We start from the raw sequence: 54,746 nt of genomic DNA on the forward strand, positions 1-54,746 counted from the left end.
GCCGGTGGACGCGGCGAGGGTGTTGCCGGTGTGCCGAAGATCATGGAAGTGCAGGCCCTTGATCCCGGCATCGTTGCAGGTCTTGCGCCACAGCCGGTTGAAGTGGTTCCGGCGAGGCGTGGCACCCTTGGCACCGACAAAGACACGGCCATCCGCACCCGGCTCGGCGTACCGCTTCAGGTGGTCACGGATGTCCGGGACGATCGCAGCCGGGATCGAGACCGTACGCTTGCCCGCCGCGCTCTTGGGCGCCTTGATCTCGCGCTGCCCATTGTTCAGCTCAGCGACAGCCCGGCGGACGCGGACGGCGCCATGGTCCAGGTCGACATCCCGGCGGTGCAGGCCGATCAGTTCGCCCCAGCGAAGACCGAGGAACCCGGCCATGAGCACGAGAGCCCGATAGCGCGGCTGGATCGCACCGGCCACGTCGTAGACCTCCTGCACCGTCGCGGTCGGCCGTTCCGGGGTGTGCACGATGCTGGCACCCTTGATCGTGCACGGGTTGCGCCTGATCATCTGGTCTGCGACAGCCGTGCCGAGGATCGCGCGAAGCAGGGCGTACGCCTTTGCAACGGTCGTCGGACCGGTTCCGGCCGAAAGCTTGTCTGCCCGCCACCTCCGGACGAGCGGGGGCGAGATCTCGGCGACGTTGACAGCGCCGAAGGTGGGTTCGAGGTGGTGACGCAGAAGCGAGCCGTACAACTGCCGTGTCGTGGTGGTCAGTTCCCGTTCCTTGATCCAGGCAGCGGCGTACGGGCCGAACGCCACCTTCCCGGCGTCCGGGTCGTGCCAGTCGCCACGGCGCATCTCGGTCTGCTTGTCGGCAAGCCAGTCATCCGCATCCTTCTTCGTGCGGAACGTCTCGGGGGCGGGACGAAGCTGCCCGTCAGGACCGACGTAGCGAGCCTGATAGCGGCCGGACGGGAGCTTTCGGACACGGCCGAACTGTCGACGCTTACCAGCCATCAGGCAGCCCTCCCCAGGTCGGACCGGCGAGGCCGCACCGTGTTGGCGTCGATGAACGCTCGTACGGCGCTCTCGGGGACACGGACGTGACGACCCACCTTGACGTACGTGATGCGGCGCTCTTCGATCAGGCGCCGGGGGAAGCGCACCGTCGTACCCAGGACTTCGGCGACCTGGTCAACGCTGAGGTACCGCTCATTCATGGTCGTGCTCTCCTTCCTGACGCAGATCTGCGAGGACCTCGCGTGCTGTCTCGCGGTTCAGTTGGATGTCGCGGCGGATGTTGGCGGCGAGCCAGGATTCGCCGGGGGTGTGGCCGTGTCCGGCATAGGTCCAGTGGGCGAGGGTCAGGGTGGTTGCCTCCGCGTCGTCGGGGTCGGGCAGGCCGAGGGCTTCGCGTTGCTGGGCGGCGCGGTAGTCGGCGCGGGTCTGGCGGAGGGCGCCGAGGGTGGTGGAGTAGCGGCGGGACTTGGTGGAGAAGTGGCCGCGGAAGCCGAGCATGTGAGCCCAGTCCCGGAGCTTGCGTTCCGGGTAGAGCGCGTGGAGGTCGAGGCAAGCCTCGATGAGCAGCCGGGGGTGGTCGGGGATGCCGAGCAGGGTCAGGGCTTCCTTGTTGCCGACGCGGCGGTCCACGGTGCCCGTGGTTTCGGCCGCCTTGGTGGCGTATTTGGCGACGTAGGAGGCCACGGCCTGTTCGGTGATCTCCTCTCCGTGGCCGAAGGCGCCGATGGGCTGGACGTCGAGCTGTGTGCCCCAGCGGAGCGTGCGGGCGGGTTGGTCACCGGAGGGCGGCACGTCGACCTGGACGCGGGCCGCGGCGGCGTGGATGGCGTCGGTGAGCAGGTCGAGGGTGGCCCAGGCCGGGGGTGGGCTGTCGGGTCCGTCGGGTCCGTCGAAGCGGATCACGGCGTGGAAGTGGACGGCTCCGCGCTTTTGGTACTCGGCGACCTTGCCGAAGGAGACGCGGGCCTGTGCGTGGGCTTCCTTCTGGGTGAGTCCGGCGCGGCGGGCGATCTGGCGGCGGAGGTAGATCGTGAAGTACCGCCACAGGTCGGAGGCGTGGTTGTTCCACAGCACGGCGCCCGCATAGTCGTACGTCTCGGGGTTGAGCGGGGTGCCGAGTTCGGGCGCGTCCTCACCGTGGCGGGTGCCGCAGCGGCAGGGCCGGTTGCCGGGCCGGTTGTGGACGGGGCCGAATGAGGGCGCGGTGAGGGTGGCGAAGACGCGGGGGTGATCCCGGATCGTTTCGGGGGTGCCTTTGGCGGGGTCGCCGACGAGTCCCGCGCGGATGAGGTGGTAGGTGTCGCCCGCGTAGGTCCAGGCACAGGCGGGGCAGCGGGAGGCACGGCGGTTGCCGCAGGAGATCCGGAGGAAGCCGCCAGGTTCTTCGTCGGTTGCGTAATGGTGCAGGACGGTCTTGGTCTCCCGGTCGATCGTCTTGGTGGCGCCTACCAGCCGGATCGGGTCGGAGCAGCCGCCGGTACGGCGGAGCTGTTCTTGAAGGCGGTCGAAGCCGGTGGACCCGGCCAGCCTCAGCACGTCGGCGAGGGTGGCCGGGTCCAGGCCCGCCATGGTGGCGGTGTCGGTCACGGGCGGCCGCCTCGGTGGGCGGGGCCGTGGTGGGCGGTGTAGTCCTCGACCAGGGCCTTGACGTTGTCGTCGCCGTTGGCGTGGTCCTCCGCACCGCAGCCGCACACGTAGTCGCCCTGCGAGCTGGTGTAGCGGGTGCTGCCACGCACGCGCAGGCCGGGCTTTTCCTCGGTCGGGTACAGGTCGCTGGGGGGCTTGCGGAACACGCCGATCACCTCCCAGCCCGGGCGAGAGCGGGGGCGGGGACGGTGTGGCCGGTGCCCTTGCAGGTCGGGCAGGCCACGGTGAGGGTGGCGCGGGTGCCGTCGGTGTTGCGGGTGCCGGTGGTGATCGCGGCGGTGGCGAAGCCGTCGCAGTCGCGGCAGACGGGCGTGTTCAGGGCGCGCTGAGGCATGATGTGGCTTCCCTTTCGGGTCCGTTGGATCAGGAAGAGGTGGAGCCGTCCGGGGCGGCGGATCTTTGGCGAGAGAGCCGCCCCGGAGGGCGTTACTTGATGCGGCCGGAGCGCTTGCGTCCGGCGTTCCAGATGCGCTTGTCGTCCTTGGTGGCGGTCCCGTCCTTGATGCGGCCGTAGATCTCCCGCTCAAGCTGGGCGCCGCGGCGCTTGCCTTCCTCGATGTGGCGGTCCTGGTCGGGGTGGGGACGCTTGCTGAAGATGCCCATGTCAGTGACCTTTCTGGTTGTTGATCAGGGAACGGAGGACGACCGCGCAGACGGCGACGGACATCCCGGTGATGGCGACCGCGAGGAGCATGGAGACCAGGACCGCGCCGACGACGAGGACCACGGCAGTGCCGCCGCCGACGAGGGCGAGCGTGGTGCCGGGGGTGAGCTGCACCATCGGGCGGTTCGAGGCCGGGGTCACGGGAGCGACCGGGGCCGGGGCGGAGGCCGCCTGTACGGCGGGGGCCGGGGCGGTGGTCTGCGGCTGGATGACGGTCGGGGGCGGGGCGGTGTCCGGGGTCGGGTACTTCGGGGTGAACACGAGCGGGTCTCCTTCCGGTTCAGGCGGTGCACTGGTGGGTGCGGGCGGCGAGTTCGGCGGCCGAGCGGTCAGCGTGGTCGGTGGAGAAGCCGCACTTCGGGGCGGTGCAGGCGGCGGCGTGCCGGACCTGACCACGGCCGTTGTTGTACGAGCCGACCTGGACGGGCCCGATGCGGATCACGTCGTAGAAGCGGTTCGGGCGCACGGTTGAACCTCCTTGGGTGTCAGGCGAGTTGGGCGGCGATGGCCCCGGCGAGGTCGTCAGGGACGCCGAGCCGGGCGCGCAGGGTGGCGGTGTCGATGTCCGTGCCGGTGCGGGTGCGGTGGTCGGCGGCGACCTTGCGGGCGTGGTCGACCAGCGCGGGAGGAACGGCCGGGGCCGTTTCCGGCAGAGCCGGAGCGGGCTCCGGGGCGGTGATCTGCTCCGGCTCCGGCTCGGGTTCCGGGTCGGGTGCAGGTGCCGGGGTTGCGGGTGCCGGCCGAACCGGCGCCGGGTTGCCGGCCGGATCGGGTGAGGGCGAGTGGGCGAGCAGGGTGCCGCCCAGGAAGGCGAGTGCGGGCCATCCGGCGATACCGAGGCGGAGCAGCGCGGGCGGATTGGCCAGGTCGAGGAATCCGGCAGTGGCGACGTTGGCGCCGAGCGAGGCGACCAGGGCGACCAGGAACCAGCACCAGGCCAGACGGGACCGCTGCACCCGCAGCCGACGCCAGGCGGCGACCAGGAGCAGGTCAACGGAGACGGGGTAGGCCCAGGCCTTCCAGCCGGACTGTCCGGCCGCGGCGGCAAGGTCGTGCAGGTGGGCGAAGGACAGGGCCCCGGCAATCACGGCCTGAACCAGGACGGCATCCAGGCGGATCGAGCGGACCATGGTCTTCACCTCCTTCAGAGGGTTGGGCCAGGGCGGGCGGTCTGCGGTACGGCCGCCCGGTCCCGGCAGGGGGCTAGTCGGCGGGGGCTTCGCCGGAGCCGAGGCAGTTCAGGCACAGGCCCGTCTGAGCCCCGACCGCGCGACGCATGCGGCCGACCCGGACGGTGCGAGAGACCTCTCCGGTGCCCTTGCAGACCGGGCAGTCCTTGACCGGCGGCGCGGGGGTCTTGGGCGCGGCCATGAGGGTCAGTCCTCCAGCCAGCTCTGCCGCAGGCGCTCCATGCGGTCGGCGGCGCGCTCATGGGCGGCCAGTTCCTCAAGCACAGGGTTGTTGTCGTAGTCACCGACCCTGCGGGCCCGCCGCGCCTGCCTGGCCTCGTACCTCTCGTCCTCGTCGGTTACCTCGTGCCGGTTGTTGCTGTTCTTGGGCATGTGCTTCTCCTTGGAGTGGCCCGTTTCAGGCATGGCTCGGGTAGGGACCTGGCGCGAAGGCGGTCACGCCGACCGTGGAGCAGGGGTGATCAGGGAGCGGCCGGGATGGACTCGACCGGCGGGGCGTCCTTCGGGGTCGGGATGCCGAGGACGGGCCGGAACGGTGCCAGGAACGGCAGCTCCGGCGTCAGGTGGGCGAACTCGCGGCAGACGGCCGCGGCTTGTGCGGGGGTGGTTTCCGGGGTGCGGATGCGGGACCAGCCTCCGGAGGTGTCACCGGCCACCGCGATACCGGGGCGGTCCGGCTGGATCACGGTCACGGCCGAGACCGCGTCCGGGGCGATGTCGCCCAGGCCCATCTCGGCGGTCTGCTTGTCGTTGACCCGGTGCACCACCCGCCCGGTGAGCTGAGCACGCAGGGCGGTCGCGCCCTTGCCAAGGTCGGAGCCGAAGCGCTGGCCGCACACCTCCAGGTAGATCCCGACCGCGCGGGCCATCTGGCCGAGGCGGACCAGTTGCATGACCGTGCGGTCCCGGGCCGCCTCGTCCTTCTTCGAGGTCACCCAGAACAGCTCAGCCACCTCATCGACCAGGACCACGACCGGCACCGGGCGGACCTTGTCCGGCAGCGCCCACATGTCGGAGACGCCGTGGAAGGCAAGCAGGTCGAAGCGGTCTTCCATCTCGCCGACCAGCGCATCGATCAGGTGCCCGGCGCTCTGCGGGTCGGTGGCCAGAGCCGACAGCCGCGGCGCGTAGGCGCTGTGTTCCACCCCGCGCTTGCAGTCGATCCCGACCAAGGCGACGGGCAGTTGCGCCAGACCCTTGACCAGGTTGCGCTGATACACCGACTTGCCGGACAGCGTGGCGCCCAGCGTCAGGGCCATGGGGACCTTGCGGTAGTCCCGCTCGAAGACCGTGCCGTCCTCCCGCAGCGCGACAGGGACGACCAGATCACGGGGGCGGGCCGAGCGAGGAAGCCGGACCCGGCGGAGAACGTCGTACCCGGTCATCCGCAGTTCGACGTACCCCGGCTTGGTCTCCGCCACAGTCACCGACTGCACCCCGAAAGCGTGCCGGAGCCGCTGTGAGGCGGCAGCCAGGTCCGCCGGTTCCAGACCCGCCGGAAGCCGCAGCGTGATCCGCAGACCGGTCATGGTCGGCCGGACCCGGCGGACCTTCGGCGGCACCGGCCGCACCTCACGGCGGGCCACGTTCCGGGTCATGAACGCCCGCAGGCGAGACGGCTGCACCGTCAGCCCGCACACCTCCATCGTGGAGTTGTAGTTCCAGGTGAACCGGCCCCAGGTGACCGGCAGGCCCACCAGCGACCAGTACACCCGCGGGGCCCGGGCCTTGGCATAGCCGAGCCCACCGACACCGGCCGCGGCACCACCCAGCTCGAACCAGGCAGCTACATCGGTCATGATCAGGCCCCCAGCGGGGTGACCGCGACCGCGCGGAACGAGATGCCGTGACGCTTCTCGCCGTTGAAGGTGTTCTCCCAGTCACGAGCCTTCAGCCCGGTCACCGCCACGGGCGTACCCGGAGTCAGCCCCTTCGGGAGACCCGTCTCCGGCACGGTCACCTGGTAGAGGTTGCCCTCCCCCTCATCCGAGACCAGCAGGCCCACCGCCGACAGCGGAGCCTTGGTCTCCCGATCCACGGCCCGCTCACCGGTCGTCTTGTTGACCATCTTGGGTTCCGGCGCGGTCGCCACGAACACCACAGCGGTCGAAAGGTCGATCTTGAAGGACGGCATTCTGGAGTCTCCCTCTTGGGATGAGCCCCGGGCTGCGTCGTGATCTTGGCGGATGGCACGTAGCCCGGGGCGCCTTGTTCTTGCGACACCACCGAAGCTACTCGCAGAAAAACTGCGAGTCAACAGAAAAACTGTGACTAGTAGCAGAACTCCGGGTCTGCGAGACTGAGCACGGAGACAAGGGAGGAAGAAATGAGCAATTACGGGTTGTTTGTCCGCTTCACGCTCCGCGATGGCGCTGGTGCGGCGTTTGACGCGCTGATCCGAGAGACCGCCGCAGGGATCCAGGCACACGAGCCGGGCACGCTGGTGTACGCGTGCCACGAGGTCGAAGGAGCTCCCAATGAGCGGATCTTCTTCGAGCTGTATGCCGACCGAGCCGCCTTCGAGGAGCATGAGCGCCAGCCGCACACGCGCCACTTCCTGACGGAGCGGGACAAGTACGTCGAGAAGACCGAGGTTGACCGCCTTCAGCCGTACGCTGGCAAGTACCCCACCGGGGCCGAGAAGTGACAACTTCCGACGCCACGGCCCTGGGCCCGAGGGTCAAGGAGCTACGTCGCGCCGCAGGCATGTCACAGAGCGATCTTGCCGCCGCGATGGGGCGCTCAGAGAGCTGGGTGTCGCAGGTCGAAAGAGGCGTACAGCCCGTCGAGCGACTGTCGGTGCTGCAAGCTCTGGCCGACGCGCTCAACGTGTCCGTGCGAGAGCTTCGGCCGGATGCTCCCCCAGCAGAGGAAGCCGAACCAGAGGCACCAGCGAGGAGCAACGACCTTGACGGACTACGAGTAGCCCTCACGGGCCACCCTGCGTTGGGCAGCCTGTTTCAGCAGGCGCCGACCGAGCCGACTCCGTCGCTTGCCGACTTCCGTGACCAGGTCGAAGAGGCATGGACTCTCGTGCACGCATCGAGTTACGCGGCTCTGAGCGATCATCTGGCCAAGCTGTTGCCCAGCATCGAGACCGCAGTACGTCACGCACCCGCAGGTGAGCGCACGGAGCTTCACTCCCTACGCGCCAAGGCATACCAGGTGGCCGCAGCCAGCTTCACGCGACAGGACCAGGCGGATGCGGCATGGATCGCGGCAGACCGGGCACTGCAAGCAGCCGAACTCGCAGGACAGCCCTTGGAGGTCGTTGCGAGCCTCTTCCGCATGGCGCACGCCTTCATGCGACAACAGCACATGGAGCAGGCCGAGCAGGCAGCAAAGTCCGCAGTTGCCGTCATGGTGCCGAGGGCAGAGGCCCCAGCATGCCCGCCCGAAGAACTGTCGCTGTTGGGGGCAATGAACCTGGTCCTAGCGGTGATCAACGCGAGGGAGGGGAACCGGGGGCGGACCCATGAACACATCCAGCTGGCGCGAGGAATCGCGGCGCGGTTGGGCGAGGATCGCAACGACTTTGACACGGAGTTCGGGCCGACGAACGTGGAAGTCCACGCCGTGAGTACAGCGGTTGAGCTGGGGGACGCGGGGCTTGCCTTGGAGGTGGCCCAGGACGTTGACACATCGGGCCTGTCGCCCGAGCGGCAGTCGCGTTTCTTGCTTGACGTGGCGCGAGCACACGCGCAGCGGCGACACGTCGGCGAGGCCACAGCCGCGATCCTGGAGGCCGAGGCTTTGGCACCCGAGCAAATCCAAGACCATCACCTTGCCCGCGAAGTCATCCGCGACTTGATCCAGCTCTCCGGTCCCCGGGTGCCTGAAGCGCTCCGCGACTTGGCCGAGCGGAGCGCTGTTCTCTAGACCGGCCTGTTACAGGTTTCTCTACCTCATCAAGCCCCGGCTGCGCTCCGCTCCGCCGGGCGCGCTCCCGGCTCCGCCGCGGGCGACGCTCCTGCCTCCGGCCCGCTCCGCCCGCGCTGCGCCGACGCGCGCCCACGTGTGGATAGGGCCGGTGGCCATGTGTCGATCACCGCGCACGGTCAGAACAGTGCCTCCGGCGGGGGATCGGCCGGCACCGGGATGGAGGGGGCGCCGTCGCCGACTGCGGGCCCATCGTGGCGGATGCTGAGGGCTCCCATCCCGCACACCATCGACCCAGGCAGAGCCGAGCAGACGCGGCCCCTGGCGTCCAGGTCGTTCGTACAGTGGCGCGCTCCACCTGGACGCCAGGAACCACGCCTGCTCCACGGTGTGTGGGTCGACGGCGTACGGGATGGGAGCTGGGGAGAGTGGTGGGTTGAGGTGAGTGGGCGAAGCCTAGATTCGAGCCGACTCCCATCTAGTACGATCTGCGGATTCATCGCATCAGACACTCCGAGGACGATGCCCACCATGTCGTACACACCGCAAGAAACGATGCGTAACGCCCTCACTCTGACCCGCGTCCGGTTGGAGTCGCCAAGCAACCAGTTCGCCATGCCAATGAAGGCCCACGAACTGGGTCTGGCCGCCTGCGACAAGGATGCGGTCATCCGAGAGACCATGTTCCAGGTGGTCAACGTTGCAGCTCAGTTGGCAGTCGCCGCAGCAGAGGCGGAGGGCAAGGGGCGTACCCCCATCCAGATCCTGGACGAGCTGTCGGCCCTCTTCGAGATGGGCAACTCCGTAGCACCCTGGAACCTCTCGGATCCGTCCGATGGGCAGTCGGACTGACGCCAGCGTGCCCCCATCGTGCCCGATCGGGCGGCGACCAACGGGGAACACCGGGGAACAGCGGCTAGGAGCCCCGGAACGCGCAGGTCAGCGTCTTGCCAGCTCAGGCCGCATCCGCATACGCGATCTTCCAAACTAGCTACGCGGGTTCGATTCCCGTCGCCCGCTCTGTATGCCGAAGGCCCAGTCGAGAGGATGTCCTCCTCCGTCTGGGCCTTCGGTCGTCCCGGGGCCGCTCAGAACTTGATCGAGTTGATGGACTGCGCTATCGAGTCCAGGAACCGTGTGATGGAGGGGGCCATGCCGGTGGAGGCCAGGAAGAAGCCGAAAAGCATGGCAACGATGGCGGGGCCCGCCTTGATGTTGCCCCCGCGGATCAGCACCACCAGGATGACCGCCAACAGCAGCACCACAGACAGTGAAATGGCCACAACTGATCACACCCTAGGTCGGTCCGCTCTCCCGGCCCGGGGGTACGGCCCGCACCCCCGCCAGAACCATCGTGCCACCAACAGGGGCACCCTATGCGGCCTGTGACGGAACGTCGGGGATACATCAGGGGCTGGGTGCCGGATACCGGACCGGTCCGAGCGATGCGGTACACGGTAATTCGGCCACCGCGACCGGCCCGACTCGCCCGGTAATTACGCGACTTCGTTTCCACCTCCACACATCTCGCGCGCAGGTAATTCGAATTGATCGCACAGAGCCGCAATATGCCCCATTTAGTGGGTATGAATCGGGACATCTGGGGTGAATCAACGATCCAAGCGCATGTAAATCAGGGGACATTCGAAGACATTAACCAGGAATGCCTGGGCGGGTTTTACGAAATTCCACAGCCGAGGCTAGGGTGCCTCAGATGTTCGATGCCGCCTCACCTCTCGGCCACTTCCGCAGGGCACTTCCTCCGTCGCGCGTGCCGGCGGCCGGGGTGCCCGGTCCGCGTACCCCGGCCGGTGCGCAGGAGCGGCAGCCTCCCGCCGGGAGACCGGGCGCATCGCGCGACGCGTTCTTCGACAACGTCAAGTACCTGGCGATCGTGCTGGTGGCCGCGGGCCACTCCTGGGCGCCGCTCAAGAGCGACAGCCGCGTCCTCGAAGGCCTGTACAACGTCGTGTACACCTTCCACATGCCGGCGTTCGTCATCATCTCCGGCTACTTCTCGCGCAGCTTCGACATGCGCCCCGACCGGCTGAAGCGCCTGGTCACCGGGATCGCCGTGCCGTACGTCGTGTTCCAGACGGCGTACCTGCTGTTCCGGCACTTCGTCGGCCACTCCCCCGAGCCGTTCGACCTCGTCTCCCCCTGGTACCTGACGTGGTTCCTGTGCGCGCTGTTCGTCTGGCGCCTGAGCAGCCCCCTGTGGAAGCTGATGCGCCGGCCGGTGCCGGTCGCGCTCGGGATCGCCGTGGTCGGCTCGGTCTCCCTGGGCACCGGGGGCGCCCTGGACCTGGGACGCGTCCTGCAGTTCCTGCCCTTCTTCGTGCTGGGCCTGAAGCTGGAACCCGAGCACTTCGCCGCGCTGCGCCGCAGGTGGGTGCGGATCGCGTCGGTGCCGGTGGCCGCGGCGGCGCTGGCTGTCGGCTGGTGGACCGCGCCGCGCCTGGACGACAACTGGTTCTACCGGGAGAGCGCCGCGCAGAAGCTGGGCGCGCCGTGGTGGACCGGCCCGCTCATGACGCTGGCGCTGTTCGCCTGTGCGCTGCTGCTGACCGCCGTCTTCTTCGCCTGGGTACCCCGGCGCAGGACGTGGTTCACCGCTCTCGGCGCGGGCACGCTGTACGGCTATCTGCTGCACGGCTTCGTGGTGAAGACCGCCACCTACGGCGGCTGGTTCGACCACGCCTGGCTGCACGGCCCGCTCGGCGAGATCGTCGTGACGCTGCTGGCGGGCTCCGTCGTCACGCTGCTGTGCACCAGGCCGGTCCAGCGGGTCTTCCACTTCGCGATGGAGCCGAGGATGGAGTGGGCGTTCCGGCAGGACGCGGCCGAGCTCTCCCGCGAGCGGGAGATGAAGGAGAGGGCGGCGGCCCGGGAGTCGGTCGCCGTCTAGGAGGTCGGGGGTGGGGTCGGCGAGCGGCGACGACGCGGCTGGGTGGTTCGGCTCACTCGTCGCCGAGACCGAGGAGCGCGCGCATCGCCGCGTACTTCTCGGTCAGTCGTCCGCGGGTCGGCTCGGCCAGCACCGCGAGGCGCTCCGGGTCGGCGTTGTGGGCCAGGTCGGCCTCCTTCACCAGGCGCGCGCCCGGGGTGGCGAGGATCCGCCGCGCGTACGCCGCCGGCTCCTCCCCCGCCCGTTTGGTGAGGGCGTCCACGATGGCCTTGGTGCGCTCGGTCAGGGCGGCCGCCGCCAGCCACTCCCGGCTGAGCGCGTCGTCCTCGACGGCGTCGTGCAGCCAGGCCGCCGCGATCTGCTCCGCATCCCCGCCGCGGACGCGCACGCCCTCGGCGACGGCGGCGAGGTGTCCGGCGTACGGCCGTCCCGCCTTGTCGGTCTGCCCCGCGTGGGCGGCCCGCGCCAGGGCCTCCACCTCGGCGAGCGTCAGCAGGGCCGCGGGCGCGGACGAAGGCGCGGCCACCGGCTCGGGCACGGGCGACGACGCGGGCGTGGGCTGTGTCATCGCCCCAGTGTGCCCCGTCCCCGGCGCGCTCCGTCCGCCCGGTGCCCCGCCCGCCCACCGGAACCCCGGCCCCCCGCCGGCGAAGGCACGCGGTGGATCAGTGGAGCTGCGGTGGTGTCGGTGACTGGCGGCAGATCAGGAGCAGGGCCCGGTCGTCGTTGACGTCCTTGGCCACGGCCTCGATCAGATGCCAGGCGGCGCCGTGGAAGCCGCCGGCGACGTAGCGGTCGGCCTCGCCGGTGAGGCGGTCCATGCCCTCGACGATGTCCCGGTCGGAGGTCTCCACCAGGCCGTCGGTGAAGAGCATCAGGACGTCGCCCGGGCGCAGCGAGCCCTTCACCGGGTCGAACTGTGCGCCGTCGTACACGCCGAGCAGCGGGCCCTCGGCGGCCTTCTCCTCCCAGCGGCCGCTGCCCGCGCTGAGCTGGAGGCCCGGCGGATGGCCGGCGGTGTACAGCTCGTAGTCCCCGGAGTCGAGGTCCAGGACGAGATGGATGGAGGTGGCGAAGCCCTCGTCCCAGTCCTGGCGCAGGAGGTAGCCGTTCGCGGCGGGGAGGAAGGCGTGCGGGGGCAGGGAGCCGAGGAGGCCGCCGAAGGCGCCCGACAGGAGCAGGGCGCGCGAGCCCGCGTCCATGCCCTTGCCGGAGACGTCCGTGAGCACGACCTCCAGGGTGCGGCCGCCGTTCGTACGGGCCGCGACGACGAAGTCGCCGGAGAAGGACTGGCCGCCGGCCGGCCGCAGCGCCATCTCGTGGTGCCAGCCCTGCGGCAGCTTCGGCAGCTTGCTCTGTACCCGGATCCGTTCGCGCAGGTCGAACAGCATGGTGCCGCCGCGCCGCCAGGGCACGCCGACCCGGCTGCGGAACTGGGCCGTGAGCAGGCCGAAGAAGCCGCAGGCCGCGACGACGAGGACCACGCCCGGGGTGACGCGGCTCGGTCCCTCCGTGTACGGGCCCAGCCGGACCGACTCCACGATCAGGGCGGTCGCCCCGGCCGCGTACAGTCCGAGCAGGCTCGCCGGGCGCAGCAGCAGGCCGCCCGCGACGATCGGCAGCACCAGCGTGGCCGGGGAGCACCACACCGAGTCGACCAGGGTCATGGCCATGAGGACCGGGATGGTCAGCAGCAGTCCGGCGAACGCGATCCAGTCGGAGCCGTCGCCGCGGAAGTAGTCCACGGCGCTTCTGCGCAGGCCGGTGCGGACCCGGTGCCACTGCATCTTCCACCGGGCCGTGAACGTCTCGGCCTTCGCGCGCCGCTCTCGTCCTGCTGCCATTAGTTCGCGACCCTATCCATCGGACCGGTTCCTTGGCACGGGAGGTCCCACTTGTCCCCCCTCCGGGGCTCCCCCGACGGCTTTTCCGGGGCTCCTGGGCACAGTTGGTCCTCACAGTGAACGGCACGCGCGGCCGCCGCGCTCCCGTCCCGGGCAAATTCGCTGGCCCGGTCCGGGCCGCCTTGATAGGCATGGGCCATGGGGACAGAGCGGACAGATCACGCGACCGAGTTGACGGTGCTGCGGCCGGAGGACTTCGACCGCTGGTGGGACGGGCTGGTGCGGGCCTTCGGCGGGGTCGCCGCGGCCGAGGAGCGCGAACTGGACCGCTCCCTCACGGAGTTCGACCGCTCGCTGGCCGCCCTGGACGGGGACCAGATCGTCGGGACGGCCGGGGCGTTCAGCTTCCGGATGACCGTGCCGGGCGGTGCCGGGGTCCCGGCGGCCGGCGTGACCATGGTGAGCGTGGCGGCCACGCACCGGCGGCGCGGGGTGCTGACCTCCATGATGCGCCGGCAGCTGGACGACGTCCGTGCGCTGGGCGAGCCCCTGGCGGTCCTGTTCGCGTCCGAGCCGGCCATCTACGGCCGCTTCGGCTACGGCGCGGCGGCCCTCCAGCTGACGGCCGAGATCGACACGAGCCGGGTCTCGCTCACGCTGCCCGCCGGCACGGAGGACGTGCGGGTGCGGTACGCGGAGCCCGCCGACGTACTCGACGCGTGCGAGTCGGTGTACGCGGCCCTGGTGCCGGGCCGGCCCGGGATGCTGGCCCGGCAGCCGGGCTGGGAGCGGGTGGGTCTGCTGGACCCGGAGAGCGAGCGGGAGGGCGCGTCGGCGCTGCGGTGCGTGGTCGCGGAGCGGGACGGACGGATCACCGGGTACGCCCGCTACCGCACCAAGCTCGGCTGGGGGCCGGACGGGCACGACGGCACGGTGAAGCTGGAGGACCTGGCCGCGCTGGACCCGGCGACGGACGCGGCGCTGTGGCGCTTCCTGTTCGGCATCGACCTGATGTCGACGCTGAGCCTGCACGGGCGCCCCGTGGACGACGCCTGGCAGTACCTGGTGAGCGACATCCGCCGCTGCCGCCCGCGCCTGCGGGACTCCGGTCACGTCCGCCTGGTCGATGTCGCCGCGGCCCTGTCGGCCCGCACGTACCAGACCCCGCTGGACGTCGTGTTCGAGGTCGAGGACGCCTTCTGCCCCTGGAACGCGGGCCGTCTGCGGCTCGCGGGCGACCCGAAGGGCGCGTCCTGCGAGCGGACCACGGACGCCGCCGATCTCGCCCTGTCCGTACGGGAGTTGGGGGCAGCCTACCTCGGCGGCGTGAGCCTGCTGTCGCTCGCGCGCGCCGGGCGGGTGCAGGAGCTGCGGCCGGGGGCGCTCACGGAGGCGTCGGTGGCGTTCGGCTCACCGGTGCCGCCGTGGCTGCCGCACGGCTTCTGACGCCGCTGCCCGGTTCAGGGCTTCTGACAGGTGGGGCACCAGAAGAGGTTGCGGGCGGCGAGGCCGGCGGTGCGGATCTCGTCGCCGCAGACGTGGCAGGCCTGGGCGGCGCGGCGGTAGACGTACACCTCACCACCGTGGTCGTCCACGCGCGGCGGGCGGCCCATGGCCTCGGGGGTGTGCTCGGGCCGGACGGTGTCGATGCGGTTGTTCCGCACGCCCTCGCGCATCAGCGCGACGAGATCGCCCCAGACGGCGTCCCACTGCGCCGGGGTGATGTCCCGGCCCGCCCGGTAGGGGTCGATGCGGTGCCGGAAGAGGACCTCGGCGCGGTAGACGTTGCCGACGCCGGCGACGATCTTCTGGTCCATGAGCAGGGCGGCGATCGTCGTACGGCTGCGCGAGACACGGCGGTAGGCCGCGCTCGGGTCGGCGTCCTCGCGCAGCGGATCGGGGCCGAGGCGGTCGTGTACGGCGTCCTTCTCGGCGTCCGTGATCAGCGCGCACGTGGTCGGCCCGCGCAGGTCGACGTAGGCGGTGTCGTTGACGAGCCGGAGCCGGACGGTGTCGGTCGGCGGCGGTGCGGGGGCGCTGCCGAAGCCGACCTTGCCGAAGAGGCCGAGGTGGATGTGGACCCAGTCGGTGTCCCGGAAGCGGAGGAAGAGGTGCTTGCCGTGGGCTTCGGTGGCCGTCAGCGTGGCTCTGTCCAGCAGGGCGGCGGCGTCGGAGAACTTGCCCTGGGGGCTGGTCACCCGCGGGGCGGTGCCCCGGAAACGCTCGGCGTAGTCCTGGGCCAGCCGGTGAATGGTGTGCCCTTCCGGCAAGGCTGAGCTGTCCTTTCAGGGAGGACGGGGGGCCGGGGGGCCGGGGGCGGAGCCCCCGGGGGCCCTACTGCTGGGGGTGGTGGGCCGGGATCGGGGGCAGGTCGCCGGTCGTCTCGTAGGCCGACAGCATGTCGATGCGGCGGATGTGGCGCTCGTCGCCCGAGAACGGGGTGCCGAGGAAGGTCTCGACGAACTTCGTCGCCTCGTCCTGCGTGTGCATGCGCGCGCCCACCGCCACCACGTTGGCGTTGTTGTGCTGGCGGCCCAGCGACGCGGTCTCCTCGCTCCAGGCCAGCGCCGCCCGCACGCCCTTGACCTTGTTCGCGGCGATCTGCTCGCCGTTGCCGGAGCCGCCGATCACGATGCCGAGGGCCTCGGGGTCCGCGGCCGTACGCTCCGCCGCGCGGAGGCAGAAGGGCGGGTAGTCGTCCTGGGCGTCGTAGATGTGCGGCCCGCAGTCGACGGGCTCGTGCCCCGCCGCCTTGAGCCAGTCGACGAGGTGGTTCTTGAGTTCGTAGCCCGCATGGTCGGAGCCGAGGTACACGCGCATGCCATGAGTGTGACATGACCCATGCGGCGCAGCAGCCCCGGGTGCCGGGCCCCGGACGCGACCGCCGTTCAGTCCGAAATGTGTGAGCAAAACCATAGAACCTCAAGGGAACCTCAAGTAACGATCCCGTTTCAGAGGTTCCCGAATCCGTTCGCCTCCGATTCACTGGTCCGACTCGTACACCGCTCGTGCGAATTTGCTCCACACCTGGCGTAAAGGAAACCGTCCATGACCCCTGGTTCGGGACTCCAAGCAGGACTCAAGAACCGCCATCTGACGATGATCGCGATCGGTGGCGTCATCGGGGCCGGCCTCTTCGTCGGCTCCAGCTCCGGTATCGCGACCGCGGGACCCGGCATCCTCCTGTCGTACGCGCTCGTCGGCACCCTCGTCGTCCTCGTGATGCGGATGCTGGGCGAGATGTCCGCCGCGAACCCCACCTCCGGCTCCTTCTCCGCGCACGCCGACCGTGCGCTGGGCCGCTGGGCCGGCTTCTCCATCGGCTGGCTCTACTGGTTCTTCTGGGTCGTCGTGCTGGCCGTCGAGGGCACCGCAGGCGCCAAGATCCTCGCGGGCTGGGTGCCGGCCGTACCGCAGTGGGGCTGGGCGCTCATCGTGATGGCCGTGCTGACCGCGACCAACCTGGTCTCCGTCGGCTCCTACGGCGAGTTCGAGTTCTGGTTCGCCGGCATCAAGGTCGTGGCGATCGGCGCGTTCATCGTCATCGGTCTGCTGGCCGTGTTCGGCGTCCTGCCGGGCGCGCACACCGACAAGGCGTCCTTCGGGAACCTCACCAGCCACGGCGGCTTCCTGCCGCACGGTCCGGGCACGATCCTCACCGGTGTGCTGCTGGTCGTCTTCTCGTTCATGGGCAGCGAGATCGCCACCCTGGCGGCCGGCGAGTCGGAGAACCCGCAGCGCGCGGTCACCCAGGCCACCAACAGCATCATCTGGCGTATCGGCGTCTTCTACCTCGGCTCGATCCTCGTCGTGGTCTCGCTGCTGCCCTGGAACGACCCGTCCCTCGCGAAGCAGGGCTCGTACGTCGCCGCGCTGAACTCCCTCGGGATCGCGCACGCCGGCGAGATCATGAACGTCGTCGTGCTGACGGCGGTGCTGTCCTGTCTCAACTCCGGCCTGTACACCGCCTCCCGCATGGCGTTCTCGCTGGGCGAGCGCGGTGACGCGCCGAAGGCGTTCGCCCGTACCACCGCGCGCGGTGTGCCGATGGCGGCGATCCTGGCGTCGGTCGTCTTCGGCTTCGTGGCGGTCTTCTTCAACTACGCCTACCCGGACACCGTCTTCCTCTTCCTCGTCAACTCCTCGGGTGCGGTGGCCCTGTTCGTGTGGCTGGTCATCTGCTTCTCGCAGCTGCGGATGCGCAGGATCATCCAGCGGGAGGCGCCGGAGAAGCTCGTCGTGAAGATGTGGCTGTATCCGTACCTGACCTGGGTGACGGCCGCCTTCATCGTCTTCGTCCTCGGCTACATGCTGACCGACACCAAGGGCGAGAGCAGCGGCCGTACCACCGTGCTGCTGTCGTTGGGCGTGGCGGCGCTCGTGGTCGTCATCGCCGTGGTGAAGCAGAAGGTCGAGGCGGGCCGCGTCCCGGCCGCCGCCGTCGAGGAGGCCGAGAAGGTCACCACCGGCTGACGCCCCGCGCGAAGATCCGGTACATGGCCGCATAACCTGACGCCACCTGTCAGGTTATGCGGCCACACTGCGTTCCATGACCAACACCGCCTCCGCCTTCCTCCGCCCCGGCGACCGGGGATACGACGACGAACTCGCCGGTTTCCAGCTCGGTTTCGCCCAGCGGCCCGCGCTGATCGCCCCCGCCCGCTCGACGGCCGACGTCGTGGCCGCCGTACGCCACGCGGCCGCGCGCGGCATGCCCGTGGGCGTCCAGGCGACCGGGCACGGGCTGCCCGGCGGATACGAGGGCGGGCTGCTCGTGTCGACACGGCACATGGACGGGCTGACCGTCGACCCCGCGGCCCGTACCGTCCGGGTGCGGGCCGGGGTGCGCTGGGGGCAGGCGGTCGCGGCGGCCGAACCGTACGGGCCGGCGCCGTTGGGGGCACCTCCCACGCTTTAGGCAGTGGGGGAGGGTCGGCGCCGAGCGTGGGCGCGGTGTCGTACGCCCTCGGCGGCGGGCTCGGCATCCTGGCGCGGGAGTTCGGTTACGCGGCCGACCATGTGCGGTGGCTGGAGGTCGTCACCGCCGACGGCGAGGCGCGCCGGGTCACCCCGGAGGCGGACCCCGAGCTGTACTGGGCGCTGCTGGGCGCCGGGCAGAACCTCGGCGTCGTCACCGAGCTGGAGATCGGGCTCGTCCCGGTGCGCACCCTGTACGGCGGTTCGCTCGCCTTCGACGGGCGGGTGGTGGACCCGGCGGCCGCGCTGCGCGCGTACGAGGCCTGGACCCGGACGGTGCCGGACGGGCTGACCTCGTCCTTCGCCGCCGTCCCCCACCCGGATCTGCCCGCACTGCCCCCGCACCTGCGCGGGACGTACGTCGTCTCGATCCGGGTGGCCCACACCGGCGCCGACGGGGACGCCCTGGTCGCCCCGCTGCGGGAGATCGGGCCGGCGCTGTCGGACACGCTGCGCACGATGCCGTACGCCGAGAGCCACACCATCCACAGCGACCCGGACTTCCCGCACGCCTACCACGGCGACAGCGCGGTGCTGCGGGACCTTGACGTCGAGCGGGCCGGGGAGTTGCTGCGGGCGACCGGGCCCGGGGCGCCCGCGACGTGTGTCGTGCAGGTCAACCATCTCGGCGGGGCGCTGGCCCGGCCGGCGCCGAACGCCGTGCCGTGGCGCGAGGGGCGGTTCCTGGTGCGGCTGCTGACGGCCGGCGAGCGGGCGCGGTCGCTGCTGGACCCGGCGTTCGCACTGCTGGCCGAGGACACCCTCGGGCGGTCGCTCAACTTCGCCTTCGGGGCGGGCGACCGGAGCGCGGGCCTGTATGACCCCGATACGCGAAAGAGGCTCGCCCGGGTCAAGGAGACGTACGACCCGGCGAACCTCTTCCGCAGGAACTCGGCGTCAGCGCTGCTTGTTGACGACCTTCCAGGCGGTGGGCAGTACGCCCATCGCCAGGGCGGCCTTGAGGGCGTCGCCGATCAGGAACGGGGTGAGGCCGGCGGCGACGGCCTGGGAGAGGGAGAGGTGGGCCGCCAGGGCCAGGTAGGGCACGCCGACGGCGTAGATGATCGCCTCGCCGAGGACCATCGTGCCCGCCATCCGCAGCGGGGAGCGGTCGGCGCCGCGCCGGGCCAGGGCACCGACGGCGGCCGAGGCGAGCAGCATGCCGAGGACATAGCCGAAGGAGACCGCGCCCGCGCCGGAGCCGCCCTGCGCGAACCACGGCACACCGGCCACGCCCGCGAGCGCGTACAGAGCGAGGGACAGGAAGCCGCGGCGGGCGCCGAGCGTGGTGCCGACGAGCAGCGCGGCGAAGGTCTGGCCGGTCACCGGCACCGGGGAGTGCGGCACCGGGACGGCCACCTGGGCGGCGATGCCGGTGAGTACGGCGCCGCCGACGACGAGGGCCGCGTCGCGGACACGGGACGCCGGAAGCAGGTCGGCGAGGACGGCGCCGGGGCGGGCGAGGGCGGTGGCGGTGCTCATGGGGACTCCGCGGGTGAGTGGGCGGGCAGGCGGGAACATCGTGACGCTATACCGCGCCGCTCGCGTCGATCACCGTCATCGGTCGACAAAGGCCCCCGCCGGGCGTTGGTGGGCTCCGTACAAAGGATGCGGGTTACACCGGCTACGGCGTGATGCCGGTCACTGAGGTGGAGACGCCCGACTCACTTCCCCACGGCGGACCGGGACTGTGGGCTCCCGCCAAAGCCCCGGCCGATACGCCGAGTCCCCGGACCCCCGCGGGGCCCGTCTCGCCCGTCGGTCGTGCTCTGGGCAGCGCGGGGGCGTTTTGCTAGCTTCGCTCACATGGTTGCCCAGGCCCGGTACTTCACGTCGCGTCGCTACGTCGACCTGCGACGCCAGGGCGCGGCCACCTGTCGCCGCCCGGGTTAGGGGCGCGCTCGGCACGCCCCGCCCTCCCGCGACGTGTCGGCCCCCGTTCCCGAGGACGGTCCTCCATGCCCCGTACCGCGGTGTCCACCCTCGACTCGCCCGTTCCGCACCCGCCCGTCCCGCGGGCCGCCGACAGCGACCGGCGGCGTACCAGCGCCAGTGTCGTCCTGCGGTCCGTGCTGGAGCACGGACCGGTGGCGCGCAGCACCGTCGCCCGGCTGACCGGGTTGTCGCCGGCGTCGGTGACCGAGCACTGCGCCCGGCTCGCCGGCCTCGGCCTGATCCGGGAGTCCGCCGTGCCGCGCCGCTCGAACGGGGTCGGCCGGCCGCACGTCCCCGTCGATCTGGACGACACCGGGTTCCTGGTCGGCGGGGTGCACGTGGCCGTGCCGTACACCACGGTCGCCCTGCTGGACCTGCGCGGCCGGGTGGTGGCCCGGCACGAGCTGAAGCACGAACGCACCGAGCCCGGCCCGGTGTTGGCGCGGGCCGCCGAGGGGCTCGCGGGGCTGCTGGCCGGGGTACCGGGCCGGCGGGCGCTCGGGGTCGGGGTGGCCGTCGGCGGCTGGGTGGACCGGGCGACGGGCACGGTGGTGGAGCACGAGCTGCTGGGCTGGCGGGAGGTGCCGGTGCGGGAGCTGCTCGGCGCGCGCACCGGGCTCCCGGTCCATGTGGACGGGCACGCGCGGGCGTTGGTGAACGGGGAGCGGCTGTTCGGGCGGGCCCGGGGCAGCGGGAGCGTGCTGCATCTGTTCGTGGGCAACGTGGTCGACGCGGCCTTCGCCACCCATGACGAGGTGCACCACGGGCCGCGTTCGGCGGCCGGGGCGATCGCGCATCTGCCGCTGCCGGGCGGCAGCGAGCCCTGCCCGTGCGGCCGCACGGGCTGCCTCCAGGTGGAGCTGAGCGAGCGGACGCTGTGCCGGCGGGCCCGGGCGGCCGGGGTGACCGACTCGGTGAATCCGATGCACGTGGTGGCCGCGGCGGCGGCCGGGGACGCGGTGGCCCGGCGGCTGCTGGTGGAGCGGGCCCGGATGACGGGGCGGGCGGCCGGGCTGCTGCTGGACGTGCTCAACCCGGAGACCGTCGTGGTCACCGAGGTGGGCGTGATCCATTTCGAGGACTGCCTGAGCGCGCTCAGAGAATCGGCCGGAATACGTCGTACGGCGGCCGTACTGCCCACGAGTTTCCCGGATTCCGTGCTGGCGGTCGCCGGCGGGTCAGTGGCCCTCGACATGCTCTTCCGCGATCCACTGGGCACATCACCTGGGGCTATTTAATTCAGAAACTCGGAATGTTGACAGGGGTCGACCATGGCCAGGAACATGCTGGTCATGGACCCGCTCAGGAGTTGTCGCACCCTCTGTTGCTGACACATTGCCGCGCATGAAGCGCGTGTTGCCCGCTGTGCGAGCCTTTCTCCCTCCGGCCTGTCTTCCCGGAATTCCTGCTGCGTTTCCCCTCTTTTCCCTTGGGAGTTCTCCCATGCACCGTCGTGTCTTTCTCTCCTCCTTGCTGGGCGCGTCAGCGGCCGTGGCAGGCCTCAGCGGCTGCGCCAAGGGCGAGGCCTCCGCCGAGACCAAGGGCGCCGCCACCAGGCCGCTCGCCGACAAGGTCCCGGCCGGGACCAGCCTGAAGATCGCCTCCTACCTGGGACAGCAGCAGCTCCAGTTCCGGCTGGCGAAGCTGCCCGAGCTGCCGTTCACCGTGTCGAACTGGCTGAACATCGGGGCCGGTCCGGACGTCATCAACGCCTTCCGCGCCGGGTCCCTGGACCTCGCCAACAATGCGGGCATCCCGCCCATCCAGGCGCACTACCAGGGCTACGCCGCGAAGATCGTGGCGATCGACCTCACCCGCAGGCCGAACTACCTCTTCGCCACCAGGCCCGGCAGCGACATCCGTACGACCGCCGACTTCAAGGGCAAGCGGCTCGCCTTCTCCCAGGGCCAGGCGCAGGGGGTCGTCCTGCTGCGGGCGCTGAAGCAGGCGGGTCTGGCGTACGACGAGGTGAAGCTGGTCCCGCTGACCAGCAACCAGTTCTTCACCGCCCTCCAGTCCGGCCAGGTGGACGTGGCCCCGCTCGCCAACAGCCAGGCACCCGCCTACCTGAAGCAGTACGGCCCCAAGGGCGCCCGCGCCGTCGACACGGACGTCGTCGACCTGCTCAACCTGCTGTGGGCGCCGCAGTCCGTGCTGAACGACCCCGCCAAGGCCGCCGCGATCGCCGCGTACATCCCGCAGTGGGCGCAGGGCCAGGTGTGGGCGCACGAGCACCCGGACGAATGGAACGAGGAGTTCTACGTCAAGACGCAGAACCTGACCCTGGCGCAGGCGCAGGGCATCACCAAGCTGGCCAACAAGCCGCTGTTCCCGCCCCGTTGGGACGAGGCGATCAGGTGGGAGCAGGAGACCGCCGACCTGCTCGCCGAGGGCGGGTTCGTGAAGAAGTTCGACGTCTCCTCGCTCTTCGACCACCGCTTCGAGTCGATCGCCGCCAAGGCCGTACCCGAGGAGTACCGGAAATGACCGCCGTGACCACGACGACCGCCGTCCCGGCGGCCCAGGCCCGGGAACTCCCCCAGGTCCGGCGGCGCCGCCGGCTCTCCCCCGGTCGCCGGCTGCCCGCCGCCCGGCTGGTCGGCCCCCTGCTCGTCCTGGTGCTCTGGGCCGCCGCCTCCGCCGCCGGAACCCTCGACGCGAGCGCCATACCAGCGCCCTGGACGGTACTGCGGACCGCCGGTCACCTGTGGACCGACGGCACGCTGTCCACCGACGTCCTGACCTCCCTGAGGCGCGCCGCGTACGGCTTCGCGATCGGGCTCGCGGCAGGCGTACTGCTCGCGCTCGCCGCCGGGCTCAGCCGGACCGGGGAGGCACTGATCGACGGGACCGTGCAGCTCAACCGGGCGGTCCCGACCCTCGGCCTGATCCCGTTGTTCATCCTCTGGCTGGGCATCGGGGAGACCTTCAAGGTCGCGATCATCGCGATCGTCGTCTACATCCCGGTCTATCTGAACACGCATGCCGCGCTGGCCGGCATCGACAGCCGGTACGTCGAACTCGCCGAGGTGCAGGGCCTGTCGAGGCTCGCCTTCGTCCGCCAGGTGGTGATCCCCGGCGCGCTGCCCGGATTCTTCGTGGGACTCCGGCTCGGGGTGACCGGCTCCTGGCTGGGCCTGGTGGTGCTGGAGCAGATCAACGCCACCAGCGGCCTCGGCTACCTGATGTTCCAGGCGCAGAACTACGGCCAGACCGACGTGATCCTGGTCGGGCTCCTGATCTACGGCGTCTTCGGCCTGGTCTCCGACAGCGCGGTCCGACTCGTCGAACGGAGGGTGCTGTCATGGCGCCGCACACTGAGCAGCTGACCCGTCCCGCCGTACGGCTCGCGGGTCTGACCCGGTCGTTCGGCGGGCGCACGGTCCTCGACGGCATCGATCTCGAACTGCCCGCCGGACAGTTCACGGCCCTGCTCGGGCACAGCGGCTCGGGCAAGTCCACGCTGCTGCGGGCGATCGCGGGGCTGGACCACGGGGTCGCGGGCGGCGGGCGGCTCACGGCGCCGGAGCGGGTGTCGGTCGTCTTCCAGGACGCCCGGCTGCTGCCCTGGCGCCGGGTGTTGGACAACGTGCTGCTGGGCACCGACGGCAAGGACGCCGCCGAGCGGGGCCGGGCCGCCCTCGCGGAGGTCGGGCTGAAGGGGCGCGAGCGGGCCTGGCCGGGCGAGCTGTCCGGCGGCGAGGCCCAGCGGGCCGCGCTCGCCCGCTCCCTGGTCCGTGAGCCCGAACTGCTCCTGGCCGACGAGCCGTTCGGCGCGCTGGACGCGCTGACCCGGATCAGGATGCACGCCCTGCTGCGCGACCTGTGGCAACGGCACCGGCCGTCCGTGCTGCTGGTCACCCACGACGTGGACGAGGCGATCGTGCTCGCCGACCGGGTCCTCGTCCTCGACCGTGGCCGCATCGGCCTCGACCTGACCATCGACCACCCCCATCCGCGCTCGTACCGCGAGCCGGTCCTGGGCGAGTACCGCGAGCGGCTGCTGGCCGCCCTGGGTGTCACGGAGGACCACCGGTGACGGACAGAAAGCTCCACCTGAACGCGTTCCTGATGAACACCGGGCACCACGAGGCGTCGTGGCGGCTGCCGGAGAGCGACCCGTACGCGCACGTCGACCTCCGGCACTACGTACGACTCGCGCAGATCGCCGAGCGCGGCACCTTCGACTCGCTCTTCCTCGCCGACGGCCCCCAGCTGTGGGGCAACCTCGCCCAGCGCCCGGCCGGCGCCCTGGAACCGCTGACCCTGCTGACCGCGCTGGCGACGGCGACCGAACACATCGGCCTGATCGCCACCGCCTCCACCTCCTACAACTCCCCCTACAACCTGGCCCGGAAGTTCGCCTCGCTGGACATCATCAGCGGCGGCCGGGCCGGGTGGAACATCGTCACCACGGCGGGAGCGGAGGCTGCCCGCAACTTCGGGCTCGACGCGGAGCCCGCGCACGCCGAGCGGTACGCCCGCGCCGCCGAGTTCCTCGACGTGGCGCTGAAGTTGTGGGACAGCTGGGAGGACGACGCGATCGTCGCCGACAAGGCGGCCGGCGTCTGGGGCGACGACAGCAAGATCCATCCGCCCGCGCACCAGGGCCCGTACTTCAGCGTCGCCGGCGCCCTCAACGTCCCGCGCTCGCCCCAGGGTTACCCCCTGCTCGTGCAGGCGGGGTCGAGCGAGGACGGCAAGGCGTTCGCGGCCCGGTACGCGGAGGCGGTCTTCACCGCGCAGCAGACCCTCGCCGACGCGCAGGCCTTCTACGCCGACCTCAAGTCCCGGACGGAGCGGGCGGGCCGCGCCCCCGGACACATCAAGGTGCTGCCCGGGATCGTGCCCGTCCTCGGCTCGACGGAGGCGCAGGCGCGGGCGGCCGAGCGGCTGCTGGAGGACCACATCGTGTACGACCACGGGGTGGCCCGGCTGGAGAACCTGCTGAGACTCCCCGCCGGGGCGCTGGAGCTGGATGCCGGACTGCCCGCCGATCTGCCGCCCGAGTCGGCCATCGAGGGCGCCAGGAGCCGCTACACGCTCGTGGTCGAACTGGCCCGGCGCGAGCGCCTCACCGTCCGGCAGCTGATCGGACGGCTCGGCGGCGGGCGCGGGCACCTCACCTTCGCCGGCACGCCCGAGCAGGTCGCCGACCGGATCGAGACCTGGTTCACGCAGGGCGCCGCCGACGGCTTCAACATCATGCCCCCGGTGCTGCCCTCCGGCCTGGACGCGTTCGTCGAGCACGTCGTACCGATCCTGCGCGCCCGAGGTCTGTTCCGCGACGAGTACGGCCCCCGGCAGACCCTCCGTGAGCGCTACGGCCTGCCCCGCCCCGCCAATCAGTACCTGACCCCCGCTCCCGCCCTCGCCTGACATCCGAAAGGAACCGTCCATGTCCCTCCAGATCACCAAGGTCACCGCCCGCGTCGGCGCCCGTGTCTCGGGCGTCGACATCACCCGGCCCCTCGCCCCGGAGGAGGTCACCGCGATCCGCGAGGCCCTGAACGCCCACAAGGCGCTCGTCTTCGACGCGGGCGACCTCGACGACGCCGGCCAGCAGGCCTTCGCCCGGCACTTCGGGGACCTGACCACCGCCCACCCGACGGTCGGCGCGGTCGACGGCGCGCCGAACGTGCTGCCCGTGGACAGCGAGCAGGGCCGGGCCAACCACTGGCACACCGACGTCACCTTCGTCCTCAACCCGCCGCAGGCCAGCACCCTGCGCTCGATCACGATCCCGCCGTACGGCGGCGAGACCCTGATCGCGAACGCGGCCGCCGCCTACCGCGACCTGCCCGAGCCGCTGCGCCGTCTCGCCGACACCCTGTGGGCCGAGCACACCAACGACTACGACTACGCGGTGCCGGACGAGGAGATCGACGCGGAGCAGGCGGCCCAGCGCGCCCGGTTCACGTCCATCACGTACCGCACCGCGCACCCGGTGGTCCGCGTGCACCCGCTGACCGGCGAGCGCGGCCTGTTCGTCGGCGGGTTCGCGCAGCGGATCGTGGGCCTGTCCGTCGGCGAGTCCCGCAAGGTGCTCGACCTGCTCCAGGCGTACGTCACCCGCCCGGAGAACGTGCTGCGCCACCGCTGGGCGGAGAACGAACTGGTCCTGTTCGACAACCGGATCACCCAGCACTACGCCATCGACAACTACGACGGCCTGCCGCGCCGGCTGCACCGGGTGACCGTCGCCGGTGACGTCCCGGTCGGTGTCGAGGGGAAGGAGAGCTACTCGATCGAGGGCGACGCCTCGCACTACACACCGGTGCTCGCGGCGGCGTGACCGTCCGGACACCCTCCGTACGGGGGGTGTCCGGATACTGGGCGGCTCCTTCGCCTCAGCGGACGGGCCGCCCAGACTGGCGGGGTTTTTGCCCGCCCATTACAGGGGGAGAGCCGCGCCCATGCCCGCACCGGAACCGACGACGAAGACGCCGCCCCAGCAACAGGGTGGCGCCTCTCTCTCGCACGGCCTCAAACAGCGCCATCTGTCGATGATCGCCCTCGGCGGGGTGATCGGCGCGGGTCTGTTCGTCGGCTCCGGCGCGGGCATCGCCGCCGCCGGACCGTCCATCGTCATCGCCTACACGGTCTCCGGCCTCCTCGTGATGCTGGTGATGCGGATGCTGGGCGAGATGTCGGCCGCCTACCCGTCCTCGGGTTCCTTCTCGGCGCACGCAGAGCGGGCGATCGGCCCGTGGGCGGGCTTCGCCGCCGGCTGGTCCTTCTGGATCCTGCTGTGCACGGCCGTCGGCCTGGAGGGCATCGGCGCGGCCCACATCGTCTCCGGCTGGCTGCCCGGCACGCCCGAGTGGCTGTGGGTGGCCCTGTTCATGGTCGTCTTCTGCGGGACGAACCTGGCCGCCGTGAAGAACTTCGGCGAGTTCGAGTTCTGGTTCGCCACGCTGAAGGTCGGCGCGATCTCCCTCTTCCTGGTCCTCGGCGTGCTGGCCATCGCGGGCGTCCTGCCCGGCACGGACGCGCCGGGCACCGCGAACCTGTCCGACTTCTTCCCGCACGGCAGCAACGGCCTGATCATCGGCCTGCTCGCGTCCGTCTTCGCCTACGGCGGCCTGGAGACGGTCACCATCGCGGCGGCCGAGTCGGAGAACCCGGTGCGGGGAGTGGCGTCCGCCGTCCGTACGGCGATGTGGCGCATCGCGCTGTTCTACATCGGCTCGATGGCGGTCGTGGTCACCCTGGTCCCCTGGAACTCGGGGGCGGTCGTCTCCGAGGGTCCCTACGTCGCCACGCTCGACCACCTGGGCATCCCCGGCGCGGGCCGGCTGATGAACGTGGTCGTCCTGGTCGCCCTGCTCTCCGCGATGAACGCCAACATCTACGGCGCCTCGCGCATCGCCTACTCCCTGGTCGACCGCGGCCAGGGCCCGAAGGTGCTGGCGAAGCTGTCCGGCGGCGTCCCGCGCGTAGCGGTGCTGACCTCCTCCGTGCTGGGCTTCGTGTGCGTGCTGCTCAGCTACTGGCGGCCGAACGACATCTTCAAGTGGCTGCTGAACATGATCGGCGCGGTCATCCTGGTCGTCTGGATCTTCATCGCCGTCTCCCAGCTGCTGCTGCGCCGCCGCATCGAACGCGAGAGCCCCGAGAAGCTGGTCGTCCGCATGTGGGCGTTCCCCGTCCTCACCTGGGTCGCCCTGGCCGGCATGGCCGCGATCTTCGTCCTGATGGCCCGCGAGGCGGACACCCGCGTCCAGCTGTACTTCACCGGCGGCATGACGGCGGTGCTGGCGGGCGTGGGCTACGCCCGCCAGAAGATGCGGGCCAAGGCCGGCTGACGCCTCCGCCCGCCCGCCGAGGCCCCCGCGTGCGACACGCGGGGGCCTTTCTGTTGCCCCCACACTCTTGTTGCTAACCTGTACTTGCAAGTAACTTGCAATAAGGTTCCGGAGGGGATCACCATGCCCGTCTACACGCTGCCCGACCTGCCGTACGACTACTCCGCGCTCGCCCCCGTGATCAGCCCGGAGATCATCGAGCTGCACCACGACAAGCACCACGCGGCCTATGTGAAGGGCGCCAACGACACCCTGGAGCAACTGGCGCAGGCGCGGGACGAGGAGAGCTGGGGCTCGGTCAACGGGCTGGAGAAGAACCTGGCCTTCCACCTCTCCGGGCACATCCTGCACAGCGTCTACTGGCAGAACATGACCGGCCCGAAGGAGGGCGGCGGGGAGCCGCTCGCGGCCGACGGGGTGGGCGAGCTGGCCGAGGCGATCAAGGAGTCCTTCGGATCCTTCGCCGCGTTCCGGACCCAGTTGTCCAAGGCCGCGGCCACCACCCAGGGCTCCGGCTGGGGTGTGCTGGCGTACGAGCCGCTGAGCGGGCGGCTGATCGTCGAGCAGGTCTACGACCACCAGGGCAACGTCGGCCAGGGTTCGACCCCGGTCCTGGTCTTCGACGCCTGGGAGCACGCCTTCTACCTCCAGTACCGGAATCAGAAGGTCGACTTCGTCGAAGCGATGTGGGCCGTCGTCAACTGGCAGGACGTGGCCCGGCGTTACGAGGCAGCGAAGTCCCGCGCGAACGCGCTGCTGCTCGCCCCCTGAGCCCCCTGAGCCCCCGGGCTCCCTGATCGTCCTGCCTCGTGATCGTCTTCTCACCCTTCACGACGGCGGGCGGATGAGAGAGGACCCCCGCGAGGACGTGACTCGCGGGGGTCCTCCCCTGCCGCTACCTGTTACCTGTTCACAGGTTGCTGAAGTCCGGGCCCTTGGTGCGGGTCCGCTTGATCTCGTAGAAGCCCGGCACCGACGCCACGGCGACCGTGCCGTCCCACAGTCGGGCCGCCTCCTCGCCCTTCGGGGCGGGGGTGACGACCGGGCCGAAGAAGGCGATCTGCTCGCCGCCGGGGCCCGGGACCGCGATGACCGGGGTGCCGACGTCCTGGCCGACCTTGTCGATGCCCTCCTGGTGGGAGGCGCGCAGCTCGGCCTCGTAGGGGGTCGAGTCCCAGTGGTCCATGAGGGATTCGGGCAGCCCGACGTCCTTCAGGGCGGCCGCCACGGTCGACTTCTCCGGGCCCTCCTCCTGGTTGTGGATGCGGGTGCCGAGCGCGGTGTAGAGGTCGCCGAGCACCTCCGGGCCGTGCTCCTGCTGGGCCGCGATGACGACGCGGACCGGACCCCACGCCTTGGTCTCCAGCAGCTCCCGGTACTCCTCGGGCAGTTCGTCGAGCCTGTTCTCGTTGAGTACGCCGAGGCTCATCAGGTGCCAGCGGACCTCGATGTCCCGGACCTTCTCCACCTCCAGCACCCAGCGGGAGGTCATCCAGGCCCAGGGGCACAGCGGGTCGAACCAGAAGTCGACGGGCGTCCTGCCGGTCGACGGCGCGGTCTCGGACATGGCTCTCCTCAGCGAAACGGTCATTCAGCGAAACGGTCTTTTGAAGCCTCAACAAGGTCAACGACACCGATGCGGTAGGGATTCCCCGCTGCCCCCTGTCAGGGGCACATGGCAGGATCGGCCCTGTCCACATACCGAACACCAGCCAAGGAGTGCCGCCCGTGCCCGGTGAGAATCTGTCCCGCGACGAGGCCCGGGAGCGGGCCGCCCTGCTGTCGGTCGACGGGTACGACGTGTCCCTGGACCTGCGGTCCGCCGTCGGCGACGGGGACGAGGGGCCGGAGGGCCGGGCAGGAGCGCCGCGCACGTTCCGCTCGGTGACCACGATCCGCTTCCGCTGCAGCGAGCCGGGCGCCGCGAGCTTCGCCGATCTGGTCGCGCCGAGCGTGACGTCGGTGTCGCTCAACGGCCGGGACCTGGACCCGGGCGAGGTCTTCGACGGCGCGCGGATCCTCCTGGAGGACCTGGCTGCGGAGAACGAGCTGGTGGTGGACGCCCGGTGCGCCTACTCCCGCACCGGCGAGGGCCTGCACCGCTTCGTCGACCCCGAGGACGGCGAGGTCTACCTCTACACGCAGTACGAGCCGGCCGACTCCCGCCGGGTGTTCGCGAACTTCGAGCAGCCGGACCTGAAGGCGCCGTACCGCTTCGAGGTCCAGGCACCCGAGGGCTGGACGGTGTGGAGCAACGGCGCGGGCGAACTGGCCGACGGCGTCTGGAAGTTCGCGGAGACCAAGCCGATCTCGACGTACATCACGTGCGTGGTGGCGGGGCCGTACCACTACGTGACCGACTCCTACACCCGCACCTTCGAGGACGGCTCCAAGCTGGAGATCCCGCTCGGCGCGATGTGCCGCAGGGGGCTCGCCCCGCACTTCGACGCCGACGACGTCTTCCTGGTCACCAAGCAGGGCCTGGACTTCTTCCACGACCACTTCGACTACCCGTACCCGTTCGGGAAGTACGACCAGGCCTTCGTGCCCGAGTACAACCTGGGCGCGATGGAGAACCCGGGTCTGGTGACCTTCCGCGAGGAGTACATCTTCCGCGGCAAGGTGACGCAGGCGTCGTACGAGGCACGGTCCAACGTCGTCCTGCACGAGATGGCGCACATGTGGTTCGGCGACCTGGTCACCATGGAGTGGTGGGACGACCTGTGGCTGAAGGAGTCCTTCGCGGACTTCATGGGCACGTTCGCCAACGTCGGCGCGACCCGCTTCACCGATGCCTGGATCACCTTCGCCAACCGCCGCAAGGCGTGGGCGTACCGCGCCGACCAGCTGCCCTCCACGCATCCGGTCACGGCGGACATCCGTGACCTGGAGGACGCCAAGCTGAACTTCGACGGCATCACCTACGCCAAGGGTGCCTCGGTGCTCAAGCAACTGGTGGCGTACGTCGGCCAGGACGCGTTCCTGGAGGGCGCCCGCCGCTACTTCAAGCGGCACGCGTACGGCAACACGCGCCTCGGCGACCTGCTGTCGGCGCTCGGCGAGACCAGCGGCCGGGACATGTCGGCGTGGGCGCGCTCCTGGCTCCAGACGGCCGGGGTGAACTCGCTGACCCCGCAGGTGCTGCTCGAAGACTCCCGCGTCCGTGAGCTCGCGGTGGTGCAGGAGGCGCCCGCGACCCACCCCGAACTGCGTCCGCACCGGGTCGCGGTCGGGCTGTACCGGCGTACGGCCGAGGGCGCGCTGGAGCGGTACGCGCGCGTGGAGACCGACGTGGAGGGCCCGCGCACGGTCGTCCCGGAGCTGGCGGGCGCCGACACCCCGGACCTGGTCCTGGTCAACGACGACGACCTGACGTACTGCAAGATCCGCTTCGACACGGCCTCGCTGGACACCCTGCGCGGCCACCTGGGCGAGCTGACGGACCCGCTGGCGCGGGCGCTGTGCTGGTCGGCGCTGTGGAACATGACGCGGGACGCGCTGCTGCCGGCGCGGGACTTCATCGCGCTGGTGCTGAGGTTCGCGGGCCGGGAGTCCGACATCGGCGTGCTCCAGATGCTGCACGCGTGGGCGGAGTCGGCGGCGGTGCACTACACCGCGCCCGGGCGGCGCGCGGAGGCCGGGCGGGAGCTGTGCCGGGGCGCCTCGGCCGAGCTGTACGCCGCCGAGCCGGGCAGCGAGCACCAGCTGGCGTGGGCGCGGTTCTACGCGCGCGTGGCCGACGTGCCGGAGGCGTTCGAGCTGCTGACCGGGCTGCTGGACGGCACGACGGCGATCGACGGTCTGGAGGTGGACCAGGAGCTGCGCTGGGCGTTCCTGGAGCCGCTGGCCGCGCACGGCGTGGCGGACGAGCCGGTGCTGGCGGCCGAACTGGCCCGCGACGACACGGCGTCCGGCAAGCGCCACCAGGTCCGCTGCCTCGCGGCCCGCCCGTCGGCGGCGGTCAAGGCGCAGGCGTGGGCGCAGGTCGTGGAGTCCGACGCGCTGTCGAACGCGCTGGTGGAGGCGACGATCGCGGGCTTCGACCAGGCCTCGCAGCGGGAGCTGACCGCGCCGTACGCCGAGAAGTACTTCGCGGCGATCGAGCGGGTGTGGCGGGAGCGGTCGATCCAGATCGGCATGGACGTCGTACGGGGTCTGTTCCCGGCGCTCCAGGACCGGCCTCAGACGCTGGCGGCGACGGACACCTGGCTTCAGGAGCACCGGGACGCGGCCCCGGCGCTGCGCCGGCTCGTCCTGGAGGCGCGGGACGACCTGGCGCGGGCGCTGCGCGCACAGGAGTGCGACGCGGCGGCCGGCACCCGCTGAGCCTTGGCCTGAGCTTGCCCGGTAGGTGACCGTTACGAAATTCGGTCAAGCGCAGCCGTAACCCCTGGTCCGCACCCATTCGGACCAGGTGTTTTCGCTGCCTATTCGGCACCCGAACACCTGACCTTTAGTCCCGGCTTGTCCGCATTCTTCGACGGCCGTGTAACAGCGGTTAAAGGGGGGACGAGACGCGGGAATGCCGACGCCATGACGCACAACACCCCGCTCTCCCCCCGCCCCCTCCGTCATCTCTCCCAGGCCCACCGCCGCGTCATGACGGCGGGCCGGCTGCGCGCCCACGGCGTGACGACGGCCGAGCTGAACGAGCAGTGCCGCCCCGGCGGCCCCTGGCAGCAACTGCTCCCGCACGTGGTCCTCCTCCACCCCGGCCCGCCCACGGGCGAGGAGTGGCTGCACGGGGCCCTGCTGTACGCGGCCCGCGAGCACGCGCCCGACAAGACGCCGGGCGTGCCGTCCCAGCCGACGCCGCGGGACGCCCACCGCCCGGCCTATCCCGAGGTGGTGATCACCGGTCTCGCCGCACTGGCCCTGTACGGCTTCTCGGCCACTCCGCCGCTGACCTCCCTGGACCACGTGCACGTCCTCGTCCCGCGCCGGCGTCGGCTGCGCTCCGCGGGCTACGTCCGCATCCTGCGCACCCCCGCCCTGCCCACGCCCCGCACGGTGACGGGCCTGCCGGTGGCCCCGGTGCCCCGGGCGCTGGCGGACGCGGTCGCGGAGCTGACCGACGGACAGACGGTACGGCGGCTGCTGACCGAGGCGGTGCGCGGCGGCCACTGCGAACCGGCGGCGGTGGTACGGGAGTTGACCCATGCGAAGCTGCTGAACCTCCCCCATGTGATCGACGCCGTGGACTCCCTGCTGGCGGAGGGCCGCTCGATCGCCGAGGACCGCCTGTACCGGATGGTCCGCGACCACGCCCTGCCCGACCCGGTCTGGAACGTCGACCTGCGCCTGCCCGGCGGCCCGCACCTCGGCGGCCTGGACGCGTACTGGCCCGACCAGGCGGTGGCGGTCGAGCTGGACACCAGGGCGCCCCGCCAGGACGACGACGCGCTCTGGTCGGAGTACACCCGCAAGCGCGAGCACCTGGAGCGCCTCGGGATCACGGTCGTGTACGTCACGCCGAAAAAGCTCCGCGAGTCGCCGGAGCAGCAGGCGACGGTGATCCGTACGGCCCTGATGGCGTCCGCCGACCGCGACCCGGCCGCGTACGTCCTGGTGCTCCCCCGGTAGTGACGGACCGGAGGAGCACCGACGGGGGAGGCAGGAGGGGAGAGGAGGGGCCACCGGACGGACTCCGGTGGCCCCTCCTCGGCGTTTCGTGACGCTCCGCTCTCACCCGGCCGGCCGAGCCGGGCGGGCGGTGCCGGCGGGGCCGCGGTACACCGGGACGTATGCGACACACCCGGATGGCCGCATGCTGCTCCGCCCTCCTGCTCGCCACGGCCTGCCTCGCCACCGCCCCCGCCACGGCGCAGGGCGCGCCCCGGACGCCGGCCCCGGGCTACGTGGCCCTCGGCGACTCCTACTCCTCCGGCGTCGGCGCGGGTGACTACCTCCCCGGCCGCACGGAGTGCAAGCGCAGCAGCCGGTCGTACCCGATGCTGTGGGCGGCGGCGCACCACGCGGCGTCCTTCGCCTTCCCCGCGTGCAACGGTGCCAAGGTGGGCGACGTCCTGACCGGCCAGCTCGGCGCGCTCGGCCCCGGTACCCGGCTGGTCACCCTCACCGTCGGCGGCAGCGACGTGGGCTTCGGCTCCGCGATGGCGATCTGCGCGCTGGGCGGCCCCGTCCCCTGTCTCGCGGCCGTCTCCCAGGCGCGGGCCGTCATGGCGGACGCCCTCCCGCACGGCCTGGACCGGCTCTACTCGGCCATCCGGGACCGGGCGCCCGCCGCGCGCGTCGTGGTGCTCGGCTATCCGCACCTGTACCACCTCCAGGGCACCTGCCGAAGCGGCCTCCAGGACGCCGAGCGTGCCGCCATCGACAGCGCCGTGGACCGGCTGGACGCCGTGATCGCCGGGCGCGCGGCCGGCCACGGGTTCTCCTTCGCCGACGTCAGGGCCGCCTTCGCCGGCCACGAGATCTGCTCCCGCAGCCCCTGGCTGCACAGCGTCGACCCGTTCGCGCTGACCGAGTCGTACCACCCGACGGCACCGGGCCAGGCACGCGGCTACTTCCCGGCCCTCGACCGGCTCTCCTGAGCCGTTGCAGGGCCCTCCTACAGCTCGTCCGGCAGCTCCTGATGCGGATCGAGGCCGAGGCCGTCGCCGGGCAACGGGCCCTGGAGCAGGCCGGGTTCACTCGCGAGGGCGTACCGCGCGGCATCGTCCTCCGGTACCGGCAGGGGCGTGACGGCGTCGAGCAGGGTCGCGTACGCCGCGATCATCCTCGTCCGGCTGAAGCGCTCGCGGCTCAGTTCCAGGGCCGGCGCGAGGTCGGCGCGGCTGGTGATCGCGGCGGACCAGGCCAGGGCGATCGCGGCCGGGTCCGGCGGGGTGACGAAGCCGAGGCCCTCGACGATCGACGCGCTGTCGCCGACGTCGGTCGTCACCGGGACCGCGCCGCACATCATGCCCTCGATCAGGCACAGCGGGGCCGCCTCGCCGGAGACGGAGGTCAGGGCGACGACGTCGGCACCGGCGTACACGGCCTCCATGTCGTGCCGGACGCCGAGGAGCCCGATCCGCTCCGCCAGGTGCCGGTCCTCGCCGAACGCGACCTCGATGTCGGCCCGCAGGGCGGGGTTCTCGCCGGTCATGCCCGCCCCGCACATCAGCACGTGGCCCTCGGGTTCGCGGGCCAGCCAGGTGCGGGCGGCGGCGAGGAGGAGCGGGACGTTCTTCATCGGGGCGTACCGGGCCGCGAAGACGATCACCGGGGCCGGGCCGGCGATCCCGAGAGACGCCCGGAAGGCGAGGCGCGCCGCCGGGTCCGGGCGGTACCTCAGCAGGTCCACCCCGTTGGGGATCACGTGCAGCAGGGCGGCCGGGATGCCCGCCGCCTCGTACGCCGCCCGGGTCGACTCGGCGCAGCACACGCACGCCACGACCGTGCCGTCCGCGATGGCGTCCGTCAGCTCGTCCAGCGCGGGCCCCTGGTTCTCCGGGTCGGAGCGGTGCAGGGCCACGACGACCGGGCGGCGGGGCAGACCGGCCTGGTTGAGCAGCGCCAGCGGCTGCTCCTTCAGCGACAGGATGACGTCCGCGCCCGCCATCGCACGGGCCGTTTCGGCCAGCTCCGGGCCGCTGAAAACGTTCGCCGCCAGCGCCCCGTCCACCAGCCCGGCGCTGCGGCCGAGCGAGGTGACGCCGACCCCGGCGGCTGTCAGCGCCCGGTAGCAGGCGTCGTCCTCCATGCGCTGCCGAGTGGCCTCGCGGCGCACCTCGCCATGGATGCTCAGCACCCGGTGGGACTGGCCGCCCTCGGCCAGTCCCAGTACGACGTCGCTGTGCACGATCCGGGCGCCTCCGGAGAAGAAGCCCTCGTAGACCGACAGCACCCGCAGTCCGTGCGTGGAGCGCAAACGACCACCCGCCTTGCATCAACGATCGAGAAGATCGAGCCATCCCCGTGAACAGCGGGTTAGCCGATATGAGGCGGTACGGACATTGCATCCGGGTTAACACGGAAGGACGGGAATGAAACGTCGGCTAACAGAATTCCCCCTCGACGACCGCGCCCGTGTCCCCGGTCCAGTCACCGTTGAGGTTGACCGCGACCGAGTGCCGTCCGTCCTCGCTCGTGGCCGCCTCGGACGCCGAGCCGTGGATGCCGCCGGTGTGGCCCCAGACGTGGACGCCGCAGGCCAGTTTGGTGTCCATGAGGCCGAGGCCGTAGCGGACGCCCGGGGCGATCCGGCTGTCGACGGTGGTCTTCATCTCCTTCAGCTGCCGGGACGGGAGGAGCCTTCCGCCGAGCAGGGCGCCGTAGAACCGGTCCAGGTCGGCGGAGTCGGAGATCATCTCGCCGGCGGAGGAGGCGATGGACGGGTTGAGCTCCGTGACGTCGTACGTGGGGCCGCTCGGGTTCGCGAACTTCGAGTACGCCCGGCTGCTCGGCCGCGGCAGGGTGGTCCTCGTGCCGGGCACGGAGGTCGCGGTCAGCCGCAGTGGCCGGATGATGCGGCGGTCGATCTCGGTGGCGTACGCGTGGCCGGTCACCTTCTCGATCACCATTCCGGCGAGAACGTAGTTGGTGCTGGAGTACTTCCAGGAGGTGCCCGGCTCGAAGTCCGGCCGGTGCCGCATCGCGATCGCCACCAGGTCGTGCGCGGTGACGGTGTCGTGGCGGTGCGCGTAGAAGCCGTCCGGGGTGAAGTAGGCGCGCTGGAAGTCGGTGTCGGCGAGGTAGTCGTGGAGGCCGCTGGTGTGGTTCAGCAGCCGTCGGACGGTGATGCGGCCGCCGTCGTTGCCGTTCCCGTGGACGAGGCCCGGCAGCCATGTCTCCACCGTGTCGTCCAGGGACAGCCGGCCCTCCGCCTCCAGTTGGAGCAGCACGGTGGCGACGAAGGTCTTGGTGATGCTGGCGACGCGGTAGCGGTCGGCCGCCGAGCGCGGCCTGCCCGTGCGCAGGTCGCCCACGCCGGCCGTGGTGGACCAGGTGCCGTGGGCGTCCCGCGCGGTGGCGGTCGCGCCGGGCACCCCGGCCGTGACGGCGGCCTCGACGGCCTTGCGGGTGGCGCTGTGCCCGCCACCCGCAGGGCCGTCACCCGCGAGGCCCTCGGCGGCGGACGCCGGAGCCGCCAGGGCGGCCGAGACGAGCAGGGCGGTGGCACCCAGCAGAGTCGTACGAACACGCATGTCTTCCCCCAGCATGTGATGAACGGTGCGGTCGGGGGATGAAACCGGTGCCGGATGCGTGAAGGTTGCTCAGCGTTGGGCCAGTTGGGTGATTTTCAGCTCTTCTTGAGCACCAGCTCGGTGTTCCGGTCCGCCGCGGTGCCGCCGAGGCTCGTGTCGGCGCCGGGGGCGTTGTGGGCCAGCTCGCGGTAGAGGGCGGCGAGGCCGGTCTGGGAGAGGTCGGTGAAGTCGGTGCGGTGCGGGGCGGCGGACTCGATCAGGGTGGTGAAGAGCGAGATCGTGCCGTCCTTGTTGTCGACCAGTTCGATGATCCGGGCGAGGTGGGGGAAGTCGATGTGGGAGGCGGTGGAGATCTCCCAGAAGGAGCGGGCGCCGGAGCCCTGGTGCGGGGTGATGACGTTCTTGTGGACGTGGCCGTTCACCCAGGCCAGGACGTTCGTGTGGGCGGAGAGCAGCGAGAGCACCTCGGCGCCGGTGTGCCTCCGCTCACCGGGGCGGGCCGGGTCGGGGCGGGTGTTGTTCATCGTCTTGCTGGTGTGGTGGCTGAAGACGACGGCGTGGGAGTCCTTGTTGTCCTTCAGCGTCCTGGCGAGCCAGTTCAGCTGGGCGGTGCCGACGGAGCCGTTGTAGTGGCCGCCGGCGTCGGTGGTGTCGAGGCTGATGCCGATGACGTCGGCGGAGATGCGGAAGGCGTAGTACTGGGTGCCGGCGTCGAGGTTGGCCGAGGAGTAGCCGTGACCGGCCGGGCCGAGCCCCTGGTGGGCGGGGTCGAGGTGGGCCCTGAGGTAGTCGGCCGGGGTGTACGGCGCCCGCCGCTCGTCCGGCGTGACCGAGCGCATGGAGCGGGCGTGGGCCTTGAGGAAGTCGCGGTAGCCGGTGCCCTTGGGGTCGGTGGCGTGGTTGATGCTGTCGAGCAGCTTCTTGGCGTCGGCGGCCGGTACGTCCATGAGCTTCTTGCCGCCGACGGCCGCCTCGGCGAGGTAGCGGTCGCCGTGGGAGCCGTAGGCGCCGAGCGGCAGGGTGTCGTGGTTGCCGACGGTGGAGTACCAGGGCAGGTTGAGGCCGGGGCTCTGCACCTCGCGGGTCGCGGCGGCCAGGAAGCCCTTCAGATGCGGGAAGCCGAGTGTCTTGTCGCGGTCGCGCAGGGGGGAGTCGGGCTGCCAGTACAGCTTCAGCCCGCTGTTCTGCACGCCCTCGTAGTGCCCCGGGTCACCGGTGGTCGGGGTGATGCGGCCGCCGCTCATCACCTTCATGTACCACTCCAGTTCGGAGTGGGCGTTGTTGTCGGTGTTGTCGCCGGTGGTCATCACGAAGTGCAGCGGGGCGCCGGTGACGGGGGCGCCGCGCAGGGCGTTGACCCGCTCGACGAGCGAGATGGCGCCGGGCACGGTGAGCAGCTCCTGCGGGCGCCAGGAGTGCGCGTCCGCCGCGCGCAGGAACTCCCAGCGCAGGGGGTGCTGGACGTCCATCAGGTGCAGGTCGGTGAACTGCACGAACGCGGCGAGCGTCGTACGGCTGCCCGCGCGGCCGGACTTGGGGGCGGCCAGCTCCTCGCGCACCACGCGCTGCCAGCCGGGGCCGTCGCCGAGGCGGCGGTAGGTGCCGCCGCTGCGCGGGGTGGCGACGGAGGCGAGGGTGGTGCCCTTGGTGTAGGGGGCGAGCGGGCCGGCCGTGGCCTGCCGGGAGTGGGCGACGGGCGCGTCGTCGCCGGTGGCGGCCGCGCTGTCGGTCGGGCGCAGGGCGTAGCCGACGCCCGCGGAGAGCGCGACCGCTCCGGCGGCGGCGAGGACGGAACGGCGATGGGCCCCCGGGCCGGAGGCCGTGGAGGTGGCGACAGAGCGTGTGCGCGACATGGCGCGATCTCCCCGGGTGCGAACGCGTCGGCGGTGGTCGCGGGCCGTCGCAGGCGCGAACACCCCGCTCGCACTGGATGCTTGGCACCGGGAATGGCCCGTGCGTGAACACGGCGGCAACGCGCGGCACCGATCACCGTACGTGGATCACGGGGCCTGCCCGCGGCCATGGAGTGGACGAGGAGCGGTTCGCGCCCGGCCGGGGGCCGGTCACTCTTCGTTCATCTGCCGGGGCAGGGGCTCTGTCTCGGGGCGTCCGTGGGGCGGGCGCTCGCGCCACAGCCCGAGGGCGATGTCGACGAGGGGTACGCGGTTGAGTCCGGGTACGGCGTCCAGGGGCTGCCAGGCGGCGAGGTCGGTGGATCCTCCGACCTCGTAGCGGAGTTCGCCGCCGGTGACCTCGCCGGCGTAGACGATCCGAAGTCCGTGGTGGTCCGTGCGCCGGCCGACGCGCGGACGGCCGACCAGCCGGAGGGAGTCGACGCCGAGGAGTTCGGTGACCCGGATCCGGTAGCCGGTCTCCTCGGTGACCTCACGGCGGACGGTGTCGTACGGATCCTCGCCGTGCTCCATGCCGCCGCCGGGCAGCACCCACTCGGGCCTGCCGTCGGGGCCCGGCGAGCGGGCGAGCAGGAGCTGTCCGTCGCGGACGCACACGGCGTAGGCCGCCACCCTCAAGTTCCGTCGCATACGCGGACGTTAGCGCGCGATGTCCGGATTCGCCGGTGAATACTCGGGGGCGGACCAGCGCAGCGGCAGCGCGCCCCGGGTCCATCGGGCTTCCGTGAGGGTGAAGCGGACGCTGCGCCCTCCGTCGGCCGTGAACGCGGTGTGCGCCTCGCCGGTGAGCTGGAGGGTGTCGCCGGTGGTCCAGTCGAGGAAGAGCAGCCCGGCGCGGGGGTCGGTGCGCAGGTTGCCGAGGGTGAGGAACATGGCGTTGCCGGGGTAGTCGGGCCAGGTGAGTTCGCGCGGTGAGGCGACCCGGACGAAGCCGGGGTTGCCGCCGCGGTGACTGACGTCGGCGCCGCCGTCGTGCACGGTGGCGAGGAAGAAGGTGTCGGCCCGCCGGACGAACTCACGCTGTTCCCCGGCCAGTTCGGCGAGGAGCAGCGGGGTGCCGGGCGCGCGTGCGGTGACCGTCTCGTACGACTGCCTGCGCTGGATGTACTTGGGGCAGTTCGAGAAGACCTGGTCCGCCTCGACGGCGAAGCCCCGCGCCGTGGGCCGCAGCCGGCCGTTCAGACGCATGCGGCGGCGGGTGCGGGGGTCGAGGGCGATGGTGCCGACGCGGGTGCCGGGGGTGCGCAGAGCCGAGGCGAGTGGCGGGTCCGGGCGGCCGGCCGGGGGCGGGTCCTGCGCGGTGACGACCGACATCTGCCGGGGGCCCGTCGCCCGGACGAACCCCGGCGTCCCCGTCAGCGCCGCCGTCCACACCCGCCCCGTCCCCGGGTCCGCCGCGCCGACGACGAGCAGGGGCTGGAGCTCCAGGAAGGCCGCCGCGACCGGCTTGATGTCCTGGCCGAGGGAGCGGCCGACGTGGTCGGCGCGGTCGCGGACGCCCAGCAGCTCCTGCACGGCCAGCGAGCCCGCGTGATAGGCACCCATGACTAGAAGAAACCGCAGGTCGGAGCGGCCTCGTACGGGGCGGGGGCGCCCTCGGGCCCGAGCGGTGCGGCGATCTCCACGCGGATGCCGTCCGGGTCGTGGAAGAAGATCCCGCCCGAGGCGCCGCCCTCCCGGTGGGCGACGACGCCCTCGTGCGCGAAGTCGGCACCGGCGGCCCGCAGCGCGGCCTCGTAGGCGCGGACCTGGTCGATCGTGTCCACACTGAGGGCCAGGTGGTGCAGCCCGGGCCGGCCGCTGTCGTACGACCCCTGCGCCTGCTGCCAGAGGGTGACGAGCGGAGGGCCGCCGCTCTCCCCCAGCAGCGCCCAGCGCCGGCCGTCCTCCTTGCCCTCTGCGAGCACGGCGAAGCCGAGGAGGTCGCGGTAGAGGGCGAGGGAGCGGTCGAGGTCGGTGACGTTCAGGCCGGTGTGCGCGAGGCGGGGGGCCATGACTGTTCTCCTTCGGGTTCGGTTCACCGAGATGGCTAACCTTCGTCATTCACGTTAGAAGGTTAGATGCGCGCGCGTCAACCGGTCACGTACGATTGAGCGGTTAGAGGAGAAGGAGAGTCCGATGCCCGCCGCCCCCGACCCCCGCCCGCTCACCGGCGAGCCCCTCGCCCTCGACCTGCTCAACACCCGGTGGAACCGGGAGGGCGAGACCCAGGACCTGCTCGACGCCCCCGAGGGGCTCGCGGTGTGGCTCGCGAGCAACGGGCTGGCCGGCGCGCACCCGGCCGACGCGGCCGCGCTGCGCCATCTGCGCGAGGCCCGCGAGGCGCTCACGGCCGCCGTGCACGGCTCGCCGGGGCAGGCGGCGCCGCTCGTGGACGCCGTCCTCGCGCACGGCCGGATCCGGGCCCGGCTGACCGCCGAGGGCCCCGCCGAGGAGCCCGAGTTCGCCGACCCGGCATGGGGCCCGGCCTGGCTCGCCGCCCGCAACTACCTGGAGCTTCTCACCCGGGCCCCGGAGCGGATCCGCACGTGCGCCGGCGGCAGCTGCATCCTGCACTTCTTCGACACGTCCCGGAACGGCACCCGCCGCTGGTGCTCGATGGCCGCGTGCGGCAACCGCGCGAAGGCGTCCCGGCACTACGCGCGCTCGAAGGAGAGCTGACCCACCCTCGTCGGCGCCGTACCGTCCCGCTACCGGCCCGATGCCGTACGGCTACCGTCCCGCCCGGGAGGGCTCGCCCGACGGGCAGGTGAGGTGCCGCGAGGCGGGCAGCGACGCGGTGATCCAGGCCCGGTCGACGGCCACGCGGGCGTCTCCGACGGCCCACAGGTGCGCACTCCCCTCGCCCGCGAGGACCGTGACGAGCACGTGCTGCCCCGCGCGCGGGGCCGGCCGCGCGCCGCCGTCCAGCAGGAAGGCGACCTCGGCCGGGCCATGGGCGGGCTTGTAGAAGCGGGTCCCGGTGAGCGCGACCCGCTTCCGGGAGGATGCCTTCTCCGGCGTCACCCGGGCCACGGTGCCCTCCACCACCAGCCGGGAGCAGGCGAGTTCGCGCCCCGGGTCGGCCGGCGTCCTGGCGCCGGAAGCCGTACTGGCGCCGCCGGCCGTACCGCTGCCGTGCGTCACCAGCCAGCCGAATCCGGCGACCAGCGCGAAGGCCGCGGCACCGGCGAGCGAGCCGAGCACGAGGCGCCGCGCCCGGCGGCGGCCGGGGCGGGCAGGCCGGGCGAGGCGTCGGCCGGGGTACGGCGGCCGCACCGACCGTACGGGACGCACCAGACGTACCGGGCCTACCGGACGCGCGACGGCCGCCCTCCCCTTCTCCCCTTCCACCTCCGCCTCTCCGGCCAACGCCTCGCCCAGCCAGGCGAGTTGCTCCCTCAGTACGGCCACGTCGGCCTCGGCCGCGCGGTGCTCGGCGACGAAGGCGGGATCCCGGCGGGCGTCCTCCGGCAGCGGCTCCCCGGTGACGGCGGCCATCAGCGCGTCCATGCCGTCGTACTCCCGGCCGCTCCCGGCATCCCGGCCGCTCCCGGCATCCCGGCCGCTCCCGCCGCCGGCCGCGCCCGGCGTACCCCCGTGCTCGGCGGTCATCTCACACCACCCCGTCCCCGCGGTTCCCGTAGTCCTCGTGCAGCCGGTCGCGCAGGGCGCGGACCGCCGTGTGCAGCCTGCTCTTGACCGTGCCCTCCGGAATGCCCAGTTCCCCGGCGATGTCCCGCACGGGCAGGTCGGCGAAGAAGCGCAGCACGAGCACCTGCCGCTGGGCGGCGGGCAGTTCGTCGAGGCCCCGGGCCACGGCGAGGGAGAGCAGGCTGGTCTCCTCGCCGGAGGGATGCGCGGGTGCGCGCAGCGCGGCCAGCCGCTCGCCCAGCCGGTCCTGGCGCCGCCTGGCCCGGTGCCAGTCCATGGCGAGCCGGGAGGCGACGACCGCCGCCCACGCCGACACGTCCCGCGGCGCTTCCCGACCGCTCGCGGTCCGCTCCAGCAGCCGCAACCGGACCTGCTGCACCCCGTCCGGCAGATCCGACTGCGGCACCCCGCCGAGCGAGAGCACCGCCCGCACCCGGCGTTCCTGGGCCGCGTCCAGAGGATCGCCCTGATCGTCCCCGTGGACACGGCGGGCCTTTCCGCGCAGCACCGGCCACCCCCCTCACCGCGTTTCCTCTACGACGCGGCTGCGCACGGAAACGTTCGACCGGGTTTCCGGAATGCGCGTCGAGGCGTACGTCACACCGGCGCACGGAGCTGTACGGCTTGCGGCGAAGAGGTGCCGTTGGGTGAATTCCTCCAGCTCGGAAGGGGTGCGGCGGGAGTTCCGCAACCGTCCGTCGTGCTCCGGTGTCCCAGTACTCGGGCATGACACGCAAAGAATTGGACAGGCGGACCGGGGTCGGCCGCATGATGGAAAAGCCGCGTACACGCAGAGAACACCTAGAGGGAGTCGCCGTGAGGGTCGGAATCGTCGGAGCCACCGGTCAGGTCGGCACGGTCATGCGCAGGATCCTCGTGGAGCGGAACTTCCCGGTCACGCAGCTGCGCCTGTTCGCCTCGGCCCGCTCGGCGGGGACCGTGCTGGACGGTGTCACGGTGGAGGACGCGGCGACCGCCGACTACGCCGGCCTCGACATCGTGCTCTTCTCGGCCGGCGGCGCGACCTCCAAGGCGCTCGCCGGGAAGGTCGCCTCCCAGGGCGCCGTCGTGATCGACAACTCCTCGGCCTGGCGCAAGGACCCCGAGGTCCCGCTGGTCGTCTCCGAGGTGAACCCGCACGCGGTCGCCGACCGCCCCAAGGGCATCATCGCCAACCCGAACTGCACCACGATGGCCGCGATGCCGGTCCTGAAGCCGCTGCACGAGGCGGCCGGCCTTCAGGCGCTCGTCGTCGCCACCTACCAGGCGGTGTCCGGCTCGGGCCTCGCGGGCGTGGCCGAACTGCACGGCCAGGCGCAGAAGGTCGTCGCCGACGCCGACAAGCTCACCCACGACGGTGCGGCGGTCGACTTCCCCGAACCGCAGGTCTACAAGCGGCCGATCGCCTTCAATGTGCTTCCGCTGGCGGGCTCGATCGTCGACGACGGTCTGAACGAGACCGACGAGGAGCAGAAGCTGCGCAACGAGTCCCGCAAGATCCTGGAGATCCCCGAGCTGAAGGTCTCCGGCACCTGCGTGCGCGTCCCGGTCTTCTCCGGCCACTCCCTCCAGGTCAACGCCCGCTTCGCCCGCCCGCTCCCGCCGGAGCGCGCGACCGAGCTGCTCGCCGCGGCCCCGGGCGTCGCCCTCTCCGACATCCCGACCCCGCTCCAGGCGGCCGGCCAGGACCCGTCGTACGTCGGCCGCATCCGCCGCGACGAGACGGTGGACAACGGCCTCGCGCTGTTCATCTCCAACGACAACCTCCGCAAGGGCGCCGCACTGAACGCGGTCCAGATCGCGGAACTGGTGGCGGCGGAGCTGTCCGCCGAGTAAGGCACCCGGCACGGCGCAGGGGCGGTCACTCACGCGTGGCCGCCCCTGCCGTCCGCCCGTCCGGTGCGAGGGCCGCCAGCCCCGCGAGGACGGCGCCCGTGACCAGGACGGCGGTCAGCCCCGGCCCGTCCGCGAGTCGCCCGCCCGCGAACGCGCCCAACGCGATGGCGGCGTTGAACACCCCGGCGAACAGGGCGGACACCGCCTCCGGAGCCTCGGGTACGGCCGCCGACAGGGCACGCTGCGCGGACACGGACACACCGCCGTAGGCCAGTCCCCACAGCAGGAGCAGCGCACCCGACGCGGCCGTGGAGGCGGCGGCCGGAACCAGGAACAGGACGACGGCGCCGAGGGCGCCGGAGATCAGCCGCAGCGCACGGCGCGGATCGCGGGCCGCGAGCGCACCGCCCGCGAAGTTCCCGGCGACGCCCGCGAGTCCGTAGCCCAGCAGCAGAGCGCTGACCAGGCCCGGTCCGGTGCCCGGCGTCCGCTGCAGCACGGGGCGGACGTAGGTGTAGGCGGCGAAGTGCCCGGTGACCAGCAGCACGACGGTGACCAGCAGCCACCTGACCCGCGCGACGCGCAGCAGCCGGGGGAACGCGCCGAGGCGGACGGTGTCCTCGGCGGGCAGCGGCGGCAGGACGGCGGCCAGCCGGGCCGCCACCACCAGCGCGAGACCGGCCATCGCCGCGAACGCCCACCGCCAGCCCGCCGCCGCCCCGAGCAGGGTCCCCGCGGGCACCCCGAACACCGAGGCGACCGCGATCCCGCTGAACACGACGGCGGTGGCCCGCCCGGCACCCGGCCCCGGCACCAGCCGTGCGCCGAGCCCCGCGGCCACCGCCCACACGCCGCCGATGCACACCCCGACCAGCAGCCGGGCGGCGAGCAGCACGGGGAAGGCGGGGGCGAGCGCCGCGAGCAGGTTGGCGGCGGCGAGCAGGAGCAGCAGCGCGCACAGCACCGTACGCCGGTCGGCGCGGCGCACGGCGACCGGCAGCAGCGGGGCGGCGACGGCGGCGACGAGGCCGGGCAGAGTGAGGGCGAGGCCTGCGGTGCCGACGGAGACGTGCAGCGTGCGGGCGAGCGAGGTGAGCAGTCCTACCGGGAGCATCTCCGTGGTGACGACGCCGAAGGTGGCGGCGGCGAGCGTGCACACGCCCGTCCAGGAACCGGTGCTGGATGCGGTGAGCTGCGTGGAAGCCATGCCCGAGAGCCTTTTACGAGCCCGGTCCGGGAACAACGGCGAAGCCCTCACCCTTGCATGAGCGGGAGTGATCGATGCCGGGGAGGCTGCGTGTCCGGGCTGGAAATGCGGGAGTTGGAGTGCTTTCTCGTGCTCGCCGAGGAGCTGCACTTCGGCCGGGCCGGTGAGCGGCTGTTCGTCTCCCAGAGCCGGGTGAGCCAGTTGCTGGCCGCGCTCGAACGCCGGGTCGGCGCCCGGCTGGTGCACCGCTCCAGCCGCCGGGTGGCCCTGACCCCGCTCGGCGAACGCTTCCTGGAGCGGCTGCGTCCGGCGTACGACGATCTGCACGCGGCGGTCGCGGACGCCCGGGCGGTGGCCCGGGGCGGGGCCGGACCGCTGCGGCCGGGCTTCCAGGGCACGGCGTACGCGCAGTTGCTGGAGGCGGTCGCGGCCTTCGAGGCGGCGGACCCGGCCTGCGGCGTCGACCTGGTGGAGGTCCCGTACGCGGATCCGTTCGGAGCGCTGCGGCGCGGTGCGGTGGACGCGGCCGTGGTGCTCCTGCCGGTCGAGGAACCCGACCTGGTCCTCGGCCCGGTCTTCTCCCGCCAGCGCCACACACTGGCCGTCTCCCGGCACCACCGCTTCGCCGCCCGGGACCGGATCGCCGCGGCGGACCTCACGACCGAGCCACTGATCGGCGCTGCGTCACCGGCTCCCGCCTACTGGCGCGCCGCCCGCGCACCCGGTCCACTGCCCGGCCCCGCCGCCACCACCCTGCAGGAGGCCCTCTCCCTGGCCGCCGCCGGCCGCGGCGCGCTGCTGCTCTGCCGTCCCACCGCCGCCCACCACCACCGCGACGACATCGCCTACGTCCCCGTGGACGGCCTGCCCGACTCCGAGCTGGGCCTGGTCTGGCACCGGGACGCGGAGACGGAGACGGTCCGCGCGTTCGCGCGGGTGCTGAGGGCCATGGCCTCGGTGCGCGAGGATCGCTGACCCCGGGATGACGCGAAGGCGCCCGGCACGGGGCCGGGCGCCCTCACTCGGTGTACCAGGTGTACTACTTGCCCGCCGCCGCGTCCGCCGCCTGGGCCTTCAGGGCGCGCTCGACGCCCGAGCGGGACTCGGAGACGAGGCGGCGCAGGGCCGCGTTCGGCTCGGCCGCGGAGAGCCAGGTGTCCGTCTTGGCCAGGGTCTGCTCGGAGACCTGGACCGACGGGTACAGGCCGATGGCGATCTGCTGGGCGATCTCGTGCGAGCGGGAGTCCCAGACGCCCTTGAGGACCTCGAAGTACCGGTCCGTGTACGGCGCCAGCAGCTCGCGCTGGTCGGTCTGCACGAAGCCGCCGATCACGGCCTCCTGCACGGCGTTCGGCAGCTTGTCGGAGTCGACGACCGAAGCCCAGGCCTCCGCCTTCGCCTCCGGCGTCGGGCGGGCGGCGCGGGCCGTCGCCGCGTGCCGCTCACCGGCCGCGGTCCGGTCCCGCTCGTACTCCGCCGCGATCTCCGCCTCCTCGAAGCGGCCGACCGCGGCGAGCCGCTGCACGAACGCCCAGCGCAGCTCGGTGTCCACGGCCAGGCCCTCGATGGTGTGGGTGCCCTCCAGCAGACTCTCCAGCAGGTCCAGTTGCTCCGGCGTGCGGGCCGTCGCCGCGAAGGCACGGGCCCAGGCCAGCTGGTGGTCGCTCGCGGGCTCGGCCGCGCGCAGGTGGGCCAGGGTCGCGTCGGTCCAGCGGGTCAGCAGGGACTCGCGGGCGGCCGGGTCGGCGTACAGGTCGATGGCGAGCTTGACCTGGCGGTGCAGCGACTGCACGACGCCGATGTCGGACTCCTTGCCGATGCCCGACAGGACGAGGGAGAGGTAGTCGCGGGCGGGCAGTTCCGCGTCCCGCGTCATGTCCCAGGCCGACGCCCAGCACAGCGCGCGCGGCAGGGAGGCGTCGAAGTCGCCGAGGTGCTCGGTGACGAACGCCAGCGACTCCTCGTCCAGGCGGACCTTGGCGTACGACAGGTCGTCGTCGTTGAGCAGCACGACCGCCGGGCGGCGCGTGCCGCTCAGCTGCGGTACGGCCGTCAGCTCGCCGTCGACGTCCAGCTCGACGCGCTCGGTACGCACGAGCTTGCCACTCGCGGCGTCGAGGTCGTAGAGGCCGATCGCGATGCGGTGCGGGCGCAGCACCGGCTCGCCCTTGGCGCCGGCGGGCAGCGCCGGGGCCTCCTGGCGCACGGCGAAGGAGGTGATGACACCGTCGGCGTCGGTGGCGATCTCCGGGCGCAGGACGTTGATGCCCGCCGTCTCCAGCCACTTCTTCGACCAGGTCTTCAGGTCCCGGCCGGAGGTCTCCTCCAGGGCGCCGAGCAGGTCGGACAGGCGCGTGTTGCCGAACGCGTGGCGCTTGAAGTAGGCCTGCACGCCCTTGAAGAACTCGTCCTCGCCGACGTACGCGACGAGCTGCTTCAGCACGCTCGCGCCCTTGGCGTACGTGATGCCGTCGAAGTTGACGAGCACGTCGTCCAGGTCGCTGATGTCCGCCATGATCGGGTGCGTGGACGGCAGTTGGTCCTGCCGGTACGCCCAGGTCTTCATGGAGTTGGCGAACGTGGTCCACGAGTGCGGCCAGCGCGAGCCGGGGGCTGCGGCCTGGCAGGCGATGGAGGTGTAGGTGGCGAACGACTCGTTCAGCCACAGGTCGTTCCACCACTCCATGGTGACGAGGTCGCCGAACCACATGTGGGCCAGCTCGTGCAGGATCGTCTCGGCCCGCATCTCGTACGCCGCGTCGGTCACCTTGGACCGGAAGACGTACTGGTCGCGGATGGTGACGGCACCGGCGTTCTCCATCGCGCCCGCGTTGAACTCCGGCACGAACAGCTGGTCGTACTTGGCGAAGGGGTACGCGCAGTCGAACTTCTCCTGGAACCAGTCGAAGCCCTGCCGGGTCACCTCGAAGACGGCGTCCGAGTCGAGGAACTCGGCGAGCGAGGGACGGCAGTAGATGCCGAGCGGCACGGACCGGCCGTCCTTCTCGTACACGCTGTGCACGGAGTGGTACGGGCCGACGATCAGCGCGGTGATGTACGACGAGATGCGCGGCGTCGGCTCGAAGATCCAGACGTTGCCCTTCGGCTCGGGCGTCGGCGAGTTCGAGACGACCGTCCAGCCCTCGGGCGCCCGCACCGTGAACTGAAAGGCTGCCTTCAGGTCCGGCTGCTCGAAGGAGGCGAAGACCCGGCGGGCGTCCGGCACCTCGAACTGGGTGTAGAGGTACGCCTGCTCGTCGACGGGGTCGACGAAGCGGTGGAGCCCCTCGCCGGTGTTGGTGTACGCGCAGTCGGCGACCACGCGGAGCCAGTTGCGGCCCTCCAGCAGCCCCGGCAGCGCGATCCGCGAGTCCGCGAAGACCTCGGCGGGGTCGAGCGCGTCACCGTTCAGGGTCACCTCGTGGACGGTGGGCGCCACCAGGTCGATGAAGGACTCGGCACCGCCGCGGGCGACGTCGAAGCGCACCGTGGTCACGGACCGGTAGGTGCCGCCCTCCTGCGCGCCGGAGAGGTCGAGATCGATCTCGTACGCGTCAACGGTGAGCAGCTCGGCCCGCGCTTGCGCCTCTTCGCGAGTCAGGTTTGTGCCAGGCACGCGGTCATCTCCTCGTTATGTGTCGGTTGCGTCATCCTTCCATGGGATCCACACGGAACGCGATGTCCGCATCCCGCCGGTGACCGCGGCGGCCGGAACGGACGCTTGGGGCATGACGACGACAACGGCACACACGGCACGTCCGATCACCCCCGAGGTCCTGCGGTCCCTGCGGGTCACCGACGACGCGGGCCGCCCCGTGGTCCCCTTCACCGACGCCGAGGGCGGCGCCCCGCTGCGCTGCTGCCTGCGCAGGAGCGCCCCCGGCGAGCGGATCGCCCTGGTCTCGTACGCCCCGCTGCGCCGCTGGGCGGCCGAGACCGGCGCCCGCCCCGGCGCCTACGACGAACAGGGCCCGGTCTTCGTCCACGCCGAGGACTGCGCGGGCCCGGCCGGCCCCGCCGCCCTGCCCTTCGCCAACGCCCCCCGCGTGCTGCGCCGCTACTCCCGCGAGGGCCGTATCCTCGGCGGCCGCCTGGTGACCGCCGGCTTCCCGGACGCCCTCGCGGAGGCCTTCGCCGATCCGGAGGTGGCACTGGTGCATGTGCGGGCCGTGGAGTACGGCTGCTTTCTGTACGAGGTGCGGCGGGGCCGGTGACCGATCACGCGCGCCCTGATCGGGTTTCGGGGCCCCGAATGGCCGGGCCCCGAATGGCGTCCCCGATGAGCGCCGCGGCGGACGGCGGCCTAGCCTCCGAGATGAGCGCAATGTGGATCTTCTGATGGTGCGCTCCATTCAGCCCGAGGAGGCAGAAATGCGCCTGATATCCAAGCTCGCCGTTGCGGCCGCCGTCATCACCGGTGTCGGTGTGATGGGTGCCGGCCCCGCCCTTGCCCAGCCCGCGGTGCAGATGCACGGTGGCGGTGGATGCCGAACGCACAACCAGAATATCGACATTCTGGGTGAGGTGGGCATCCTCAACGGGCTGGCCGGCAACCTGCTCAACGGCGAGGGAAGCCCCGGCGGGCAGGACACCGACATGGGTACCGACTGCGATCGCTGACAGTCCGTCCGGCCGTCGGTGAACCGTATGTGTTGGTCTCCGAGTGGATGCAGAAGGCCTCGTACCGTGACCGGTGCGGGGCCTTCGCGTCGGGCGGCGCCGCGGCGACGGAGGCCGTCAGAGCCCGCCCGCCGCCACCGCGCCTTTCAGGGCCTCCAGTACGCGGCTCACCGCCCGCCCCGACTCGCCGCCCCTGCGGACCGCCGCCGTGACATGCCGGACCGGACCGTCCGGGCCGAGGTCCCGCAGCACCACCCCGTCCCGCCGGCCCGCGGCCATCCGGGGGACCAGCGCCACGCCCATGCCCGCCTCGACCATGGCGAGGATCGCGGTCCAGCCGGAGGCGGAGTGGCCCTGGTGGGGGCTGAAGCCGGCCGCTTCACAGGCCCGGCGGGTGATGTCCGACCAGGGGCCGCTGCCGCCGAAGATCCACGGTTCGGCGGACAGGTCGGTCAGGGTCGGGGCGGGGGCCGACGCCAGAGGGTGATCGGGGGGCAGGGCCACGTCCAACGGGTCGGCCAGCAGCGGGACTTGGGTGAGGCGGGGGTCGGCCGCGCTCGGGGCCTCGGCCGCCAGGGACAGGGCGAGGTCGACGTCACCGGCGGTCAGCAGGTCGTAGGCCTCGGCCGCCTCCGTCTCCCGCACGCGGACGCTCACCCCGGGGTGGGTGTCCCGCAGGGCTCTCACGGCCGGTACGACCAGGGCGGGCACCGACGTGGCGAAGGCGCCCACCCGGACCTCCCCCGCCTCCCCCTCGGCGTACGCCGCCAACGCCGCCTCGGCGCGCTCCAGTTGCTCGAAGACCGGTTCCGTCTGCGCCAGCACCAGCCGGGCCCCGTCGGTGAGCCGCACTCGGCGGCCGCGCGCCTCCAGCAGGGGCACACCGAGCTGCCGGGCGAGATTGGTGAGCTGCTGGGAGACCGCGGAGGGGGTCATGTGCAGGGCCTCGGCCGCCGCGGTCACCGTCCCGCGCTCCCGCAGGGCACGCAGGATCTGCAGCTTGCGGATGTCCCACTCGACCATGCGCGCACGCTACACGCCGCTCCGCGGCGCACCTCGGCGCACGGCATCCGGCGCCGCCGTCACCGCCGGGAACCGGCGCCCAGGACGACTCCGCCCAGGATCAGCGCCATCGACAGCAGTTGCGGCCATCCGGTCGTCTCGCCGAGCAGCGCCCAGGACAGCAGGGCCACGCAGATCGGCTGAAGGTAGTAGACGATGCCCGCGCGGGTCGCGCCGATCAGGGTGATGGCCTTGTTCCAGGCGAAGAAGGCCACGGCCGAGGAGGCCACGCCCACGTAGAGGAGCGGCAGGACCGTGCCGGGGGTCGGGGTGAAGCCGCCCTGGACGGCGACGCTCGCCGCCTGGACGGGCAGGAGCAGGAGGGCGCCGATGACGAACGTCGTGAACAGGAAGGCGGTGCCGCCGAGTTCGGCGGGCTTGCGACGCAGCAGCGCGCTGTAGCCCGCGAAGCAGCAGGCGGCCGCGATCATCCACAGGTCGCCCGCCGAGAACCGCGCGGCGCCGCCCACGAGCAGGGCCACGCCCGCGCAGGCGATCAGCAGCCCGGTGGCGCGCCGCGCGCCGAGCCGTACGCCGCCCAGCCGTTCGAAGACCGCCATGAGCACCGGCGAGGCGGCCATGATCATGCCCATCGTGGCGGCCGGGGTGGTCAGTCCGGCCTGGTTGACGAGGGTGTTGTAGACGGCCACGCCGAGCAGCGAGGTGAGGAGCACGTAGCGGGCGTGGCGGCGGAACAGGGCCCGCCCGCGCCAGGCCTGCCGGGCGCCGAACGGTGCCACGGCGAGCAGGGCGATCGCCCAGCGCCAGAAGGCGTGCTGGATCGGCGGGACGCTGTCGTGCAGACCCCGGGAGGCGACGAAGCTGCCGGACCAGACGACCGTCGCGAGGGCGGCGCAGACGAGGCCGAGGACCGGGGCGGTGGAGGCGGAGGTCGTGGGGGTTTGGGTCCGGGGGAGGACGGCGGTCACGGGGGTCCTTTCGGCGAGGCGGCAGCGGGTCCGTGCCTCTACCGTCGCAAGGAGCGACCTGTCAGGTCCATCGAAACTTTACGACCGTTCTTTTCAGCAGAACTGAACGGTTGACGAGGACCGCCGGTGTGCGCCCGCTAGCCGCCGACGTACGCGGCGACCGCCGCCCGTGTCCGCTCCGGGTCGGCGCCGTCCGCCGCCCAGGCCGCGTAGCCGTCGGGGCGCACCAGCACGGTCGTACGGCGGTCGCTCGCCCAGTGGGCCACGGTGAGCCGGCCCGTGCGGTCCGGGTCCGCCGCGCCGGGCTCCGGGGCGATCAGGACGAACCGGCCGCCGCGCAGGGCCTCGTAGAGGCGGCCGCCGCCGGCCAGGGCGACGTCCGGGACCCGGGTGCCGGTGAGGCGGTGGGCGCCGCGGGGTGCGGGGTAGCGGTAGCCGAGGCCGGTGACCTGGGCGGCGAGGGCGCGCCGGGCGGGGCCCACGGCGTTCAGGAACAGGGTGAGCACGGAGCGCGCCGCGCGCGTCCAGGGGCGCTTGGCCATCGCCAGGCGGATGATCCCGCCGCTGCTGCGCAGCACCGCCCTGCCGACCGGGTGCCGTTCGGCCTGGTAGGTGTCGAGCAGCGCGGGGTCCGCGTGCCCGGCGACGACCGCGGCCAGCTTCCAGCTCAGGTTGGCCGCGTCCTGGAGCCCGGTGTTCATGCCCTGGCCGCCGGCCGGGGTGTGCACGTGCGCGGCGTCGCCGGCCAGGAAGACCCGGCCCACCCGGTAGGCGGGCGCCTGCCGTTCGTCGCTGTGGAAGCGGGACATCCAGCGGGCGTCGTGCATCCCGAAGTCCCGGCCGAGGGCGAGCCGGGTGATCTCCTTGACCTCGGCCAGGTCGACGGGCTCGTGGTCGGGGAGGTCGCGGCCGCGGTGCCAGCCGATCACCCGGTAGTAGCCGTCGCCGAAGGGCGCGAGGAAGGCGAAGGCGTCGCCCACGGCGTGCACCGTGAGCAGGGTCGGCGGCTCCTCGGCGAGCCGGACGTCGGCGAGGACGACGGACCGGAGCACCGACCTGCCCGGGAACGGCAGCCCGACCGCCTGCCGTACGGCACTGCGCATCCCGTCGGCGCCGACGACGTACGCGGCCCGGACCGTCTCGGTGCGTCCGTCGGGCCCGCGCGCCTCGACGGTGACCCCGTCCGCGTCCTGGGCGAGCCCGGTCACCTCGGTGTCGTGCCGGAACTCCGCTCCCGCCTCGACGGCCCGCTCCGCCAGGACCTTCTCGATCTCGTACTGCGGGAGGACGAGGAGGTGCCGGAAGCGGGAGGGGAGGGCGCCGAGGTCGAGGTCGAGCCGGCCGAAGGCGAGGAGGTGGTCGAGGGGCCGGCCCATGGCCTCCAGGTCGTCGGCGAGCCCGCGGGCGTCGAACTGTTCGAGGGTGCGGGCGTGCAGGACGAAGGCGCGGGAGAGGTTGCTGATCTTGTGGGGGCGCTTTTCGAGGACGGTGACCGGGACGCCGGCGGCGGCGAGATCACCGGCGAGCAGCAGCCCGGTGGGGCCGGAGCCGACGATGACGACGTGTCCAGTGGTGCCGTTCATGGTGGCCTCCTGGGGCGACAACACCTGTTGGCCAACATCTGTAGGCCAACACTTGTAGGCAACGGTAGGACCGCGCCACGGGGCGCGTCAACACTTGTTGGCCCACGAGTGTTGGCCTACGCTCGTCGGCATGAACGGCAGCGCACAGAAGAACCAGGACGCGACGCGGGCCACGGGCGGCCCGGCGCGGCGCTCCGACGCCACGCGGTCCGCCATCCTCGACGCCGCCCGCGAGCGGTTCGCCACCGACGGCTACGAGCGGGCCACCATCCGGGCCATCGCCAAGGACGCGCGGATCGACCCGTCGATGGTGATGCGGTACTTCGGCAGCAAGGAGGGGCTGTTCGCGGCGGCCGTCACGCTGAATCTGCGGCTGCCCGACCTGGGGCGGGTGCCGCGGGACGAGGTGGGCAGGACGCTGGTCGGCCACTTCCTCGACCTGTGGGAGAAGAACGAGGAACTGACAGCGGTCCTCAGGGTCGGCGCCACCAATCAGGCCGGCGCCGAACGGATGCAGACCGTCTTCCGGGAACAGCTGCTGCCGGTGGCCCGCCAGGCGTGCCCCGACCCCGAGCAGTTCCAGGCGCGGGCCGCGCTGTGCGCCGCGCAGTTGCTCGGGCTGGCCTTCACCCGCTATGTCCTGCGCCTGCCGCCGGCCGTCGAGCTGACCCGCGCGGAGCTGCTGGCGTGGCTCGGGCCGACCGTGCAGCGGTATCTGACGGCGCCGAACCCCTGAGCAGGGCCCGGCGGGCCGCGATCAGGCGTGCGCCGGGGTCTGCGCGCAGGCGGGACACGGCTCGGCGGCCGCCTCCGGCCGACGCCCCGAGAGCACCGGCTCCGGCTCCGGCTCCGGCTCCGGCTCCGGCTCCGGCAACGCCACCGGTCGAGCGGCCGCGGAGTCCAGGCCGAACATGGCCTGCTCGTCCGGGCTGCCGGGGGCTGCCTGGTAGACCACCATCCGCTGGCCGCCCGTCCGGGCCAGTCGCATGA

Annotated in this window: 57 protein-coding genes and 1 pseudogene (2 of these 58 running past the window's edge); 24 read left to right on the plus strand and 34 right to left on the minus strand. The window is 72.0% G+C overall.

All coding sequences use genetic code 11. The annotated features are described in order from the left end of the window. The 13 genes from ACZ4MF_RS17600 to ACZ4MF_RS17660 all read right to left on the minus strand — a co-directional run. Window positions 1–966, minus strand: the 5' portion of a protein-coding gene (locus ACZ4MF_RS17600) for a tyrosine-type recombinase/integrase (protein ID WP_467492870.1). 204 nt of this gene lie to the left of the window's left edge; only the first 966 of its 1,170 coding nucleotides appear in the window; its start codon is at window positions 964–966; its stop codon lies beyond the left edge, outside the window. Further along, the gene (locus ACZ4MF_RS17605; RefSeq protein WP_467492871.1) at window positions 966–1,169 is read right to left on the minus strand and encodes an excisionase family DNA-binding protein; all 204 of its coding nucleotides are present in this window, start codon (window positions 1,167–1,169) and stop codon (window positions 966–968) included. The genes ACZ4MF_RS17600 and ACZ4MF_RS17605 overlap by 1 nt, the downstream gene beginning before the upstream one ends. Continuing rightward, window positions 1,162–2,556 carry a replication initiator protein RepSA gene (gene repSA / locus ACZ4MF_RS17610; RefSeq protein WP_467492872.1) on the minus strand — a complete coding sequence of 465 codons (1,395 nt, stop codon included), beginning with the start codon at window positions 2,554–2,556 and terminating at the stop codon, window positions 1,162–1,164. Before repSA ends, ACZ4MF_RS17605 begins: the two co-directional genes overlap by 8 nt. Next, window positions 2,553–2,762 carry a hypothetical protein gene (locus tag ACZ4MF_RS17615; RefSeq protein ID WP_467492873.1) on the minus strand — a complete coding sequence of 70 codons (210 nt, stop codon included), beginning with the start codon at window positions 2,760–2,762 and terminating at the stop codon, window positions 2,553–2,555. Before ACZ4MF_RS17615 ends, repSA begins: the two co-directional genes overlap by 4 nt. Before the next feature lie 5 nt (window positions 2,763–2,767). Beyond that, window positions 2,768–2,950 (minus strand): hypothetical protein, encoded by a 183-nt coding sequence (locus tag ACZ4MF_RS17620; protein ID WP_467492874.1) that lies wholly within the window; start codon window positions 2,948–2,950, stop codon window positions 2,768–2,770. A 92-nt stretch (window positions 2,951–3,042) separates the two neighbouring features. After that, window positions 3,043–3,219: a hypothetical protein gene (locus ACZ4MF_RS17625; RefSeq protein WP_467492875.1), complete on the minus strand. Its 177-nt coding sequence runs from the start codon at window positions 3,217–3,219 to the stop codon at window positions 3,043–3,045. A 1-nt stretch (window position 3,220) separates the two neighbouring features. Then, complete coding sequence (locus ACZ4MF_RS17630; RefSeq protein ID WP_467492876.1) at window positions 3,221–3,541, minus strand: SpdD protein; 321 nt, start codon at window positions 3,539–3,541, stop codon at window positions 3,221–3,223. Between the two features lie 19 nt (window positions 3,542–3,560). Beyond that, window positions 3,561–3,746, minus strand: a complete 186-nt coding sequence (locus ACZ4MF_RS17635) for a mobile element transfer protein (RefSeq protein WP_467492877.1) — start codon at window positions 3,744–3,746, stop codon at window positions 3,561–3,563. Window positions 3,747–3,765: 19 nt separating this feature from the next. After that, entirely contained in the window at window positions 3,766–4,410 is a 645-nt protein-coding gene (locus ACZ4MF_RS17640) for a DUF2637 domain-containing protein (RefSeq protein ID WP_467492878.1), read from the minus strand. Window positions 4,411–4,483: 73 nt separating this feature from the next. Continuing rightward, a complete protein-coding gene (locus ACZ4MF_RS17645) occupies window positions 4,484–4,651 on the minus strand; it encodes a hypothetical protein (RefSeq protein WP_467492879.1) in 168 nt (55 codons plus the stop codon). A gap of 5 nt (window positions 4,652–4,656) precedes the next feature. Beyond that, entirely contained in the window at window positions 4,657–4,842 is a 186-nt protein-coding gene (locus ACZ4MF_RS17650) for a hypothetical protein (protein ID WP_467492880.1), read from the minus strand. Window positions 4,843–4,931: 89 nt separating this feature from the next. After that, complete coding sequence (locus ACZ4MF_RS17655) at window positions 4,932–6,269, minus strand: FtsK/SpoIIIE domain-containing protein (RefSeq protein WP_467492881.1); 1,338 nt, start codon at window positions 6,267–6,269, stop codon at window positions 4,932–4,934. A gap of 2 nt (window positions 6,270–6,271) precedes the next feature. Then, entirely contained in the window at window positions 6,272–6,604 is a 333-nt protein-coding gene (locus tag ACZ4MF_RS17660) for an SCO3933 family regulatory protein (RefSeq protein WP_467492882.1), read from the minus strand. 192 nt (window positions 6,605–6,796) lie between these two features. Here ACZ4MF_RS17660 and ACZ4MF_RS17665 point away from each other — a divergent pair, with 192 nt between their 5' ends. The 3 genes from ACZ4MF_RS17665 to ACZ4MF_RS17675 all read left to right on the plus strand — a co-directional run bounded on the left by ACZ4MF_RS17665 (window position 6,797) and on the right by ACZ4MF_RS17675 (window position 9,201). Then, window positions 6,797–7,117 (plus strand): putative quinol monooxygenase, encoded by a 321-nt coding sequence (locus ACZ4MF_RS17665; RefSeq protein WP_467492883.1) that lies wholly within the window; start codon window positions 6,797–6,799, stop codon window positions 7,115–7,117. After that, entirely contained in the window at window positions 7,114–8,349 is a 1,236-nt protein-coding gene (locus ACZ4MF_RS17670; protein ID WP_467492884.1) for a helix-turn-helix domain-containing protein, read from the plus strand. Before ACZ4MF_RS17665 ends, ACZ4MF_RS17670 begins: the two co-directional genes overlap by 4 nt. Before the next feature lie 531 nt (window positions 8,350–8,880). Then, window positions 8,881–9,201 (plus strand): hypothetical protein, encoded by a 321-nt coding sequence (locus ACZ4MF_RS17675; RefSeq protein WP_467492885.1) that lies wholly within the window; start codon window positions 8,881–8,883, stop codon window positions 9,199–9,201. Window positions 9,202–9,437: 236 nt separating this feature from the next. Here the strand turns inward: ACZ4MF_RS17675 and ACZ4MF_RS17680 are convergent, their stop codons facing one another. After that, on the minus strand, window positions 9,438–9,632 hold the full coding sequence (locus tag ACZ4MF_RS17680; RefSeq protein ID WP_356022800.1) for a hypothetical protein: 195 nt from the start codon (window positions 9,630–9,632) through the stop codon (window positions 9,438–9,440). A gap of 431 nt (window positions 9,633–10,063) precedes the next feature. Between ACZ4MF_RS17680 and ACZ4MF_RS17685 the strand changes: the two genes are divergently transcribed. After that, window positions 10,064–11,257: an acyltransferase family protein gene (locus ACZ4MF_RS17685; RefSeq protein WP_467492886.1), complete on the plus strand. Its 1,194-nt coding sequence runs from the start codon at window positions 10,064–10,066 to the stop codon at window positions 11,255–11,257. A gap of 52 nt (window positions 11,258–11,309) precedes the next feature. Here the strand turns inward: ACZ4MF_RS17685 and ACZ4MF_RS17690 are convergent, their stop codons facing one another. Next, complete coding sequence (locus ACZ4MF_RS17690; RefSeq protein ID WP_467492888.1) at window positions 11,310–11,825, minus strand: HD domain-containing protein; 516 nt, start codon at window positions 11,823–11,825, stop codon at window positions 11,310–11,312. A gap of 97 nt (window positions 11,826–11,922) precedes the next feature. Beyond that, the gene (locus tag ACZ4MF_RS17695; protein ID WP_467492889.1) at window positions 11,923–13,101 is read right to left on the minus strand and encodes a SpoIIE family protein phosphatase; all 1,179 of its coding nucleotides are present in this window, start codon (window positions 13,099–13,101) and stop codon (window positions 11,923–11,925) included. Window positions 13,102–13,299: 198 nt separating this feature from the next. Here ACZ4MF_RS17695 and ACZ4MF_RS17700 point away from each other — a divergent pair, with 198 nt between their 5' ends. Beyond that, on the plus strand, window positions 13,300–14,547 hold the full coding sequence (locus ACZ4MF_RS17700; RefSeq protein WP_467492890.1) for a GNAT family N-acetyltransferase: 1,248 nt from the start codon (window positions 13,300–13,302) through the stop codon (window positions 14,545–14,547). A gap of 14 nt (window positions 14,548–14,561) precedes the next feature. Here ACZ4MF_RS17700 and ACZ4MF_RS17705 read toward each other — a convergent pair whose 3' ends face one another. Together ACZ4MF_RS17705 and ACZ4MF_RS17710 are read right to left on the minus strand one after the other, a co-directional pair. Further along, entirely contained in the window at window positions 14,562–15,371 is an 810-nt protein-coding gene (locus tag ACZ4MF_RS17705) for an Fpg/Nei family DNA glycosylase (RefSeq protein ID WP_467492891.1), read from the minus strand. Window positions 15,372–15,435: 64 nt separating this feature from the next. Continuing rightward, window positions 15,436–15,921, minus strand: coding sequence for a ribose-5-phosphate isomerase (locus ACZ4MF_RS17710; RefSeq protein WP_376285556.1), 486 nt, complete (start codon window positions 15,919–15,921; stop codon window positions 15,436–15,438). A gap of 228 nt (window positions 15,922–16,149) precedes the next feature. On the opposite strand from ACZ4MF_RS17710, the gene ACZ4MF_RS17715 reads away from it, so the two are divergent. Together ACZ4MF_RS17715 and ACZ4MF_RS17720 are read left to right on the plus strand one after the other, a co-directional pair. Then, on the plus strand, window positions 16,150–17,574 hold the full coding sequence (locus tag ACZ4MF_RS17715; RefSeq protein ID WP_467492892.1) for an amino acid permease: 1,425 nt from the start codon (window positions 16,150–16,152) through the stop codon (window positions 17,572–17,574). A 76-nt stretch (window positions 17,575–17,650) separates the two neighbouring features. After that, window positions 17,651–18,969: pseudogene (locus ACZ4MF_RS17720) on the plus strand (FAD-binding oxidoreductase); the annotation flags it as partial. A 6-nt stretch (window positions 18,970–18,975) separates the two neighbouring features. Here the strand turns inward: ACZ4MF_RS17720 and ACZ4MF_RS17725 are convergent. Then, complete coding sequence (locus ACZ4MF_RS17725) at window positions 18,976–19,560, minus strand: biotin transporter BioY (protein ID WP_467493086.1); 585 nt, start codon at window positions 19,558–19,560, stop codon at window positions 18,976–18,978. 476 nt (window positions 19,561–20,036) lie between these two features. Between ACZ4MF_RS17725 and ACZ4MF_RS17730 the strand changes: the two genes are divergently transcribed. The 8 genes from ACZ4MF_RS17730 to ACZ4MF_RS17765 all read left to right on the plus strand — a co-directional run bounded on the left by ACZ4MF_RS17730 (window position 20,037) and on the right by ACZ4MF_RS17765 (window position 28,592). Then, a complete protein-coding gene (locus ACZ4MF_RS17730; RefSeq protein WP_467492893.1) occupies window positions 20,037–21,251 on the plus strand; it encodes an ROK family protein in 1,215 nt (404 codons plus the stop codon). A 205-nt stretch (window positions 21,252–21,456) separates the two neighbouring features. Then, complete coding sequence (locus ACZ4MF_RS17735) at window positions 21,457–22,500, plus strand: ABC transporter substrate-binding protein (protein ID WP_467492894.1); 1,044 nt, start codon at window positions 21,457–21,459, stop codon at window positions 22,498–22,500. Continuing rightward, window positions 22,497–23,342 carry an ABC transporter permease gene (locus ACZ4MF_RS17740; protein WP_467492895.1) on the plus strand — a complete coding sequence of 282 codons (846 nt, stop codon included), beginning with the start codon at window positions 22,497–22,499 and terminating at the stop codon, window positions 23,340–23,342. The genes ACZ4MF_RS17735 and ACZ4MF_RS17740 overlap by 4 nt, the downstream gene beginning before the upstream one ends. After that, a complete protein-coding gene (locus ACZ4MF_RS17745) occupies window positions 23,318–24,052 on the plus strand; it encodes an ABC transporter ATP-binding protein (RefSeq protein WP_467492896.1) in 735 nt (244 codons plus the stop codon). The genes ACZ4MF_RS17740 and ACZ4MF_RS17745 overlap by 25 nt, the downstream gene beginning before the upstream one ends. After that, on the plus strand, window positions 24,049–25,392 hold the full coding sequence (locus tag ACZ4MF_RS17750) for an LLM class flavin-dependent oxidoreductase (RefSeq protein ID WP_467492897.1): 1,344 nt from the start codon (window positions 24,049–24,051) through the stop codon (window positions 25,390–25,392). The genes ACZ4MF_RS17745 and ACZ4MF_RS17750 overlap by 4 nt, the downstream gene beginning before the upstream one ends. Before the next feature lie 19 nt (window positions 25,393–25,411). Then, window positions 25,412–26,308, plus strand: coding sequence for a TauD/TfdA dioxygenase family protein (locus ACZ4MF_RS17755; protein WP_467492898.1), 897 nt, complete (start codon window positions 25,412–25,414; stop codon window positions 26,306–26,308). A 121-nt stretch (window positions 26,309–26,429) separates the two neighbouring features. Further along, on the plus strand, window positions 26,430–27,821 hold the full coding sequence (locus tag ACZ4MF_RS17760) for an amino acid permease (RefSeq protein ID WP_467492899.1): 1,392 nt from the start codon (window positions 26,430–26,432) through the stop codon (window positions 27,819–27,821). Window positions 27,822–27,944: 123 nt separating this feature from the next. Continuing rightward, complete coding sequence (locus ACZ4MF_RS17765; protein WP_467492900.1) at window positions 27,945–28,592, plus strand: superoxide dismutase; 648 nt, start codon at window positions 27,945–27,947, stop codon at window positions 28,590–28,592. A 139-nt stretch (window positions 28,593–28,731) separates the two neighbouring features. Here the strand turns inward: ACZ4MF_RS17765 and ACZ4MF_RS17770 are convergent, their stop codons facing one another. After that, entirely contained in the window at window positions 28,732–29,388 is a 657-nt protein-coding gene (locus tag ACZ4MF_RS17770; protein WP_356022830.1) for a mycothiol-dependent nitroreductase Rv2466c family protein, read from the minus strand. A gap of 161 nt (window positions 29,389–29,549) precedes the next feature. Here ACZ4MF_RS17770 and pepN (ACZ4MF_RS17775) point away from each other — a divergent pair, with 161 nt between their 5' ends. The 3 genes from pepN (ACZ4MF_RS17775) (at window position 29,550) to ACZ4MF_RS17785 (ending at window position 34,375) form a co-directional block, all read left to right on the plus strand. Further along, on the plus strand, window positions 29,550–32,147 hold the full coding sequence (gene pepN, locus ACZ4MF_RS17775; protein WP_467492901.1) for an aminopeptidase N: 2,598 nt from the start codon (window positions 29,550–29,552) through the stop codon (window positions 32,145–32,147). 207 nt (window positions 32,148–32,354) lie between these two features. Further along, window positions 32,355–33,404 (plus strand): hypothetical protein, encoded by a 1,050-nt coding sequence (locus ACZ4MF_RS17780; protein WP_467492902.1) that lies wholly within the window; start codon window positions 32,355–32,357, stop codon window positions 33,402–33,404. A 161-nt stretch (window positions 33,405–33,565) separates the two neighbouring features. Beyond that, window positions 33,566–34,375 (plus strand): SGNH/GDSL hydrolase family protein, encoded by an 810-nt coding sequence (locus ACZ4MF_RS17785; RefSeq protein WP_467492903.1) that lies wholly within the window; start codon window positions 33,566–33,568, stop codon window positions 34,373–34,375. 17 nt (window positions 34,376–34,392) lie between these two features. On the opposite strand, the gene ACZ4MF_RS17790 is transcribed toward ACZ4MF_RS17785, so the two are convergent. The 6 genes from ACZ4MF_RS17790 to ACZ4MF_RS17815 all read right to left on the minus strand — a co-directional run bounded on the left by ACZ4MF_RS17790 (window position 34,393) and on the right by ACZ4MF_RS17815 (window position 40,880). Next, the gene (locus ACZ4MF_RS17790; RefSeq protein WP_467493087.1) at window positions 34,393–35,673 is read right to left on the minus strand and encodes a glycosyltransferase; all 1,281 of its coding nucleotides are present in this window, start codon (window positions 35,671–35,673) and stop codon (window positions 34,393–34,395) included. Window positions 35,674–35,824: 151 nt separating this feature from the next. Continuing rightward, complete coding sequence (locus ACZ4MF_RS17795; RefSeq protein WP_467492904.1) at window positions 35,825–36,988, minus strand: serine hydrolase domain-containing protein; 1,164 nt, start codon at window positions 36,986–36,988, stop codon at window positions 35,825–35,827. Between the two features lie 80 nt (window positions 36,989–37,068). After that, window positions 37,069–38,826 carry a TIGR03767 family metallophosphoesterase gene (locus tag ACZ4MF_RS17800; protein WP_467492905.1) on the minus strand — a complete coding sequence of 586 codons (1,758 nt, stop codon included), beginning with the start codon at window positions 38,824–38,826 and terminating at the stop codon, window positions 37,069–37,071. Between the two features lie 210 nt (window positions 38,827–39,036). Further along, window positions 39,037–39,516, minus strand: coding sequence for an NUDIX hydrolase (locus ACZ4MF_RS17805; RefSeq protein WP_467492906.1), 480 nt, complete (start codon window positions 39,514–39,516; stop codon window positions 39,037–39,039). A gap of 9 nt (window positions 39,517–39,525) precedes the next feature. Continuing rightward, window positions 39,526–40,431, minus strand: a complete 906-nt coding sequence (locus ACZ4MF_RS17810) for a pyridoxamine 5'-phosphate oxidase family protein (RefSeq protein WP_467492907.1) — start codon at window positions 40,429–40,431, stop codon at window positions 39,526–39,528. A gap of 2 nt (window positions 40,432–40,433) precedes the next feature. Then, window positions 40,434–40,880, minus strand: a complete 447-nt coding sequence (locus ACZ4MF_RS17815; protein WP_467492908.1) for a VOC family protein — start codon at window positions 40,878–40,880, stop codon at window positions 40,434–40,436. Between the two features lie 124 nt (window positions 40,881–41,004). Between ACZ4MF_RS17815 and ACZ4MF_RS17820 the strand changes: the two genes are divergently transcribed. Further along, window positions 41,005–41,547: a CGNR zinc finger domain-containing protein gene (locus tag ACZ4MF_RS17820; protein ID WP_467492909.1), complete on the plus strand. Its 543-nt coding sequence runs from the start codon at window positions 41,005–41,007 to the stop codon at window positions 41,545–41,547. A 51-nt stretch (window positions 41,548–41,598) separates the two neighbouring features. Here ACZ4MF_RS17820 and ACZ4MF_RS17825 read toward each other — a convergent pair whose 3' ends face one another. Further along, window positions 41,599–42,480 (minus strand): hypothetical protein, encoded by an 882-nt coding sequence (locus tag ACZ4MF_RS17825; protein WP_467492910.1) that lies wholly within the window; start codon window positions 42,478–42,480, stop codon window positions 41,599–41,601. Between the two features lies 1 nt (window position 42,481). After that, window positions 42,482–43,027, minus strand: coding sequence for an RNA polymerase sigma factor (locus ACZ4MF_RS17830; protein ID WP_467492911.1), 546 nt, complete (start codon window positions 43,025–43,027; stop codon window positions 42,482–42,484). 308 nt (window positions 43,028–43,335) lie between these two features. Between ACZ4MF_RS17830 and ACZ4MF_RS17835 the strand changes: the two genes are divergently transcribed. Next, on the plus strand, window positions 43,336–44,355 hold the full coding sequence (locus ACZ4MF_RS17835) for an aspartate-semialdehyde dehydrogenase (RefSeq protein WP_467492912.1): 1,020 nt from the start codon (window positions 43,336–43,338) through the stop codon (window positions 44,353–44,355). Between the two features lie 25 nt (window positions 44,356–44,380). On the opposite strand, the gene ACZ4MF_RS17840 is transcribed toward ACZ4MF_RS17835, so the two are convergent. Continuing rightward, window positions 44,381–45,562, minus strand: a complete 1,182-nt coding sequence (locus tag ACZ4MF_RS17840; protein ID WP_467492913.1) for an MFS transporter — start codon at window positions 45,560–45,562, stop codon at window positions 44,381–44,383. A 90-nt stretch (window positions 45,563–45,652) separates the two neighbouring features. On the opposite strand from ACZ4MF_RS17840, the gene ACZ4MF_RS17845 reads away from it, so the two are divergent. After that, window positions 45,653–46,537 carry a LysR family transcriptional regulator gene (locus tag ACZ4MF_RS17845; RefSeq protein WP_467492914.1) on the plus strand — a complete coding sequence of 295 codons (885 nt, stop codon included), beginning with the start codon at window positions 45,653–45,655 and terminating at the stop codon, window positions 46,535–46,537. Window positions 46,538–46,601: 64 nt separating this feature from the next. On the opposite strand, the gene pepN (ACZ4MF_RS17850) is transcribed toward ACZ4MF_RS17845, so the two are convergent. Next, a complete protein-coding gene (pepN, locus tag ACZ4MF_RS17850) occupies window positions 46,602–49,178 on the minus strand; it encodes an aminopeptidase N (protein WP_467492915.1) in 2,577 nt (858 codons plus the stop codon). Between the two features lie 112 nt (window positions 49,179–49,290). Here pepN (ACZ4MF_RS17850) and ACZ4MF_RS17855 point away from each other — a divergent pair, with 112 nt between their 5' ends. Both ACZ4MF_RS17855 and ACZ4MF_RS17860 read left to right on the plus strand, forming a co-directional pair. Further along, complete coding sequence (locus ACZ4MF_RS17855; protein ID WP_467492916.1) at window positions 49,291–49,776, plus strand: DUF1203 domain-containing protein; 486 nt, start codon at window positions 49,291–49,293, stop codon at window positions 49,774–49,776. 112 nt (window positions 49,777–49,888) lie between these two features. After that, window positions 49,889–50,182 carry a hypothetical protein gene (locus ACZ4MF_RS17860; protein ID WP_467492917.1) on the plus strand — a complete coding sequence of 98 codons (294 nt, stop codon included), beginning with the start codon at window positions 49,889–49,891 and terminating at the stop codon, window positions 50,180–50,182. A gap of 117 nt (window positions 50,183–50,299) precedes the next feature. Here ACZ4MF_RS17860 and ACZ4MF_RS17865 read toward each other — a convergent pair whose 3' ends face one another. The 3 genes from ACZ4MF_RS17865 to ACZ4MF_RS17875 form a co-directional block, all read right to left on the minus strand. After that, window positions 50,300–51,205, minus strand: coding sequence for a LysR family transcriptional regulator (locus tag ACZ4MF_RS17865; RefSeq protein WP_467492918.1), 906 nt, complete (start codon window positions 51,203–51,205; stop codon window positions 50,300–50,302). 59 nt (window positions 51,206–51,264) lie between these two features. Further along, a complete protein-coding gene (locus tag ACZ4MF_RS17870; RefSeq protein WP_467492919.1) occupies window positions 51,265–52,173 on the minus strand; it encodes a DMT family transporter in 909 nt (302 codons plus the stop codon). Between the two features lie 137 nt (window positions 52,174–52,310). Next, entirely contained in the window at window positions 52,311–53,756 is a 1,446-nt protein-coding gene (locus tag ACZ4MF_RS17875) for an FAD-dependent monooxygenase (RefSeq protein ID WP_467492920.1), read from the minus strand. Between the two features lie 130 nt (window positions 53,757–53,886). Between ACZ4MF_RS17875 and ACZ4MF_RS17880 the strand changes: the two genes are divergently transcribed. Further along, a complete protein-coding gene (locus tag ACZ4MF_RS17880) occupies window positions 53,887–54,492 on the plus strand; it encodes a TetR/AcrR family transcriptional regulator (RefSeq protein ID WP_467492921.1) in 606 nt (201 codons plus the stop codon). Between the two features lie 21 nt (window positions 54,493–54,513). Here ACZ4MF_RS17880 and ACZ4MF_RS17885 read toward each other — a convergent pair whose 3' ends face one another. Next, on the minus strand, window positions 54,514–54,746 hold the 3' end of the coding sequence (locus ACZ4MF_RS17885; RefSeq protein WP_467492922.1) for a helix-turn-helix domain-containing protein. 751 nt of this gene lie beyond the right edge of the window; 233 of the gene's 984 nt are visible here — the last part of the coding sequence; the start codon falls outside the window, past its right edge; its stop codon occupies window positions 54,514–54,516.

It is taken from the genome of Streptomyces sp. NPDC025793 (assembly GCF_055558375.1).

Bases quoted from the DNA above. Each gene is read 5' to 3' on its own strand.
- ACZ4MF_RS17605 (WP_467492871.1), bottom strand. From the start codon at position 1,169: ATGAATGAGCGGTACCTCAGCGTTGACCAGGTCGCCGAAGTCCTGGGT.
- ACZ4MF_RS17620 (WP_467492874.1), bottom strand. From the start codon at position 2,950: ATGCCTCAGCGCGCCCTGAACACGCCCGTCTGCCGCGACTGCGACGGC.
- ACZ4MF_RS17625 (WP_467492875.1), bottom strand. From the start codon at position 3,219: ATGGGCATCTTCAGCAAGCGTCCCCACCCCGACCAGGACCGCCACATC.
- ACZ4MF_RS17640 (WP_467492878.1), bottom strand. From the start codon at position 4,410: ATGGTCCGCTCGATCCGCCTGGATGCCGTCCTGGTTCAGGCCGTGATT.
- ACZ4MF_RS17645 (WP_467492879.1), bottom strand. From the start codon at position 4,651: ATGGCCGCGCCCAAGACCCCCGCGCCGCCGGTCAAGGACTGCCCGGTC.
- ACZ4MF_RS17650 (WP_467492880.1), bottom strand. From the start codon at position 4,842: ATGCCCAAGAACAGCAACAACCGGCACGAGGTAACCGACGAGGACGAG.
- ACZ4MF_RS17655 (WP_467492881.1), bottom strand. From the start codon at position 6,269: ATGACCGATGTAGCTGCCTGGTTCGAGCTGGGTGGTGCCGCGGCCGGT.
- ACZ4MF_RS17660 (WP_467492882.1), bottom strand. From the start codon at position 6,604: ATGCCGTCCTTCAAGATCGACCTTTCGACCGCTGTGGTGTTCGTGGCG.
- ACZ4MF_RS17665 (WP_467492883.1), top strand. From the start codon at position 6,797: ATGAGCAATTACGGGTTGTTTGTCCGCTTCACGCTCCGCGATGGCGCT.
- ACZ4MF_RS17675 (WP_467492885.1), top strand. From the start codon at position 8,881: ATGTCGTACACACCGCAAGAAACGATGCGTAACGCCCTCACTCTGACC.
- ACZ4MF_RS17685 (WP_467492886.1), top strand. From the start codon at position 10,064: ATGTTCGATGCCGCCTCACCTCTCGGCCACTTCCGCAGGGCACTTCCT.
- ACZ4MF_RS17690 (WP_467492888.1), bottom strand. From the start codon at position 11,825: ATGACACAGCCCACGCCCGCGTCGTCGCCCGTGCCCGAGCCGGTGGCC.
- ACZ4MF_RS17695 (WP_467492889.1), bottom strand. From the start codon at position 13,101: ATGGCAGCAGGACGAGAGCGGCGCGCGAAGGCCGAGACGTTCACGGCC.
- ACZ4MF_RS17700 (WP_467492890.1), top strand. From the start codon at position 13,300: ATGGGGACAGAGCGGACAGATCACGCGACCGAGTTGACGGTGCTGCGG.
- ACZ4MF_RS17710 (WP_376285556.1), bottom strand. From the start codon at position 15,921: ATGCGCGTGTACCTCGGCTCCGACCATGCGGGCTACGAACTCAAGAAC.
- ACZ4MF_RS17715 (WP_467492892.1), top strand. From the start codon at position 16,150: ATGACCCCTGGTTCGGGACTCCAAGCAGGACTCAAGAACCGCCATCTG.
- ACZ4MF_RS17725 (WP_467493086.1), bottom strand. From the start codon at position 19,560: ATGAGCACCGCCACCGCCCTCGCCCGCCCCGGCGCCGTCCTCGCCGAC.
- ACZ4MF_RS17730 (WP_467492893.1), top strand. From the start codon at position 20,037: ATGCCCCGTACCGCGGTGTCCACCCTCGACTCGCCCGTTCCGCACCCG.
- ACZ4MF_RS17735 (WP_467492894.1), top strand. From the start codon at position 21,457: ATGCACCGTCGTGTCTTTCTCTCCTCCTTGCTGGGCGCGTCAGCGGCC.
- ACZ4MF_RS17740 (WP_467492895.1), top strand. From the start codon at position 22,497: ATGACCGCCGTGACCACGACGACCGCCGTCCCGGCGGCCCAGGCCCGG.
- ACZ4MF_RS17745 (WP_467492896.1), top strand. From the start codon at position 23,318: ATGGCGCCGCACACTGAGCAGCTGACCCGTCCCGCCGTACGGCTCGCG.
- ACZ4MF_RS17755 (WP_467492898.1), top strand. From the start codon at position 25,412: ATGTCCCTCCAGATCACCAAGGTCACCGCCCGCGTCGGCGCCCGTGTC.
- ACZ4MF_RS17760 (WP_467492899.1), top strand. From the start codon at position 26,430: ATGCCCGCACCGGAACCGACGACGAAGACGCCGCCCCAGCAACAGGGT.
- ACZ4MF_RS17765 (WP_467492900.1), top strand. From the start codon at position 27,945: ATGCCCGTCTACACGCTGCCCGACCTGCCGTACGACTACTCCGCGCTC.
- ACZ4MF_RS17770 (WP_356022830.1), bottom strand. From the start codon at position 29,388: ATGTCCGAGACCGCGCCGTCGACCGGCAGGACGCCCGTCGACTTCTGG.
- ACZ4MF_RS17780 (WP_467492902.1), top strand. From the start codon at position 32,355: ATGACGCACAACACCCCGCTCTCCCCCCGCCCCCTCCGTCATCTCTCC.
- ACZ4MF_RS17785 (WP_467492903.1), top strand. From the start codon at position 33,566: ATGCGACACACCCGGATGGCCGCATGCTGCTCCGCCCTCCTGCTCGCC.
- ACZ4MF_RS17795 (WP_467492904.1), bottom strand. From the start codon at position 36,988: ATGCTGGGGGAAGACATGCGTGTTCGTACGACTCTGCTGGGTGCCACC.
- ACZ4MF_RS17800 (WP_467492905.1), bottom strand. From the start codon at position 38,826: ATGTCGCGCACACGCTCTGTCGCCACCTCCACGGCCTCCGGCCCGGGG.
- ACZ4MF_RS17805 (WP_467492906.1), bottom strand. From the start codon at position 39,516: ATGCGACGGAACTTGAGGGTGGCGGCCTACGCCGTGTGCGTCCGCGAC.
- ACZ4MF_RS17810 (WP_467492907.1), bottom strand. From the start codon at position 40,431: ATGGGTGCCTATCACGCGGGCTCGCTGGCCGTGCAGGAGCTGCTGGGC.
- ACZ4MF_RS17815 (WP_467492908.1), bottom strand. From the start codon at position 40,880: ATGGCCCCCCGCCTCGCGCACACCGGCCTGAACGTCACCGACCTCGAC.
- ACZ4MF_RS17820 (WP_467492909.1), top strand. From the start codon at position 41,005: ATGCCCGCCGCCCCCGACCCCCGCCCGCTCACCGGCGAGCCCCTCGCC.
- ACZ4MF_RS17825 (WP_467492910.1), bottom strand. From the start codon at position 42,480: ATGACCGCCGAGCACGGGGGTACGCCGGGCGCGGCCGGCGGCGGGAGC.
- ACZ4MF_RS17840 (WP_467492913.1), bottom strand. From the start codon at position 45,562: ATGGCTTCCACGCAGCTCACCGCATCCAGCACCGGTTCCTGGACGGGC.
- ACZ4MF_RS17855 (WP_467492916.1), top strand. From the start codon at position 49,291: ATGACGACGACAACGGCACACACGGCACGTCCGATCACCCCCGAGGTC.
- ACZ4MF_RS17865 (WP_467492918.1), bottom strand. From the start codon at position 51,205: ATGGTCGAGTGGGACATCCGCAAGCTGCAGATCCTGCGTGCCCTGCGG.
- ACZ4MF_RS17875 (WP_467492920.1), bottom strand. From the start codon at position 53,756: ATGAACGGCACCACTGGACACGTCGTCATCGTCGGCTCCGGCCCCACC.
- ACZ4MF_RS17880 (WP_467492921.1), top strand. From the start codon at position 53,887: ATGAACGGCAGCGCACAGAAGAACCAGGACGCGACGCGGGCCACGGGC.